Origin of the sequence: uncultured Streptococcus sp. (assembly GCF_963536705.1) — a bacterium.
Classification (GTDB): Bacteria; Bacillota; Bacilli; order Lactobacillales; family Streptococcaceae; genus Streptococcus.
In genome coordinates this window covers 57,264-99,915 of record NZ_CAUTAP010000007.1, presented here as the reverse complement: position 1 = coordinate 99,915, position 42,652 = coordinate 57,264, and the positions used below count along the sequence as shown (strand labels likewise).

General features: G+C 43.2%; 27 protein-coding genes and 1 pseudogene (1 of these 28 running past the window's edge). 7 read left to right on the top strand and 21 right to left on the bottom strand.

Annotation, left to right across the window (positions count from 1 at the left end):
- Together RWX26_RS05785 and RWX26_RS05780 are read right to left on the bottom strand one after the other, a co-directional pair.
- Positions 1-246 (bottom strand): annotated as a pseudogene (locus RWX26_RS05785) (homoserine kinase); the annotation flags it as partial.
- 1 nt (position 247) lies between these two features.
- Positions 248-1,534 (bottom strand): homoserine dehydrogenase, encoded by a 1,287-nt coding sequence (locus tag RWX26_RS05780; protein ID WP_314580038.1) that lies wholly within the window; start codon positions 1,532-1,534, stop codon positions 248-250.
- A gap of 140 nt (positions 1,535-1,674) precedes the next feature.
- Here RWX26_RS05780 and RWX26_RS05775 point away from each other — a divergent pair, with 140 nt between their 5' ends.
- Positions 1,675-2,640 carry a polysaccharide deacetylase family protein gene (locus RWX26_RS05775; RefSeq protein ID WP_314580036.1) on the top strand — a complete coding sequence of 322 codons (966 nt, stop codon included), beginning with the start codon at positions 1,675-1,677 and terminating at the stop codon, positions 2,638-2,640.
- 103 nt (positions 2,641-2,743) lie between these two features.
- On the opposite strand, the gene RWX26_RS05770 is transcribed toward RWX26_RS05775, so the two are convergent.
- The 8 genes from RWX26_RS05770 to RWX26_RS05735 all read right to left on the bottom strand — a co-directional run bounded on the left by RWX26_RS05770 (position 2,744) and on the right by RWX26_RS05735 (position 10,513).
- Positions 2,744-3,700 (bottom strand): ABC transporter permease, encoded by a 957-nt coding sequence (locus RWX26_RS05770; RefSeq protein WP_223312830.1) that lies wholly within the window; start codon positions 3,698-3,700, stop codon positions 2,744-2,746.
- Position 3,701: 1 nt separating this feature from the next.
- Positions 3,702-4,796: an ABC transporter permease gene (locus RWX26_RS05765; RefSeq protein ID WP_111675894.1), complete on the bottom strand. Its 1,095-nt coding sequence runs from the start codon at positions 4,794-4,796 to the stop codon at positions 3,702-3,704.
- A complete protein-coding gene (locus tag RWX26_RS05760; protein ID WP_314580032.1) occupies positions 4,789-6,324 on the bottom strand; it encodes an ABC transporter ATP-binding protein in 1,536 nt (511 codons plus the stop codon). The genes RWX26_RS05765 and RWX26_RS05760 overlap by 8 nt, the downstream gene beginning before the upstream one ends.
- A gap of 139 nt (positions 6,325-6,463) precedes the next feature.
- Complete coding sequence (locus tag RWX26_RS05755) at positions 6,464-7,519, bottom strand: BMP family protein (protein ID WP_002897688.1); 1,056 nt, start codon at positions 7,517-7,519, stop codon at positions 6,464-6,466.
- A 71-nt stretch (positions 7,520-7,590) separates the two neighbouring features.
- Complete coding sequence (locus RWX26_RS05750) at positions 7,591-7,980, bottom strand: cytidine deaminase (RefSeq protein WP_314580030.1); 390 nt, start codon at positions 7,978-7,980, stop codon at positions 7,591-7,593.
- Positions 7,967-8,629 (bottom strand): deoxyribose-phosphate aldolase, encoded by a 663-nt coding sequence (gene deoC, locus RWX26_RS05745; protein ID WP_314580028.1) that lies wholly within the window; start codon positions 8,627-8,629, stop codon positions 7,967-7,969. The genes RWX26_RS05750 and deoC overlap by 14 nt, the downstream gene beginning before the upstream one ends.
- 17 nt (positions 8,630-8,646) lie before the next feature.
- The gene (locus RWX26_RS05740) at positions 8,647-9,924 is read right to left on the bottom strand and encodes a pyrimidine-nucleoside phosphorylase (RefSeq protein WP_314580026.1); all 1,278 of its coding nucleotides are present in this window, start codon (positions 9,922-9,924) and stop codon (positions 8,647-8,649) included.
- A gap of 1 nt (position 9,925) precedes the next feature.
- Entirely contained in the window at positions 9,926-10,513 is a 588-nt protein-coding gene (locus tag RWX26_RS05735) for a class I SAM-dependent methyltransferase (protein ID WP_314580024.1), read from the bottom strand.
- A 94-nt stretch (positions 10,514-10,607) separates the two neighbouring features.
- Between RWX26_RS05735 and coaA the strand changes: the two genes are divergently transcribed.
- The 3 genes from coaA to RWX26_RS05720 all read left to right on the top strand — a co-directional run bounded on the left by coaA (position 10,608) and on the right by RWX26_RS05720 (position 12,414).
- Positions 10,608-11,528, top strand: coding sequence for a type I pantothenate kinase (gene coaA, locus RWX26_RS05730; protein WP_314580023.1), 921 nt, complete (start codon positions 10,608-10,610; stop codon positions 11,526-11,528).
- A gap of 70 nt (positions 11,529-11,598) precedes the next feature.
- Positions 11,599-11,835, top strand: coding sequence for a 30S ribosomal protein S20 (rpsT, locus tag RWX26_RS05725; RefSeq protein WP_002895661.1), 237 nt, complete (start codon positions 11,599-11,601; stop codon positions 11,833-11,835).
- A 57-nt stretch (positions 11,836-11,892) separates the two neighbouring features.
- Positions 11,893-12,414, top strand: coding sequence for a DNA topology modulation protein (locus tag RWX26_RS05720; RefSeq protein WP_314580021.1), 522 nt, complete (start codon positions 11,893-11,895; stop codon positions 12,412-12,414).
- A 4-nt stretch (positions 12,415-12,418) separates the two neighbouring features.
- Here the strand turns inward: RWX26_RS05720 and RWX26_RS05715 are convergent, their stop codons facing one another.
- Positions 12,419-13,003: a TetR/AcrR family transcriptional regulator gene (locus RWX26_RS05715; RefSeq protein WP_002906696.1), complete on the bottom strand. Its 585-nt coding sequence runs from the start codon at positions 13,001-13,003 to the stop codon at positions 12,419-12,421.
- 134 nt (positions 13,004-13,137) lie between these two features.
- Between RWX26_RS05715 and RWX26_RS05710 the strand changes: the two genes are divergently transcribed.
- Together RWX26_RS05710 and RWX26_RS05705 are read left to right on the top strand one after the other, a co-directional pair.
- The gene (locus RWX26_RS05710; protein ID WP_126435626.1) at positions 13,138-13,980 is read left to right on the top strand and encodes a DegV family protein; all 843 of its coding nucleotides are present in this window, start codon (positions 13,138-13,140) and stop codon (positions 13,978-13,980) included.
- Positions 13,981-14,084: 104 nt separating this feature from the next.
- Entirely contained in the window at positions 14,085-14,858 is a 774-nt protein-coding gene (locus tag RWX26_RS05705) for an XRE family transcriptional regulator (RefSeq protein ID WP_314580015.1), read from the top strand.
- An 82-nt stretch (positions 14,859-14,940) separates the two neighbouring features.
- Here RWX26_RS05705 and RWX26_RS05700 read toward each other — a convergent pair whose 3' ends face one another.
- The 3 genes from RWX26_RS05700 to RWX26_RS05690 form a co-directional block, all read right to left on the bottom strand.
- On the bottom strand, positions 14,941-16,578 hold the full coding sequence (locus tag RWX26_RS05700; RefSeq protein ID WP_314580014.1) for a hypothetical protein: 1,638 nt from the start codon (positions 16,576-16,578) through the stop codon (positions 14,941-14,943).
- Positions 16,568-17,311 carry an ABC transporter ATP-binding protein gene (locus RWX26_RS05695; protein WP_060976712.1) on the bottom strand — a complete coding sequence of 248 codons (744 nt, stop codon included), beginning with the start codon at positions 17,309-17,311 and terminating at the stop codon, positions 16,568-16,570. The genes RWX26_RS05700 and RWX26_RS05695 overlap by 11 nt, the downstream gene beginning before the upstream one ends.
- Before the next feature lie 153 nt (positions 17,312-17,464).
- Positions 17,465-20,416, bottom strand: coding sequence for a CocE/NonD family hydrolase (locus tag RWX26_RS05690; protein ID WP_314580011.1), 2,952 nt, complete (start codon positions 20,414-20,416; stop codon positions 17,465-17,467).
- 180 nt (positions 20,417-20,596) lie between these two features.
- Between RWX26_RS05690 and RWX26_RS05685 the strand changes: the two genes are divergently transcribed.
- Complete coding sequence (locus tag RWX26_RS05685; protein ID WP_314580010.1) at positions 20,597-22,066, top strand: alpha-amylase; 1,470 nt, start codon at positions 20,597-20,599, stop codon at positions 22,064-22,066.
- A 45-nt stretch (positions 22,067-22,111) separates the two neighbouring features.
- On the opposite strand, the gene RWX26_RS05680 is transcribed toward RWX26_RS05685, so the two are convergent.
- From RWX26_RS05680 to RWX26_RS05650, 7 genes are all read right to left on the bottom strand, one after another.
- Positions 22,112-24,997 (bottom strand): MucBP domain-containing protein, encoded by a 2,886-nt coding sequence (locus RWX26_RS05680; RefSeq protein ID WP_314580008.1) that lies wholly within the window; start codon positions 24,995-24,997, stop codon positions 22,112-22,114.
- A 12-nt stretch (positions 24,998-25,009) separates the two neighbouring features.
- Positions 25,010-26,125 (bottom strand): glycosyltransferase, encoded by a 1,116-nt coding sequence (locus tag RWX26_RS05675; protein WP_314580007.1) that lies wholly within the window; start codon positions 26,123-26,125, stop codon positions 25,010-25,012.
- Positions 26,126-26,216: 91 nt separating this feature from the next.
- On the bottom strand, positions 26,217-27,263 hold the full coding sequence (locus RWX26_RS05670; RefSeq protein WP_314580005.1) for a M42 family metallopeptidase: 1,047 nt from the start codon (positions 27,261-27,263) through the stop codon (positions 26,217-26,219).
- A 324-nt stretch (positions 27,264-27,587) separates the two neighbouring features.
- A complete protein-coding gene (locus RWX26_RS05665; RefSeq protein WP_314580003.1) occupies positions 27,588-30,008 on the bottom strand; it encodes an SHIRT domain-containing protein in 2,421 nt (806 codons plus the stop codon).
- Positions 30,009-30,396: 388 nt separating this feature from the next.
- Entirely contained in the window at positions 30,397-39,600 is a 9,204-nt protein-coding gene (locus tag RWX26_RS05660) for an SIALI-17 repeat-containing surface protein (RefSeq protein WP_314580001.1), read from the bottom strand.
- 210 nt (positions 39,601-39,810) lie between these two features.
- Positions 39,811-40,884 (bottom strand): hypothetical protein, encoded by a 1,074-nt coding sequence (locus RWX26_RS05655; protein ID WP_314579999.1) that lies wholly within the window; start codon positions 40,882-40,884, stop codon positions 39,811-39,813.
- Positions 40,871-42,652, bottom strand: the 3' portion of a protein-coding gene (locus tag RWX26_RS05650) for a phosphoenolpyruvate synthase (RefSeq protein ID WP_314580041.1). 702 nt of this gene lie beyond the right edge of the window; 1,782 of the gene's 2,484 nt are visible here — the last part of the coding sequence; the start codon falls outside the window, past its right edge — the gene reads right to left on this strand; the stop codon is at positions 40,871-40,873. The genes RWX26_RS05655 and RWX26_RS05650 overlap by 14 nt, the downstream gene beginning before the upstream one ends.

Sequence of the window (42,652 nt, the reverse complement as noted above, 5' to 3'; positions counted from 1 at the left end):
ACGAGCCAATGGAATATCACTGGTCATTTTCAAACGGCGTGGCTGAATATCTGGAGCCAACTGCAGGGCAATCTTAACCAGTAAATTGCGTCGGTCCTTAGGAATTCTCGGATTGAGGTCATGCTCAATCACCCACTCCTGACTTTCTTCCAAGACTTCAATTTCCAGATATTTTGACAGGGCTACTCCAACAGAGTCAAAGCCAGGACCGATATTGGCGCTGGTCGCTGGTACAATAATTTTCATCTTAATCTCCTAATACTTTGAAGGTATTGAGCAAGTCAAACTCAGCAACTTCTTTGAGCTTAGCAGTGACATTTTCCAGCTGCGTCTTGCTGACAGCATGGGTAATAATCACCACGCGAGCCTTCTCGCCGTCAGTACCTTCCTGCAGAATCTGCTTAAAGGAAATATCCTCTGCATTGAAAATCTCAGCCAAATGCAGAACTTGGCCTTTAGAATCAGGTGCCAAGATAGAGAAGTAATAGCTACTCTTCACATCTTCTGGCTTAGCTAGCACAAGCTCACGGCTGAATTCATTGAAGGCCTTGCCAACTGTTCCATCATTCAAACGGCGGCTGATACGGACAATATCTGCCACAACACTAGTTGCAGTTGGTTTTTGACCTGCTCCTGGTCCGTAGTACATGGATTCTCCGATACCTATGGATTCGACAAAGACAGCGTTCATCACTCCATTGACACTAGCCAAAGGATGCGCTTTAGGCAGAAATGTTGGAGCTACTTCTGCTGCAATTCCTGATGGCGTTTCTTCGATAGAACCTACCAGCTTGACTACATAGCCAAGGTCTTGAGCAACAGCCACATCTTCTGGTGTGATATGCCGAATTCCCTGATGACCCACATCTTCAAACTTAACATTCATACCAAAAGCGAACTGGCTGAGAATAACCATCTTGTAAGCCGCATCAATGCCATCTACATCATTGGTTGGGTCGCTTTCTGCAAAGCCAAGGCGTTGCGCTTCAGCAAGGGCGTCTTCATATGACCAGCCTTCTTCTACCATCTTGGTCATCATAAAGTTAGAGGTTCCATTGACCACACCCAAGATACGGGTGATTTTGTCAGAAGCCAGTGAATTAACCAAGGTACGCAGGATTGGAATTCCACCGGCAACAGCTGCTTCATAGTAGAGAGCTACATTTTGCTTTTGAGCAATTTCCAACAACTCTGCTCCGTGAACAGCCAACAAGTCCTTATTGGCCGTTACTACATGTTTGCCAGCTTCAAGAGCACGAGTGATGAACGTTTTCGCTGGCTCAATCCGTCCCATCAATTCCACAACTATAGTAATCTCAGAATCGTTCAGAATTTCTTCAACATTTGTTACAAAATTAAAGTCATTTCCAGCTGCTAAAAGACGATCTTTTTCGGCATCATCTTTGACCAAGACTTTAGCAACCTCAATCTCTGAATGAGCCGCTTGAACGATTTTTTCTCCGTTTTCTTTCAGCAAAAAAGGCACACCGCTTGCCACTGTTCCAAAACCAAGTAAAGCTATTTTAATAGACATGAAGCACTCCTTGAAAATTTCTTGTATAAAAAATATTATAACAAAATTATATAAAAATGCCTACAAAACTACTTCTTTATTTGTTATAATAGATGTAAATTTCCGAAAGGAATTGTAATTTTTTTAAAAAAGGAGATATTATGACAGGAAAACACCGAGGAAATCGTATGCAGCAACGCAAAGCTAGAAAAAGAGCTATTTTACTTTCTCTGACAAGTTTATTACTTTTTCTCGTCCTGATTGTAGGTGGCTTTTCTTTACTAGCCAAGCTGCAAAACTCGCACAACCAAAAAGAAGTTAACAACGTGTCAACGAATCAGGTCAATACTTCATCTAAAACTTCGTCAGCACCGACTCGGGAAAAAAAGACAACTTCGGATGACAACAGTAAAGACAAAGTCAAATGGGTCAAGCAAGACCAGCCAGTTCAAGTTCCTATCTTGATGTATCATGCCATTCACGTCATGGATCAATCAGAAGCAGCTAACGCCGGTTTGATTGTGGACCCAGCCACATTTGAAAGTCATCTGAAAGCCTTGAAAGACGCAGGCTACTATCCACTAACACCAGCAGAAGCATACAAGGTACTGACGGAGAACGTCCTGCCAGAAAACAAAAAAGTCGTCTGGCTGACCTTCGATGATAGTTTAAAGGATTTCTATACTAATGCCTTTCCGCTTCTCCAGAAATATGACATGAAAGCAACCAATAATGTCATTACCGGATTTGTTCAAGCAGGGCGTGAAGATATGCTGACACTAGACGAGATAAAGGAAATGAAGGACAAAGGCATGTCCTTTGAAGATCACACCGTCAACCATCCCGACCTCTCAGCAACGACAGAAGACCAACAAAAAATTGAGTTAAAAGATTCTAAGTCTTACTTAGATAAAGAATTGTCTCAAACCACAACCACCGTTGCCTATCCATCTGGACGATACAGCGATGCAACCTTGCAGATTGCTGAAAGTGTTGGCTACAAGATGGGACTGACAACCAATAACGGACTAGCTTCCCTATCCAATGGCTTGCTCTCACTCAACCGCGTACGAGTTAACCCAACCACCACTGCAGAAGACCTGCTAAATGAAATCGCAACAAACTAATCTTAAAAAGCTTGCTTCACCTGAAGCAAGCTTTTTTATTCCAATGATTATAGCTTCTTTCAAACACCAAAAAACACCAGCTCCAAAGAACTGGTGTAAAGGTTTATTTAGACTTGATATAGTTGATACCATCCGCTTTCGGAGCAACAGCTTTACCAAAGAATGCCGCAAGGACTACAATCGTCAATACATATGGCGCAATCTGTAGATAAACCGTTGGAACACTTGAAAGCAATGGCAACTGGTTCCCGATAACCGCCAAACTTTGGGAAGCTCCAAAGAAGAGACTCGCCAGCATAGCTCCGATAGGACTCCATTTACCAAAAATCATAGCTGCCAAGGCGATAAATCCTGGACCTACGATAGTTGTCACAGCAAAGTTAACCGAGATTGACTGAGCATAAATAGCTCCACCAATACCACCGAGCAGACCAGAGATCATGACACCGCAATAACGCATGAGATAAACATTGATTCCCAAGGTATCTGCCGCCTGCGGATGCTCTCCGACTGAGCGAAGACGCAGTCCGAATTTGGTCTTAAACATGATAAACCAAGCAAGGAAAGAGAAAGCAATAGCAAGGTAACCAACCAAGCTTGTATGCTTGAAGAAAATGTCTCCCAAGACTGGAATATCAGACAGAACAGGGAAATTAAACTTCCCGAATGAACGCTGAATGTTATCTGTTTGTCCCTTGTTATAAATAGCTTTAACAAGGAAAATTGCCAAGGCTGGCGCCAGCAAGTTCAGCACTGTACCACTCACAACGTGGTCCGCACGGAAGGTAATGGTCGCAACAGCATGGATAAGAGAGAAGACAACTCCGACCAAACCAGCAGCAATCAATGAAAGCCACGGAGTCGCACTACCAAAACTCTTCTCGAAAGTCAGGTTAAAGAGAACGCCTGTAAAAGCCCCCATAACCATGATTCCTTCCAAGCCGACATTAACCACACCAGCGTGTTCAGAGTAAGCCCCGCCAATACTTGTGAAAATCAAGGGAGCCGCATAAATCAGCATAGATGATACTAATAAACTTAATACCGTTACAATATTCATCCTAGTTTCCCTCCTTCACTTTTTTAGCTTCTTGGCGACGATTTTTAAGGAAATCAAAGATTGTCATACCTGTCATACGCTCAATCAGATAGTGGGCGCTGACAAAGAAGATAATAGAAGCTGTTACGATGTTTACAAGTTCTGTTGGAATCTGAGCCACGTTCATACCTGGAGCACCCACACTCAGGACCGCAAATAGGAAGGCTGCAAAGAGAATTCCAATTGGAGAATTGGCTGCCAAAAGACTTACCGCCATACCATTGAAACCAACACTCAGGGAACTTCCTTGAACAAAGACATTCTGATAAGTCCCAAGTCCTTCTACTACTCCTCCAAGTCCTGCAAGAGCACCTGAAATAATCATAGATACGATAATAGTACGCTTAGATGACATCCCTGCATATTCAGATGCATTTGGATTAAGCCCTACAGCACGAATTTCAAAACCAAGTGTTGTTTTCTTAAGCAAATACCAAATAACCACTACTGCAATCAAGGCAAAGAAGATACCGATATTCATACGAGAGTTAGATGTAAGACTTCTCAACCACTCTGTTTGATAAATCGCATTTGCACTGACACGCTTACTAGAGTCAACACTCTGCATCACAGATTCTGGGAAACTATGAATAAGAGCATTTCCAACAAAAAGAACAATATAGTTCATCATAATGGTTACGATAACTTCACTCGTTCCCAGATAAGCGCGTAGAATTCCTGGAATAGCACCAACAATACCACCAGCTACTGCTGCAATGACTACAGTCGCCAATAACATCAAAGGACGAGGTAAATTAGGGAAGGAAAGTGCAAACCAACCAGCCAAAATCCAGCCAGCTAAGGCTTGACCAGGAAGTCCGACATTAAAGAATCCAGCCCGGCTAGCTACAGCAAAGCCCAAACCAATGAGAATCAGAGGTCCCATCGCACGAGAAATCTCACCCAAACTTCTCAAAGAACCAAAAGCTGTTTTAAAGAGGGATTCATACCCCCAGATAGCATCATAACCAAAGATGGCCATGACAACCGCTCCCAATAAAATCCCTAGAAGAACTGAGATTAAAGGAACCGCAATCTGTTGTGTTTTTTTAGACATTTGAAGCTCCCTTCTGAATCTTACCACCAGCCATGAGAATACCAAGCTCTTGCTTATTAGTTTCCTCTGGAGTTACAATTCCCTGAATCTTACCATCGTGGATAACGGCGATTCTATCAGAAACATTGAGGATTTCGTCTAGCTCAAAGCTAACAACTAGGACAGCCTTGCCTTGAGTCCGTGCTTCAATCAAGCGTTTATGAATGTATTCAATCGCCCCCACATCAAGTCCGCGAGTTGGCTGACTGACAATCAGAAGGTCTGGATCGCGATCCATTTCCCGAGCAATGATAGCTTTCTGCTGGTTTCCTCCTGAAAGAGCTGAAGCAGGTACATATTCACTAGCCGCCCGAACATCAAATTCATCCATCAACTTGCGTGCGTAAGAATAAATGTTACCATAGTTCAGGATTCCATTTTTACTGAGCGGTTCTTTATAGTAAGTCTGCAGAGCAATATTTTCAGAAATGGACATTGCCAGGACCAAACCATCACGGTGACGGTCTTCAGGAACGTGGCTGACTTTCATTTCAGTTATCTGCCGCGGCTGCTTACCAATAATAGACTGGTTCTTAATTGTAATCTCGCCAGAGCTAGCTTTTCTAAGTCCTGTAATAGCCTGAATCAGCTCGGTTTGACCATTGCCATCAATACCTGCAATACCAACAATCTCACCAGCTCGGACATCAAGAGAAAGTCCCTTAACAGCTGGAACACCACGGTTTTCTTCAACAACAAGATCTTTGATTGACAAGATAGTTTCTTGAGGATTAGCAGGCTCTTTCGCAGTCTTGAAGGAAACAGCCCGTCCCACCATCATTTCAGCCAAATCTTGGTTAGTTGCACCAGCGATTTCAACTGTTTCAATAGATTTTCCGCGACGAATAACCGTTACGCGGTCAGAAACTGCCCGAATCTCATCCAACTTGTGAGTGATAAGAATGATAGACTTTCCTTCTTTGACGAGATTCTTCATGATTTTCATCAATTCATCGATCTCAGCTGGCGTCAGAACGGCTGTCGGCTCGTCAAAGATGAGAATGTCCGCCCCACGATAAAGAGTTTTCAGAATCTCAACCCGCTGCTGGGCACCGACAGAAATATCTTCAATCTTAGCAGATGGATCAACTGCCAAGCCGTATTTCTCAGAAAGTTCCTTAATTTCTTTAGTGGCACCTTTCAAGTCCAACACACCATTTTTTGTGATTTCACTTCCAAGGATGATATTTTCAGCGACAGTAAAAGCTTCAACAAGCATAAAGTGCTGGTGCACCATCCCGATACCAAGTGAGGCCGCCTTTGATGGAGAGTCCAGTTTAACTGACTTTCCATTCACTACAATCTCACCGCTGGTCGGCTCAAGCAGGCCAGCCAGCATATTCATCAAGGTTGACTTGCCGGCACCATTTTCTCCCAAAAGAGCGTGAATTTCACCTTTTCTGAGTTCCAAATTGATTTTATCATTGGCTACAAATTCACCAAAAATCTTGGTAATTTCTCGCATTTCAATGACATTTTCATGTGTCATGGCTCTTTCCTTTCCAGAATTTCATTTTATTTCAATAAAATTTACTAGCACAGCCAGTGCTAATAAATTCTATTGACACAAAGGCGTCTCAATTTCAAAAAGAAGCGACCCTACACGGTCGGATCGCTCTTAAATTGTTTTATTTGTCAGGAACAGTGATGCTGCCGTCAAGGATTTTTGCTTTCGCTTCTTCAACGGCTTTTTTCGCATCTTCTGACAGGTTTGTAGTTGTCAAGTCAACTCCACCGTCTTTCAGGCCGAAGGTTGTAGTTTTACCGCCTGGGAATTTACCTTTAGCAGTTTGGTTAGCAATGTCTTGGACAGTCTTACCAACTTGTTTCAAGCTTGATGCCAAAACAAAGTTAGATTCTTTACCATCTTTAGACTTGTATTTACCTTCTTCAGTTTGATCACGGTCAACACCGAGTACCCAAACTTTTTCATCTTCATTTCTTGTTTCGTTGATTGACTTAGCTTCGTTAAATACTCCAGCACCAGTTCCACCAGCAACTTGGTAAACCACGTCTGCACCTGCAGCATATTGAGCAGCAGCAATTGTTTTACCTTTAGCAGCATCACCAAATGAGCCAGCATAGTCTACTTGAATCTTGATAGACGGGTCAACTGATTTCACGCCAGCTTCGAAACCTTTTTCAAAACGTGTGATAACTGCGCCTTCTATACCACCTATGAAACCAACTTGTTTTGTCTTAGTAGTTTTTGCAGCAGCAACACCAGCAAGGTAAGCAGCTTCATTGTCAGCAAAAATAGCTGAAGCAACATTCTCTTTTCCTTCGATAACATCATCAACAATAACATAATTGATGTCTGTGTTATCTTGGGCAGCAGATTCAACCGCATCACGAAGGGCAAATCCGATACCATATACTAAATTATAACCATCCGTAGCAGCTTGGTTTAGGTTATTCGCATATTGAGACTCATCATTAGACTGATAGTAAGTAAAACCATTATCTTTAGAAAGACCGTTTTCTTTACCCCAAGCTTGCAGACCTTCCCATGCAGACTGGTTAAATGACTTATCATCAACACCGCCAGTATCAGTTACGATAGCAGCCTTCAAATCAGTTTTCGCGTTTGAAGAATCTGAGCGAGAAGCACGGTTTCCACATGCAGCAAGTCCGAATGCTGCGACAGTTACTAGACCAAGACCTAGCCATTGTTTTTTGTTCATTTCTGAACCTCCTAAATAAGATGTGCAACACAGTTGCAAGTTTGAGTTTGGTCAGATGACCGATAACAGACTTATGTTAAATCTGTAAAAGAATATGGAAGTAATTCCTTGACCGTCATCACGACCGTCGATTTATCTTTAGCGACCAAGGTCACTTTTAGATCCTCAGAAAAAAATTCTGCCATTACTTGGCGGCAGGCACCACAGGGTGATATAGGTTTTTCCGTCTCACCATAGACAATCAGTTCTTCGAAGTCTAAAACTCCTTCTGAAACTGCCTTAAATATAGCTGTCCGCTCTCCGCAGTTGGTCAAGCCAAAACTAGCATTTTCAACGTTAACGCCAGTAAAAACCCGTCCGTCTTTAGCAACTAAAATCGCTCCGATAGGGAAATGAGAATAGGGAACATAAGCATTTTTGCTGGCTTGGACAGCTAAGTCAATCAACTCAGTAGTCGCCACTAGCTTCTTCTCCCTTCATAATCGCCACACCGGCTGAAGTTCCGATACGAGTCGCACCTGCTTCAATAAAGGCCAGCGCATCTTCATAAGAACGAGCACCGCCAGAAGCCTTGACGCCCATGTCAGGACCAACTGTTTTTCTCATGAGTGCAACATCTTCAACTGTCGCACCGCCAGTTGAAAATCCTGTAGAGGTCTTAACAAAATCAGCTCCAGCTTTCTGAGCCAATTGGCAGGCCTTAACCTTTTCCGCATCTGTCAGCAGGCAAGTTTCCAGAATTACCTTGACCAAGGTACCGTTAGCAGCTTCTACAACCGCACGGATGTCTCGCTCTACTAAATCATAATTTTTAGATTTCAGAGCACCGACATTGATGACCATATCCACTTCGCCCGCACCCTTTTGGATGGCGTCCTTTGTTTCAAAAGCTTTCACATCGGAAGTGTTGGCTCCTAAAGGAAAACCAATTGGTACACAAACCTTAACATCTGAACCTTTCAGCTGCTCCGCAGCAAACTCTATCCAGGTTGGATTGACACAGATACTGGCAAAATCATAAACTTTTGCTTCTTCAATTAAGTTCAGAATCTGCTCTTCTGACGCTTCTGGTTTTAAAAGCGTATGGTCTATGTATTTGTTTAATTTCATGTTGACTTCTCCTAGAATTAAGCAATAACCTCGATAATTTCGCTTACTGCAACGCTTTCATCACCTATTTTAACATTTTTTTGAAATTCTGTAACTAGTTCTTGAGAAATTTTTTCATTTGAATAAATTTTTGCGAAAACTTCTCCAATTTCGACCTTTTCTCCGACTTTCTTTTCGAAAACAATTCCAGTTTCATAATCCAAGTCGTCAGATTTAACTGCCCGTCCTGCTCCAAGTCTCATGGCAAAGAGTCCGAACTCCATAGCAGGCAGTTCAGTGATATAACCTGCCTGTTCTGCTTTCACATCTACAATATGAGCTGTACTTGATGGACGATAGAGATCTTCCAAGTCGCCGCCTTGAGCAGAAACCATAGCTTCAAATTTCTTCAAAGCAGCACCGTTGATCAGCTGTTCTCTCACTTCTTCCACCGTTTTCTCAACATCTGCCAGTCCGAGCATAATCTGAGCCAACTCACAAATGAAAGTTGTGATGTCTTCACGGCCCTTGCCCTGCAAGATTTCCAAGGCTTCTATGATTTCAAGACGATTGCCAATGCTGGTTCCCAAAGGCTGACTCATATCTGTCAGAACAGCTACTGTTTTTCTTCCGACAGCCTTGCCCAAATCTACCATAGTACGTGCTAGTACACGAGCGTCATTAATATTTTTCATAAAGGCGCCTTCACCGACCGTTACATCCAGAAGGATGCTATCGGCACCAGCCGCAATTTTCTTACTCATAACAGAGCTAGCTATCAGCGGAATCGTATCAACAGTTGCGGTTACATCTCGCAAGGCATAGAGCAACTTATCCGCTAGCACCAACTGATCAGACTGACCAATTACTGACAAGCCGATTTCCTGCACCTGCTTGATAAAGTCTTCCTGACTGCGCTCTACCTGAAATCCTTTAATGGATTCTAATTTATCAATGGTTCCTCCAGTATGACCCAGACCGCGGCCGCTCATTTTAGCAACAGGCACACCAAAGCTAGCCACCAAAGGAACCAAGACCAGAGTTACCTTATCACCAACACCTCCAGTAGAATGTTTATCTACTTTTATTCCCGCGATTTCTGACAAGTCAAACTGCTCTCCAGTTCCAACCATGGTCATGGTTAAATCCGAAATTTCCCGAGTCGTCATGCCCTTAAAATAGACAGCCATTGCAAAGGCTGCCATCTGATAGTCGGGCACCGTCCCGTCCACATAACCCTCAATCAACCACTGAATTTCCTGACTGGTTAGCTCCAGACCGTCTCTCTTCTTTTGGATAATATCTACAGCACGCATCCTATTTTTCGCTCCTTAGTATATAGTAGCCTTTGTCCTTCTTAACAATCTCACAGTTTCCAAAAACATCTTCCATCTTTGACTTGGCACTGGGTGCTCCCTGCTTTTTCTGAATCACAAGGGTCAAATCACCGCCTTCTGTCAAATGCTCATAGCTTCCGCTGATGACTTCGTGCACGACTTGCTTACCAGCACGAATAGGCGGATTACTGATAATATGGTCGAAAATGCCGTTGACTTTTTCATAAACATTCGACTGGAAGATATCAGCTGAAATCTGGTTTCTCTCAGCATTCTGCTGAGCCAAGTCCAAGGCTCGCTGGTTGATATCCACCATGGTCGCAGTTACTCCTTGCGCTTTGGCTAAGGTCAAACCTAGAGGCCCGTAGCCACAACCAACATCCAGCACTCTTTCTCCAGCTTCAAAGTCCAAGACAGACAAAAGGACCCGACTGCCATAATCAATCATCTTTTTACTGAAAACACCAGCATCAGTCAAAAAAGTCAGCCGCTGTCCTAACAGTTCTACATTTAATTCATGAATATCGTGTTTGGCATCAGGATTTTCTGCAAAATACATTTTAGTCATACAACCATTTTATCATAATTTTCCTAGATTTGTAAATCGTTTTCATTTCTCCAAAAAGTATGTTATACTAAAGTCCATCATACAGGAGTAACTTATGACTAACGAATTTCTTCACTTTGAAAAAATAAGCCGCCATACATGGCAAAACCTGCACCGCAAAACAACTCCGCCCCTGACTCAGGCTGAACTTAACTCTATCAAGAGTTTCAATGACAAAATTAGCCTTCAGGACGTGACGGACATTTACTTACCCTTAACCAATCTCATTCAGATTTATAAGCGTTCTAAGGAAGACTTGGCTTTTTCCAAGGGGATTTTTCTACAAAAGGAAAGCCGAAAACAACCTTTTATTATCGGAGTTTCTGGCAGTGTAGCCGTTGGGAAATCCACCACTAGCCGTTTGCTGCAGATTCTGCTTTCTCGGACTTTTTCAAATGCAACAGTCGAGCTAGTTACCACAGATGGTTTTTTATTTCCGAATAAAACCTTGGAAGATTATGGCATTTTAAACCGCAAGGGTTTCCCAGAAAGCTATAATATGGAGTTGCTTCTTTCCTTTCTGGATAGCATAAAAAACGGTCAGGATTTCCAAATTCCAGTCTACTCGCATGAAACTTATGATATCGTCCCTCAGGAAATGCAAGATGTAAAGGCTGCTGACTTTGTTATTGTCGAAGGCATCAATGTTTTCCAGAATCCTCAGAACGAGCGCCTATATATGACAGACTTTTTTGACTTTTCTATCTATGTTGATGCTGAGGTCGAAAATATTGAAAATTGGTATCTAGATCGCTTTAAAAAAATGCTGACGCTGGCTGAAAACGACCCCAAAAACTACTATCACCGCTTCACCACTCAAGCAGAAGAGGAAGTGGTAGCTTTCGCCCATAATGTCTGGAAAAGCATTAACCTTGTCAACCTGCTAGACTACATTGAGCCAACCCGAAATCGGGCAGAAATTATCCTGCATAAAGCTGGAAATCACGAAATTGATGAAATTTACTTAAAAAAATAAAAAAGCTTGTCAAATCTTAACTTTTCATATATAATTAGATAGTTAGTATTTTCAATGGAGGTGAAACAACTTGGCAAACATTAAATCAGCTATCAAACGCGCTGAATTGAACGTGAAACATAACGAAAAAAACTCAGCTCAAAAGTCAGCTATGCGTACTGCAATCAAAGCATTTGAAGCAAACCCATCTGAAGAACTTTTCCGTGCTGCTAGCTCAGCTATCGATAAAGCAGAAACAAAAGGTTTGATCCACAAAAACAAAGCAAGCCGCGATAAAGCACGCCTTTCAGCTAAACTTGCTAAATAATGCATACAAAGGGAGCTCTCAGGAGCTTTTTTTGTTTCTCACACAAAGGAGAAAGGGATGAAAATAGCAATTATTGGTTATTCCGGCTCTGGCAAATCCACTCTAGCAACACAACTGTCCAACCACTACTCCATTCCCAAACTTCACATGGATAGATTGCAGTTCCAACCTGGCTGGAAGGATAGCGACCGTGATTGGATGAGTGAACAGATGGATGATTTTTTGTCAAAAAATACCGACTGGATTATTGATGGCAACTACTCTTGGTGTTTTTATGAACGGCGGATGGAAGAAGCCGACCAAATCATCTTTCTGAACTTCTCTCGCTGGAACTGTCTTTATCGAGCTTTCAAACGCTATTTAAAATACCGCAATCGGACCAGAGAAAGCATGGCTCCAGGCTGCCCCGAAAAGTTTGACTGGGAGTTTATCTGCTGGGTTCTTTGGAAAGGACGACGTCAGACAGCACTGGCAAGATATAAGAAAATCCGACAAACTTTTCCTCAGAAATTCTACGAATTAAGGAACCAAAAAGAACTGAACAGCTTCTTACAGAACCTAAAAACAAGCGAGCCCTAATGACTCACTTGTTTTTATTTGATTTCTTTTTCTGTGGGAAAAGAGGTAGGCCTAAAGAAGCTATTTTTTCAGCTGGAACCTTCATGCCATCCTTAATCCACTTGGAAAGAACGGAAACAACTGCCGAACTCCAGAAGGAATTCATGTAAGAGTTAGTCGTTTTCTTAGCATTGCGATTGCGCTTTTCCAAAAAGTCAAACACAGCCTGAGTCAGCAACTTTTCAAAATTATAGTCAATGGCTAGACTGATAACCCGAGCTTCTTTCTTGGCTTCCTTAAAAAGGAAGAGCCAAATTTGGTACATCTCCGTTTTAAAGTTAAACTCTTCCAATTTATCCGTAATACCTTGAACAGTATTTTTAAAAATCTCTTCCAGAATCTGCTCTTTAGAGCTATAATTGCGGTAAAATGCAGCGCGGGAAACCCCTGCTCGCTCAACCAGCTCTGAAATCGTAATTTTTTTGAGTTCCTTCTTCTCCAGCAGCTGCATGAGAGAAATTTCCAGAGACTCTCTCGTGATTTGATTGGATTCCTGATTGTATTTCTTTAAATTCGCGAGTGATTTTTCCGATATTTTCTTTTCCGACATAACAATTTCTTCCCTCTTGTCTCAGCTGACAGTTTCCGCTTTCTAGTAAGCATTCTTCATGTTATAATTGTAAAAAAAGACAGGTTTTTTGTCAATTTTTTTATTGTACATACTTGACAAAAAAGGAGAAAAATATGACTTGGAAAATTATAGCTGACTCTGGCTGTGACTTTCGTGAAATGGCAAACTTGGCCAAGGACACCCAGTTTGAAAGTGTTCCCTTGACCATTCAAGTGGAAAATGAGATTTTTGTAGATGACAAGCAGCTTGATATCGATCTTATGATGGAGAAAATGTATGCTTCTTCTGCTGCTTCTAAGTCTGCCTGCCCTAGTCCAGATGACTATCTCAAAAGCTTTGAGGGAGCCGACAAGATCTTTGTGGTGACTATCACTGGAACTCTATCTGGCAGCAATAATAGTGCACAGGTTGCTAAAAAAATATTTTTGGAAGAACATCCTGATGCCCAGATTCATGTCATTGATAGTCTTTCTGCAGGCGGCGAGGTGGACTTACTTGTGACTAAACTCAATGAACTCATCCAGCAAGATCTCAGCTTTGATGAAGTCGTTCAAGTCATTAGTCGCTATCAAGAGAAAACTAAGCTTCTCTTCGTTCTGGCAAAGGTAGATAACTTGGTAAAAAACGGCCGGCTTAGCAAACTTCTGGGAACCGTTGTCGGCTTGCTAAATATCCGCATGGTCGGTGAAGCTAGCCAGACTGGCACGCTAGAGCTTCTGCAAAAGGCACGCGGTCCGAAAAAGGCTCTTGCTTCTGCAATCGAAGAGCTACTTAAAGCTGGTTACAAGGGTGGCCGACTCATCATCGCTCACCGCAATAACGAGAAGTTCTGCCAGCAATTTAGCCAACTGGTACAAGAAAAGTATCCACAAGCTCAAATCGAAATGGTGCCAACTTCAGGTCTATGCAGCTTCTATGCTGAGGAAGGCGGAATCTTAATGGGCTACGAAATTTAATAAGGTATCTAAAAAAGCAAAGGATTAGGTCAATTATCTTAGCCTAATCCTTTACTTTTTCGATTTAATTCGCTATAATTGAAACAAGTAAAGGAGTTGATATTATGGCCAGAGGAAGAGGCGCCGCAAGCCCCCAAGATAAGGAAGCAAGTCTTCTCATTTCTAAAAAACTCAAAGAACTTCTCAAGGAAACAGGTAAAAAACAAGTTGAGCTATCTCGTGAAACAGGCATTCCCGCTAGTACACTGACTGGCTATATCAAAGGGACATCTCTGCCTATCGCAGCCAATCTAGAAAAGATTGCAAGTTTTTTTAAGGTAGAGATTGAAGAAATCGATCCTCGTTACCGATTAATTGCAGACATCCCTCAACAATTTCCCGATTTAAATCGTATTTATCAACAACTTGACCAAAACAGACAGGAGCAAGGATTAAAGCTACTGGAAGCTAGCCTGACTGAGCAAGAAACACAAGCCAGCTTAAAGGATGACTACTTCCCCTACTTGGTCTATGAGAATTACTATCTCTCTCAGCATAAGCCTGAACAAGCTGATTTAGTCTGGCTGGACAGAGAAATTGACTACGATATTGCCCTTTGGGTACGAACTGACTCGTTAGAGCCCAAGTATCCGAGAGATTCCGTAGCCCTAATCAAGCAGACTCATTTCGAGCTTGCCGGCGCTATCTATGCTATTGACTATGACGGTCAAACCATTATAAAAAGAGTCTTCAACGATCCATCCGGTATTCGTCTAATTTCCCTTAATAAAAAATACAGTGAAAAGTTTATCCCTCATGAGGAAGAACCTAAACTAATCGGTCGAGTTATGGCGACTTTCATGCCACTGGATGTAGAAAAAATAAAGAAAAACAAATAACAGTTCTGTACATTTGCAGAACTGTTATTTTTATGATTATCAGTCAAAAAATCAGAAAGTCTTTCGACTTCCTGATGCTTGTTTAATAAAATACTGCTAAATCTTCATTCAGCTTCTTCATGTAGTGTTTGTGGACTATGTAAGACAACACAGCTAAGCCTGCTAAAACTAGAGCAACTATCACATAAATTACCAGAGGCGCAAGAACATTGGATATAAAGAAGAGAAGAGTAATGACAATCAACATTCCTAAAATCAGAGCGATGGCTAAGAGAGTTTTCACCATATTATTATCTCGGCTCATCAATTCTGTGACATTGGACCAATTAGTCACAAAATGCTTGTAGTCTCGGTAGTAACCCCAAGAACTCCACATTAGGCTAATTAAGGCCCAAACAATCACCATGCCCAAGAAAGTCACTGGATGCATACCGGAAATAAGGCTAGTTATCAAAAGCAAGGTCAGAGGCAGGATAGACTGGACGGCAAAGAGCTGCCAAAACTTCAGACGAATATATTGCTTCAAATCAAAGGGGAGAACCTTGAGATAATCAAAATTTTCCCTTTCCAGAGAAATCCCAATAGCCGTAAGGTTGCTGCCGCCTGAGTTTAGCGTTGCAATCAAAACAGCCAGAGCCATCATTGGCAAGAGGAAACGTGGTCCCAGATAAGAAGTCAAAGACAGGCCACCTTGTATCATGCCCATTCCCATACTGAAAATGACAATGTAAGGGAGAAAGGCCGACATAAAGATAGCTTGCATAATGACAGAACCCTCGCTCAAGAGCCTGATATTGTAATGCCAGACAAACTTTTTGAGATTTTTTGCTTCCGCAATATTGATGTCATGCACGCGCTCCCGCTTTCCTACTGAAGAGCCCGTCATGAGAGCTGCCTCATAAAACTCTGGAATCACCTTGGTCTTTACGATGAAAAATAGAAGAGCCGCAACTGCAACCCATCCCAAAAATCCCAGCAAGGAAGCTGTATGAAAAGGATGAAGGATAAAATCATAAAAGGCCTGAACTGGCGGAAAGAAAGCTTTGACCTCTGTACGATTTACAACGCTTCTGCTGTTCATTTGATTAATCATAAAATAGAGGAAAAAGGATCCAACGGAAACAAGAGCCAGAATGACATTGGACAGGATGGTCTTGTACTTCCTGAAAAAGGCTGTCTTGGTAATGAAATGGACGGCAATCAGAATCAGAAAGGTGATAACTGAACTTAAAATCAGAATAGCAAGCAGAGCTAAGGGCAGGCCCAAGAAAGGATTACCACCTTGGAAAGCCAGAACCAAGAAATAACTGAACATAGGCAAAATGGCAATCAGCAAGGTCAGAATAACTGAAATGCTTTTGCCGACGATGATTTCTGCTTCGCTAAAAGCGTAGGGACGATAAGACTGCAAGTCCTTGCTTTCATAAAAGACATTGTAAAAAACCAGAAAGCCCTGAGACATAGAAAAGAGAGCAAAAGCGGAAACCAAATTGGCAAAGAGACCCGGATTGCCAACCAGTTGGTTCAGGGAGCCCATCAAGCCGAAAAGAAAGAGATAGACCAGTCCTAAAATCAGATACATGCGGATGGCCTTCAGAGATACATTGACCTTGCGCTCAGGATTCTTAGCTTGCATCTTGCGGTACTGCTGCAGCTGAGACGGCTGAATAGCATAGAGAATGTTGATATCAACGAGTTTTTTTATAGCTTTAATGCGCATCAGGACTCACCTCTTCTCTACGGCCAGCTAGACCAAGATAAATGGTTTCAAGAGACTGTTCTGGATGTTGGCCTTTTAGTTCTTCAATCGTTCCGTAGAAAATCAATTTCCCTTTTTTGAGAATGGCCACCTTATCACAGAGCTGCTCTGCCACTTCCAAGACATGGGTTGAAAAGAGAACTGTATTTCCTTTATCTGCATGCTGGCGCATCATCTGCTTGAGGTCAAAAGCTGCCTGCGGATCAAGACCAGTAAGCGGCTCATCCAGCACCCAAATATCCGGATCAGACAAAAGTGCCGCTATGACGAAGACTTTTTGCCTCATCCCATGAGAGAATGAATCAATAACCTCATAGCGATGAGAGCCAAAGTCGAAAAGATGGAGCAGATTTCCCAATCGCTCTTCTACTTCAGCATTTGTCATATCGTAAGAAGTCGCTACCAGCTCCCAAAACTCATTGGCAGTTAGGCGCAAAAATAGATCAGGTGAATCAGCTACATAGCCGATTTTTTTCTTGATTTCCAAGCGATTAGCGGACAATTCTTTCCCATCCACAAAAATCTGTCCACTGCTAGGATTGATAACGCTGACCAATGACTTAATGGTAGTAGATTTGCCGGCGCCATTGTGACCAATCAGACCGACGATTTCTCCGCTCTGCAAGGTCAGATTCAGCTGATTGAGAGCTACCGTTCCTTCATAAACTTTAGTGACATCTTTAAATTCAATCATAAGAGAGCTCCTTTACCGATTTCTATACAGATTAGTATACTCTTTTTGCGGCTTTTTGTCTCGTCTCTGCCTAACGACTGCTACAAGATAAAGCTAAAAGCAGCTGAACTTCATCTAACTATGAAATTCCAGCTGCTTTATTAAACAGAACGACTACGGTTGTTTGTATTTCTTTGCTAAACTAGATAAGCCTAGTGTGCTGACCAGCAGAGCCAGGCCAAGATGCAGGATTCCCTTATCTGAATTGCTTCCGGTTTTAGGTAAGGCAGCTGGAGCTTGCTGCTTGCTGATCTTCTGAACTTTTCCTACTGCCTGATCATAATGTTCTGCATAGTGAACCGCCAACTGAACTGACGGAACTTCTTTTCCTTCTTCGCTGTCAAAGATATACTCAGGAACTTCTAAAATTGCTGGTGCAACTAATTTGGCACCAATAATCTCTGGTAGAGCTGCATAAGCTGTATCAAGAGCATTCGGTATATAGTTCGCCTTTTGCAAACGACTAGCTTCCAAAGTAGGTATTAGCGCACTGATGGAGTCCGTCTTGAAAGTTACTTCATATTGACGATCAATCGTGAGGTCGCTTGGGTCGTACGTGTTGAAAACAAGAGCCAGCTTATGACCTTTTTTCACCGTATAGAGATTAGGCTGCAAATAGACTGTATAGTCTTGGAATTGACCAATTTGAGGATCAATACTATTTTGCGAGCTAGACGGTGTATAGCCCGATTCTGGATTAGCCAGATTGACCCATCCTTTTGCAATGACTTTGTATTTGGTTTTGATAGTCGCAAAATTTTTGATATCCATATTGTTGAGATTGCTGCCCATCCAAAAGCCGTCTTTCTGACTTTCATCACTGGCTGCGCCGTTTCCAACCACATCAAACTCTTGGTCTGATACATCTACTAGGAGGGCATTGACCTGCAGATTACTGCCGCCCCACTTTGCCAGAGCTGCCTTGAAATGGACTGGGATATGTCCTTTAATGGTCATATCCTCTTTGACATCTGTCATAAAGGTCAAATTAGCTTTAGAAGAAGCTTTGCTAACCGCTTCATCACGCTTGCTGGTATCAATTCCCGCTCCCGCGTAGTCACTGGAAATCGTTTCTTCTAAGCGCTTGGACTGAGCTGTCAGAATCAAGCGATTACTGCTTTTCCAGTTATCATAACTGGTCCATTTATTTGGATCATAGTTGTTTTGGGCTAGAACAGCTGGAAGCTTGCTGACATCATTTTCCACATCATAGAGGTAATGAGAGAACCAAGTATTGAGCAGGTCATAAAAATCTTGCTTGTTAGCTGTAATACCAAAGCCTCTAGATACGGCAGCAGGATTGATATGATTCCCTTGGTGAAGATAAAGTTTCACATCTTGACCGGCTTTTTTTAACGCATCAAACATGAGCTCAAAGTGTTTGGTTTTGACATTGTCATCATTCAAACCATGAACTAGCAGGGCACTGGTCTTTATCTTCTCTGGATGAAGTGTATAATCCCGCTCCTGCCATACCGGACTATAGTTACGGCCGTGCGCATTCTGGTCCTTATTTAACTGATTAATGTAGTCAGCATACTTGTTACTAATAGCAGCCCAATCTTTTTGATCTAACAAGCGTGTAGCGACATAGAGAGAAAGCCAAGATAAATCACTGTAAGGCGGATTGGTGTAAGCCGACCCCTGACTATTGAAATAATCATACCAGCTGGCAATTCCAGCTGCTGGAACAATGGTTTTCAAGCCTTCAACACCAGTCGTTGCCACACCGAAAGTTGTCGTACCAGCCCAGGACAGGCCAGTCATACCGACCTTTCCATTAGCCCAGTCGGCCTTGATTTCGATATTATTAGTCCTGTCTGTGTAGGCCGTTCGTTTACCATTAATCCATTCGACAATATTTTTAAATGCTTCAATTTCTAAATCAGAGCCAGTTGTATTAAAACCTTCAGAACCTTTGGTTCCTAGACCGGCGCTAGAAACAAAAGCATAGCCTCGAACGAGGAAATAATCATACCAGTTCAAGTTTTCATAGTCATAAATCCCCTCATAAGGACTGTAATAATACCAATCCGATGACATTGCTCTTTTTGCCGCATCAATACTGCCCATACTAGAAACTGGCTGGCGCTTAGCTGGCTGATTGCGGAGGCTCTTCATATCATAAGAACCGTTTGTCGGCAGATTGAGACTTTCCAGCGTCACATGGTCTTCATCTAAGGTTCCAGCGACATAAGGCCGGGCTTCCAAAATTGTCGCAGCCTTATAATCACCCTTAGCAGCCGCTTTAGGAAGCTGCACAATAGCCTTGACCAAATCTCGCTTACCGTCACCATCCGTATCGTGGTCAGTCTCTACATAGACAGGGAAACGAACAATCTCACTGCCTTCATAAGTATACTCCTCATATCTATCTTCACCACTACTATATGGAAAAATTGGTTGTGAACGACCATTCAAAAAGAGGGGCTCTTTCTTTTCAGACCGATAGGCATCATGCAGTCGCTTAGCAACCGAATACATAGATTGCAGATTAGCACCCTGGACACTGGCTGTCAAATCAGCTTCTTTTTCAATCATCCCCAGACTCTTTGCAAGATTTGCTCTGTCCTCTGCACTGCTGCCCAACTGAGAATCACTGACTGCTGCCCATTTGAGCAATTCATCTACAGCCTCTTGCAGGGTTATTTCCTTATCAGCGAGGGAAGGGTTTGAAAGGCCGCCAGTATAGGCAGACAAATCTTGGCCTTTCACAGCAGTTGAGCCAGCGGAAGGCGCTGAGCTGACATCTTTAGCCAGAGCCAGAAGCTCCTGCTCCTGCGCTTGGTTAAGGCTAGGTGCTGCTTCATCAGGCACAAGTGGTGCCTTTTCTTGCTTTTCCGAAACCGGTTCTTCTAAAGAAGTCTGACTTGCAGTTTCTACTGCCGTTGATTGTTGATCCTGAGAGCCAATTTCAGAAGCCTTTGCAACTGTTTCTGTCTTGAGATTGTCCGTGCGCTCGCTACTAGCTTGAGTCGCCTCATCCGCCTGAACAGCTTGCGCCAATACCAAAGGTGCAAGCAACAAAGTCGGCAGGAGTAATGTAACTAGTCTTTTCTTTCTCATAAAGACACCTTTCCTTAGATAAAATATTTTATAATAAGTCCATTATACTATGTAAGCGCTTTTAGTTCAATCTATTCTATCTTTTATCTATGAAAAACGTCAAAATATCTATAGAAGCATAAAAACGCAAACGATTGCGCCTTTCTGCTTCTTTTGGTACAATAAAGCCAATCAGTGAGAATGAAGAGGAAAATTTATATGGAAAACCAAACCTTAATGCAGTATTTTGAATGGTATCTGCCAGATGACGGTCAGCATTGGAACCGCTTAGCGGAAGATGCACCAAACTTAGCAGCCAAAGGAATTCGCAAGGTCTGGATGCCGCCCGCTTTCAAGGGAACCAGCTCTAATGATGTCGGCTATGGCGTATATGACCTCTTTGATTTGGGAGAGTTCGACCAAAAAGGGACTGTACGCACCAAGTATGGATTGAAGGAAGAATACCTCCGAGCGATTGAAGCGCTTAGCCAAAACGGTATCGAAGCTATTGCAGATGTGGTTCTCAATCACAAGGCCGCAGCTGACTATAAAGAGCGCTTTACCGTTGTTAAAGTTGATCCTAACGACCGAACAAAGGTCTTATCAGAACCTTTCGAGATTAAAGGCTGGACTAAGTTTGTCTTCCCAGGCCGCAAAAAAGCCTATAATGACTTCGAATGGCACTGGTACCACTTCACCGGCACCGACTATGATGCCAAAAACAACAAGTCAGGCATTTTTCTCATCCAAGGCGACAATAAAGGTTGGGCAGATGATGAGCTAGTGGACAACGAGAATGGCAACTACGACTATCTGATGTATGCGGATATTGATTTCAAGCACCCCGAAGTCATCCAAAATCTCTACGACTGGGCTCATTGGTTTATTGAAAGCAGTGGTGTACATGGCTTTCGCTTAGATGCTGTTAAGCACATTGATTCATTCTTTATGAAGAATTTCATCCGCGATATTACTGAAAAATACGGCGATGATTTCTATGTCTTTGGAGAATTTTGGAATAGTGACGAAACAGCCAATAACGATTATCTAGAAAATATTGACTACCGCTTTGACCTAGTCGATGTCAAGCTCCATCAAAATTTATTTGATGCCAGCAAATCTGGAGCAGACTATGACCTGCGAACTATTTTTGATCAGACACTTGCAAAAAATCATCCTGAATCAGCTGTGACCTTTGTAGACAATCACGATACTCAGAGAGGTCAGGCTTTAGAATCTACCGTCGAAGAATGGTTCAAACCAGCTGCCTATTCTCTTATACTTCTAAGAGAAGCCGGATTGCCCTGCGTCTTTTACGGAGACTACTATGGCATTAGCGGAGAATTTGCCCAAGAGAGCTTTCAAGAGCTACTGGACAAACTCCTAGACATCCGCCTCAATCTTGCTTATGGAGAGCAAACCGACTACTTCGACGATGCAAACTGTATCGGCTGGACTCGTCAAGGTAAGGACGATGATGGTCAGCCAATCGCCGTCCTTATCAGTAATGACCAAGCAACAAGCAAATCTATGTTTGTCGGTCCAGAATGGGCTGGCAGAGAATTCAGCGACTATCTAGGCAACAGCTCCCAAATCGTAACCGTTGACGACCAAGGCTGGGGAGAATTTCCTGTGGAGGAAAAATCAGTTAGTGTCTGGAGTGTTAGATAAGTCACAGCAAAAATATGGAAATAAAAAAATAAGACCAGATTGGCCTTATTTTTTTCGTTCTTTCTTGGAATGTAGTAAGCCAACGGAAGCCAAAAGGCTGATAATTGCTGCTCCCAAGAATGATGAATTTGTGTTTCCAGTATTTGGTAATTGATGTTTGGACACTCGAGATAGAACCGGACTAGTCTCAGAGTTTTCAACCCTTACAAGACTCTTCTGCTCAGAAGTTTCTGTTCCCAAAGGTGTTTGAGTGTTCGTTTTTGGCTTGTAAACATAAGTGCGAACGCCATTGGCATCTGATACAGAAACGAATCCATACTCCTCAATAGTCTTAGCATCTAGCAAACCAAATTCCTCAGCTGCTAAAGGTCTTCCTTCTACATCTACAAAGCGAGTGATTTCGATAGAAGGCTTGTCCTCAACCGGAGCATCTTTCGGTACTTCATGCACACTGGCACGATAGACATGCGTACGAATGCCGTCCTCGTCACTGCTGGATTGGTAGTCATAACCAGCGATAGTCTTAGACGCCACCAAACCACGTTCAGGATCTGATAATTCTTGACCTGATTCATCTACAAAACGGGTCATTTCCAAGATTGGTTGCTCTTTGCTTGGAGCGTCTGTCGGCACTTCATGCACGCTGGCACGATAGACATGCGTGCGAATGCCGTCCTCGTCACTGCTGGACTGGAAGTCATAGCCAATGATAGTCTTAGATGCAACTAGACCACGTTCTGGATCTGATAATTCCTGACCTGATTCATCTACAAATCGGGTCATTGCCAAGACAGGCTTGTCTTCGCTTGGAGCATCTGACGGTACTTCATGCACGCTGGCACGATAGACATGCGTGCGAATGCCGTCCTCGTCACTGCTGGACTGGAAGTCATAGCCAATGATAGTCTTAGATGCAACTAGACCACGTTCTGGATCTGATAATTCCTGACCTGATTCATCTACAAATCGGGTCATTGCCAAGACAGGCTTGTCTTCGCTTGGAGCATCTGACGGTACTTCATGCACGCTGGCACGATAGACATGCGTGCGAATGCCGTCCTCCTCAGTACTAGACTGGAAGTCATAGCCAGCGATACTCTTAGAAGCTATTAAACCTCGCTCTGGGTCTGATAACTCTTGACCTGATTCATCTACAAAACGAGTCATTTCCAAGATGGGCTTGTCTTCGCTTGGTGCATCATTTGGAAGCTGGAACTGGCTGAGTTCATACTTATAGACGATTTCTTTGGTTCTTCCTGCTTCGTACTCTCCCGATTCAGCATCATAGGCAGCTAGTCGAGATTTATAAGTATAGAGCTTGTTATTATAGGAAATTAAAGGTTTAGGACTGACTGTGTATCTAGTCTTACCCGGCTTCTCATCCGTAATGGGGTTAGCAATAGCATGACCCTGCTCGTCTTGGTAACGGACAAGAACCTTTCCCAGTCCAGTCTCTCTCTCATTAACCTTCTTAACATCTGAAAGTTTAAAGACGAAGCCTTCAGCTTTGACCGTTCTAAAAGCTGCATCTATGCCCTCTTGGTTAATTTGTAAGCCAAGTAATGTCTTACCTCCCCTGTGAAAAGTTGGTTCAACAGATTTAAGTCCACCATCAGGCGTCTCAATTAAATTATGTACACCCTCAATTTGGATCGTATAGTCTCTATCGATATAATAGCGAGTCCTGTCATGAGGTTTCATCAGATACAGTTTGTAGTGGAAGGTTTTAATATTGTTTTCACCAAACCAAGGTGGCATTACAGTCGGATTATTGCCCAGCCAGTCGATATACACTAGGTCGTTATATTTTTCTAATCCCATACGATCTAGTCGAAAAATTCTACCAATTTGAGACTCAGTGAAACGATAATTGTGTTGTCTCCATGGTGCATTGGGTTCTCTATAACCAAAGGCTAAGGGATCCGTATCTCGTGTATCAAGCAATCCAATCTTTAGATTCGTATTGTAATTAGGGACATCAAAATCAATTTCCTTTTGATTAATAACAATTTTCTGAAAGTACGGATTAATAGGTACTCGTTCAGCCAATCTCCTTTCACTAGGATACGCATCAACTCGGAACATATCTGGATTTTCAGAATATATTTGCCTTATCTCTTTCATAGATAAAATCCTACGATCTGACTCAGGCAGATATTTTCTAGAAAAAGCTTCTTCATAGGTTATCCCATCCCATTTTGATGGAGTATACGCTGTCCTCAAAAACACTCTTTTGGGCATAGATTCATCAACTGTCAAATCCAATTCGGAGCGTGGAATAATAGCCTTTGGTATTTTAGCTACTTCTTCTGGAGTTGGATTTACATTCAATATAGACTCCCACTTATTCAAAAAGAAAAGGGCTGTATTCTTTTGGATAAATGACTCCCAACTAGATACTCTTTTTGATGGAACTTGTCTAAAATCCTCATCTTTGACTAGATTTAAATTTTCAACTTCCTTTAAGTTAATGTATTTAAAGACACCATCCATCTTACGGATCGCATAAGCATGATCATACTTTTTAGCTGCTTCTTCTATTTGCTCCACCGACTGTATCTCTGGCATGACAGAGGTCATGGTTGCAGCCTTAGTTATTTCATAGCTCTCTTCCTGAGTATGATAGTCATAAAATTCTTGAGCTAACTGTTTGATTTCAGGCGTGACTTGGGCTGCTCCCTTCTCTCCTTCTTCTGAGATAGTCAGACCAGAAGGTCCCTCTGCTGGTGTATTTTTGATTGTCCCATCATTTGGCAATTCTTGATTGACAGGAGGTGTGGCTTGATTATTCTGGACTTGATTCCCCTCTGTTTCACTACTTACCTCCTCTGCTTGTACAGTCACTGCCATTGTCCCAGCAAGCAGCAAGGACAGAGGAATCGGGACTAATTTCATTCCCATTTCTACTTTTTTCCCTAAAGTCTTTTTCATCTTCTTCTCCTTTTAATCTCCTATTTTAGATAATTTAAAAACTTTTTCCCATAGATTGACTAGTAATTCTTTGTGATAGCGATTGGCAAGTTCTTTGGATCTTACCGAAAATCCCCTCCATTCTTTTTCTCCAAATTGGCTAAACTGCTCCAGATGAGCAATATATTGATTAGCATCATTTTGCGGTATCAGCCAGCCATTCTCTCCATGCTTAATATAAGCCTGATTGGCATAACGGACATCCAGACCTATCAGAGGCAGGCCATTGACCAAAGCCTCATAGAGCGATGTCGCAAAGGCTTCCGATAAAGAGGTGCTGATATAGGCATCATAAGCTTGATAAGGTACCTGAGACTGATAACCCTTAAAATGAACTATGTCTTCCAAATCATTGAGCTGAAGGACATCTTGCAGCATGGCCATGTCAGGACCGTCTCCATAGATATCGAGCGTAAAATGCCTATGACCTTTAAATTTCAATAAAGCCATGATTTTCAGCAATAACAGAACGTTTTTCTCCTCAGACAAACGACTGACTGTCACCAAGTGAATCTCCTTAGAATCAAAGACCTTCTCTCTTGGATTTTGGACCACTTGTTCTGCATAGGTGGTTGGGATAAAGAGTGCCTTATCCCTCATCTTTTGGGGCAGATAGGCCTCCTGACCTTCGCCAACTAAAATCAAACAGTCTAACACATCCTGGTCCAGCCATCCCATGACCTTTTTATTTAACTCTTGTCCGAGGGCAATCATGTGATCCTGATGAAGGACGCGCGCTACATAAAAATCTTGTCCACGTCTCAAGAGAATATTTTCTGGAATATCCAGACGCTCCATTATCAGCCAATCTTCTGCCTCAAGCTCCTCCTCAGCAAACTCCTGGACACTTCGTCCCCCTAACTCTAAACCAAGAAAACGGACCTTAGTCCTATCAATACCCAAGGTTTCATAACTTTCTAGCACTCTTCTCCTGGCACCAACATCACTATATATCTCTGTATCCGCTTCAGAAACCCACAATTCATAAGGAACTTTCATTTCTTCAAAAAGTTCAAACCGATTGCGGAGGGCTATGTCAATCCCAAAGACCCTGGAACGAATACAGGAATCCACACAAACTACTTTCATTTTCTCCCTTTTAACCTAAAGTAATTCTATATACGAACATAACATATTTTTAAGAATTATACCAATAATTTGAGCGATTTTTTGGACATTATTAGACGCCCTGTCCGACTAATCCGTTTCTAAGATAAGCATCCACCATGCGCTCTGTCGCGACAACTGAATCAATATGGGTACGCTCATAAGAGTGGCTGGATTCGATGCCGGCACCTAACAGGGCATGCTTGACTTCTGCTCCTGCACTCATGGCTGCAGAGGCGTCTGATCCGTAAAATGGATAGATGTCCAGTTTGTAAGGGATGTTCTGCTCCTTGGCTAAATTTACCAAATGCTGGCGGAAGCCATAGTGATAAGGTCCTGATGCATCCTTGACACAGATGGAAACCGTATACTCATCCGTCTGCTGATCGTCACCCATAGCGCCCATATCAACCGCTAGATACTCCACCGCTTGCGCCGGCAGACTGGAATTAGCCCCGTGACCAACCTCTTCAAAGACACTGAAAGCAAAATGAGTCGTCACTGGCAGCTGAATATTTTCCTCTTTATAGATACGCAAAAGATTGAGCAAAATAGCTGCGCTGACCTTGTCATCCAGAAAGCGAGACTTGATAAAGCCTGACTCGGTAACATTGGTACGAGGATCAAAGGAAATAAAATCACCGACTTCGATTCCTAAATCCCGCGTTTCTTTCTCACTTGTCACTTTTTCATCCAAACGAACTTCCATATTGTCCTGAGTTCGCTCAACCGTCCCAGCATCCTTATAAACATGGCAGGAAGTCTGGTGAACTAAGATAGTCCCACTGATAGTCTTGCCACTGCTGGCCACATGGACTAGGCAATTTTCTCCTTCGATCATGTTCCAAGGGAATCCGCCAATCCGATCCAGCTTGAGACGACCGTCAGACTTAATCGCCCGAACAATAGCCCCCAGTGTATCCACATGGGCAGTCACTACCCGATGCTGGACATCATTTTCACCCTTAACCACAACATGAACGCCGCCTTTATTGGTCCGAATAGGCTCATAGCCCAATCCTTCCAGCGTGTGTACCAAATAGTCTGTCACCTCGGCCGTAAACCCTGTTGGGGAAGGGATAGCAGTTAATTCTTGTAAATATTGAACAGTTTGATTCATGAATGTCTCCTCATCGTTTTTCTTTATTATAGCACAAAGAAAGCCTGAGCTAGTAGTTTTTCAGCAGGCTTTTAATGATTTTGAGAAATTTTGAAACCTCAATTACTATCGCCGTACTCCTACTCTTCCTTCTCTTGAACTTCAATCTTTTTCAACTCCCCAAAAAAGAGATTGCCCAGAAAACCTAAAAGAAAAACCAGCCATTCGAATGACTGCTTATTTTAGAGTTTATAAGTTTAACTGTCAGCACATTATCAAGGATAGATGGTGACAAAAATTAGAAAAAATCATCTCAGCTAGCTGAGATGATTTGTCTGGCTAATATTAATTAGCTTTTTTGAAACGATAGACAAGAGCTGATAAAAGAATCAGAGCAAATCCTGCTGCTATCGCAAAGATAGATGTTTCGCTGCCAGTTTTCGGCAAAACTTTTTTGCCAGTTGCTGATCCAGTAACATCTTTTCCATCTTTATCTGTCGAATTACCTGGGGTTCCATTTTTCGAACCGCCTGATTTATCACCAGATGATGACGGTGGTGGTGTCGAACCTGAAGAAGGTGGCGGTGTACCTGGTCCTTGAGGACGCCCAGTTTCAAATGTCCATGTGCCTGTAAATTTGACATCTGCCCCTGCGATAGTTTTGCTATCTGCGTCATATTTGAGGAATTTCCAAGTACCTTCAGTTGTTTTAACAGTTTTCTCTGTTGGCTGAACCGCTTGAACGGCAGCACCGTCTGCATATTCAGTGGCATCATTTGGTAACAATGCTGTGACTTCTGCTGGTAAGCTACGGTTCGGATCTGCGCTTACAAATTCATAAGTTGCCTTGTATTTCGGTGCTGGAGTAAAATTCCATTTACCAGTAAACTTAAGGTCCTTATCCGCAACAGTCTGGCTATTCGTTTCCGCATATCCTTCGAAAGTCCAGGTGCCTTCCGCAACTGCAACACTTGTTTGTGCAGGTTGCTTCGCATCTACATTTGTACCATTCGTGTAACGGTTAGCATCTGCTGGAAGCAAATCAGTTACTTCTTTTGGCAGATTTGGATAGGCTGGATTAGAGCTGAGAAACTCATAGCTAACACCATAGTCTTTATAACTGTTGGTAAATGTTGGATTATTGTCTGTTACAGCAGCTTCCAACTTGCCATTGTTTGCGGTCACTGTGACAGTCACAGTATGTTCTGTACTGTCATAGGTCACTCCAGCTTCACTTCCAGCTACTTCTTTCAGCTTGTAGGTATAAGTCCCTTCTTTATCATAGTTGATTTCAGGAAACTTGATATTACCATTGGCGTCATTTGTCGCTTGAAGTTCCACGTTATTTCCGCCAACCTCAGTCAGTTTGAAAGTATACTTTCCAGCTTCAAGTGCTTTACCATCCAGAACTTTCTTAGCGGTAATCGCTGCAGTTGCTGGCTCTAACTTGTAGGTATTGGTGAAAGCCTCACGGTCATAATTAACCGCCGCTGTCTTAACGCCGTTGTTGTCTGTTACAGTAACAGTAACATTGATGTCTGAATTGGCATCGTTTGTCACACCTGGCAGATTACTTGCTCGTTCACGAATGACGTAGTTAAAGGTTCCTTCTTTTTTGAAACGAAGTTTCTTAAAGGTTACGGCACCAACTTTATTGGTTACCGTTTGAACAACTTTATCATTGTCATCCTTATTGATCAAATCAAAAGTAAATTCACCATCTGCCAAATTGCGGCCAGTCAATTCCTTTTTGACTTTGAAGATAACTTCATCCGAACGAGTACCTTCCCCGACACCATCAAGAGTTGTCAAAGGTGCAAATGGACGTGATACTAAATCTGGCATCTTTTGTCCATTAGCCGTAACAGTTATATCGTTAAAGGCTTTTTTGGTCACCTTATCAACTGGCTCTGTCAAACGTGTCCGGTAGATAACATAAATACCTCTTCCACTCAAATCCCCAGCATTAACTGTGAAATGATTGGAGTCTGTAATTGAAACGACATCGCTTGGATTAAAGGATTTACGTGTGCCAGAAGCACCTTCCCACTCAGTAAAGTAGTAACCTGTAATCCCTGAATCTTCATCCAGCTCTTGACCTTCTGGAATAGTGTCCTCAATGACAACTTGACCAAGATTTTGGACATCGCGATTGACACGGATACGCCAGTTGACGTAGTTTGGATCCTTAGAATCCTGAACACCCCACTTGGAATAACCCTGAGGCTCCTCATCAACCTTGATACGCTTCAGTTTGTAGGTCCTAGCACCCGGAAAGTTCACTTCTTGTTCTTGGTCATAAGGCATATTATCAGCCCAAACCACTGTGAAAGAAGATTGAATACGCTTGGTATCTGACATTTTCGCAAAATACTCAGCATTTGTGACAGTAATGGTTGCTGTATTGGTAACAGGATCTGTCACCAACTTGGCAACAACAGTGCCATCCGGTGCGCTTATGTTTTCCTCCAAAGTTCGCTCAATTTTGAACTGTGATGGAACACGATAAACCATGGTATCACCATTATTTAATACTTTGCTATCTGCAAATGTATAGGTCGGTGCAATGTAAAATTTACCTTCACCGTAGCCAGTATCCTTTAAAGGATTAGTATTAATAGTGACGTTTGTAGTTAGTTGATAGTCGCCATCACCTAACTCTGCAGCAGAAACCCTAGGACTTGAGCTTAACAAGGGAATAAAGGTTGATACCAAAAGCAGCAAAGTCATCAGAGCATGAGATACTTTATGATAAGTTTGTTTCACCTTGAATGCGGTCCTCCTTCTTTTTAAATTTTATTTTTGACAAATGCTGGCAGGCACACCATCACCTGTCTACCCCCTCATTTTCAGCCGATTCTAAATCAAGATTTATTACCAAACTAAAAATGAATGTGTTTGTATATGATAAGCGAATACGACATATACATATCAATTATAACATAAAAATTATAATTTACGCCTTGTAAACTATAATTTTTATTAGCATTTTTCTATTTTTTGTCTACTTTCGTTACAAAAAAGTTACAAATTATTTTTTTAATCTAACTCAGATGGATTATTATTGATTTTTTAGAAATAAATGGCAGAAAAAAATACCTAGACTATAAAAAGTCTAGGTATTTTTTAATATATGCTGAAAATAACTTATTGCTTACTTATTAAAGATTGACTGTCTGAAGTCATCTGTCTCACGAAGATAAGCATTATAAATCTTCTTCTTGAGCAGGTTGACCCAGCTAGCATCAACACGACTGGTAGCATTGGCAATGTTGCGTACATCCTCTGCTACTGCTTCGTCCATCAGCCTTTGCATGTCTGCATAAGAGCGAATGGTTACTTTCTTAGTACTGTTTGGATTTCTTAGTTCGTACTCAATGGTGATTGGTTTGAGCTTGGTCAGCTGATCAATCCGCTCCTTATACATAGCCTTCTTGAAGGCTACCCAAGAGTCATATTCACCTTTGAATACATTTTCCAAGACTTTCTGGTCCGTTACCAGACCAACATCTCTTCCGGACCATCCATCCCACGTTTTCTTACCTTCATCGAAGGCTTCCTTAGAGTACTTACCAGATACATAAGGAATAAATCCTTCATGGTAACCCTTGGCTGCCAGCAACTCATAGGCTGTGCGGCGGAACATAACGTCACCCGGCGCTCCATTTGGATTGCTCAAGGCTGAATAGATTGGTGAGAAGAGACTGAGACTGAGATAGCCATTTCGTGCATACCTACCACTTTCCTTATTCTCCCGACGAGTGATGACATCATTGTCAATCAGGGAGTCAAAGGTCTTAAGCTTTTTGATTTCCTCAGCAGTGAAACTACGTGTCTCGTTACCAGCGTGGGTTTCCTTACCATACTTATCAGTAACGTAGTAATTCTCCATCTTTCTGAACCACTGAAGTTTCGCATCATCACTCTGCTTCAGCATAGAAGTACCTTCTAGGTAATCTAACGTGTAGATCATGTCAAACATACCATGGACATAGTGTTGCAGATCTTCTGCATTTTGAACGCGTTCCTTGAAGTTATATGTGTGTAGGCGCGTCTTAGAGTCCTTGTCCACCTTGAAGAGGGTATTGAGCGTAATGGTTGCCTCATCCGCACTTGGTGTGGACTGCAGGAGTCCGCGAGCATAGAGCTCGGCTCCCAGACCTTCGCGGCGGCCATTGCCCTCAAAGTAGATGCCTCCGTCAGAATTATGGGTCATCTCATGCGTGTAGACTGAGTTACCATAGTCTTCTAACAATTTAGCTGCATCAAAGTGGGTTACGCTTCCCGTAGCATAGGCATTGTAGCCCTTGCTTGGATACCACTTGCCAGCTGGTCCGAAGAATTCCTGCATAGCCAGTGATTTTTTGTCATTAGCCGGGGCCCAATATCTTTTACCATCCTTGTCAACCAATGAGAATCCATCATAAACCAAAACAGAACGGAAGAGCTTGTCCTTGCTTTCATCGCTTAGAATCTTATACCAGAAGTCATAGTGATCGCGCTGGTATTCAGCTGTTTTTCTCACTCGGTCTTCGACATATTCCGCTAGCTCTGCATCTGTCCGCACCCTGCCATTGGCATCAAGGCGATAGCGGTCATAAGCTCCCATAGATATGGTAGACATATTGGAGATAGCATAGACACCTTTCTCAGTCATGGTCAAGAGTGGCAGAAGCATGCCCTTGTGTTCCCAGTTATCAGCAGTAATCTTGTCGTAAACGCCAACAGAATACTTGCTCTTGTCCTCGGCTGCATCCTGAAGCTGTCTAGCTGCTGCTACATCCGACTTAGCCTCAACGATGTAGGCTTTTGTATTGGTCTTGAGCCATTCATTATTGCTCTTGTCCGGCAGGAAGAGCTGACGATAGCCTTCTACATAGTTGAAGAGCCCTCGTTTACCAGTCGCTTCAGAAAGTGAGGCTTCATAAGCCATATAGTTGTTCTTGGCTTTAAGATTGTCCATGCCTGACTTACCAAGTGAAATGATGGTATCTAAAGTTGAAGCATTATGATTTCCAAAGAAGTCAAATTTATAGGCTGACAAATCCTTGACATTGATATTGTCATAGTTGATATTATACCAACGGTTGAGATAGGTCAGACCAAGTAAGAAGGCTTCTTTATTGTCTTTAATTTGCTGAGCTATATAGTCTGCTACAACATTTCCTTCCGTATTGATAGACTTGTCCATAGCCAGTACCTTGCGCAGCTCTTCTGACAGCTTGGTCTTGACTTGGTCAAAGGCAGTATCCAGATAGAGATCATCCAGAGAAGTGTCAGCATTTACGCCTAAAACAGTTCGCATAGCCGGTGAGTCAAGGACAACCTTGTTCAACTCCGGCAGCACTTGATTGAGAATTCTGCTATAGTCTGATAGGAAAGCTTCTGGTGTATAAAGGAGGTCTAAGCCGTTGACAGTGTACTCTGCAATTGCCTTATATTTGAAATCTCCCTTATAGGTCAGATCCAGGTAATCAACCGTATTGTCCTCAAAGTGCAGCATCAGACGGTTAATCCCGGTCTTGTTGCTATTGATATCAGTGATAATCTGATCGCCCTTCATCGGAACAACATCCAGCAAGTACTCTTTATTGAGTTTGTGGTTTTCTGGAAGTTTATTTCCATAAGCAACGATGGTCTCCTTATTGTAGAATGGAAGGAGTTTTTCCATGTTAGCATAAGCTATCAGACGGTCTTCTCGGGCATTCTTTTCCTGAGCATAATTGACAGAATAAAGGTTGAGATTCGTGTCTTCTAGCGTGGTTGTAATGTCTAAGCTAGCCAGCTTCTCTTCTGCCTGGTCCAGAGTCAGTATTGAAGTGACAAACTTGTCATTTTCCAGCGTTTTATTTCCTTCAACGGCATAAGCTTCTGTGATACGGTTATTCTCATATCCCTGGTCGCCAGAAATACTGTAAACATTTGTACCGCTGACATTGCTGATGACATTATCAATCAAGCCATTGAAGTAATTGGAACCAACTACTCCACCGATTTGACCATTCTTAGTAGAGTTTTGAATCTTTCCAGCTACATAAGAGCGGCTGATGCGGGCATTGTTTTCTAAACGGCCAACTAAACCGCCAAAGCGTTGGTTGTTGGCTCTAGCGCCTGCTAGAATGGTCACATCTGCCCTGCTTTGGCTAATCAAGGAGTTTCCTCCCTTAAGATTGGCAACCAAACCACCGACATTGTATTCTTTGCCCTGTTTATCATTTGACACGATAGTTCCAGTAAAGGAGCTATTGGTAATTTGAGTATTGTTAGCAATAACGACCAAACCTGCTACTTGAGAAGCATTGTCTTTTACTTCTACTCTACCTTGAACTGAAACATCTGTGATTCGAGCATTTTCTGCATTGCGAGCCAAAGCCGCTGAGTCATAGGTGCCTACTATATTTACCTCTTTCAGGTCCAGATTAGAAATAGAGGAACCACTCTTGAGGTTTTCAAATAAAGGCTTGGCCAGATTATAAATCGCGTACTGCTTGCCATTATGGCTACCAGTCAGACTGCCTGTGAAGTTCCCTTTGAGGTAGACATAGTCCGCAGGTTCCAGACTGACCTCGCTAGCATCCAAATCTGCTCCCAGAACATAGTTGCCAGCCATATTTTGCTTCATAGCGTCTACCAAGCCAGCAAAGCTGGTGTAGACATTTTGCTGGCTAGGGACTGCCTTACTGATATAGAAGTCATAGCCAGACTTATAGCCTGTCTCACCTTCTTGAACTAGCTCAGGTAGAGAGACTGTTACTTTATAGACATCCCTGCCATCTTTATGGCTTTCCGCTATGCTGTGAACCGGCAGGAGCATTTCCTTAGATTCACTTGATTTGACTTTGACAAAATAGGTAGACAAATCCGTAGGCATAGAGCTCATGGACACGACACGCTTAAACTGGTCGTTTTCTTTTCTGTAAAACTCGACCGAATCAATATCTCGGAAGGCAATCTTCTTGTATTCCAATTCAAAATTGCGGCTGTCCGTTTCAAGGTCTGTGAAGCTGCCATTATCCAGTTCATAAGTCAGCTTGGTTTTTAACGTATAACCTGTGTAGTAGTCTAAGTCGCCAATCTTCAGACTTCCTGCGAAATTGGTAATTGGAAGAGTGCGAACAAGCTGATCTCCCTGATACAATTCTGCAGTCGCTGAACGGAAGGACTGGGTCTGGTCTTCCAGTCTATATTGGACTGTAACCGACCTATCATCAGGATTTTCTGTCAGACTTAGAATGGAAACTGTTGGCTTGACTTTAGGTACTCCATTTAGAGCTTCTTTGGCTTCTGTCAGGCTAGCAAATGCTTGGTTGACCTGCACTTGTGTGGCAGTTTGATTGTTCAGAACTCCTTCTGCCTTGGCTAATTCGTCAGTATAAGCTGTCTGCTTATCTGAATCAGCATTTTTATATTTTGGAGCTGCTTTGATAATTAGATTTAAATCGTATTCAGTTTGAAGAGCCGTTTTGACAACCTCAAGGCCACTTAACTGTGCCTTGGCTTGATTGATTTGTTCAACAAGCTGGTTAACTTCTGCTTGGCTAGCATGTGATTGGCTCAGAATCGCTTGACCTGCTGTCAAAGCAGTATCATAGCTAGATTGATGACTCTGACTATCGTTGAAATAACGTGCTTGAGCTTTAATCTGATCCGCTTCCGCTAATAGATTGTACAGTGGAATTAAATCGAACTCTTCTAAGGCTGCTGCTTTTGGTGCTTCGTTCGGCACCATATTTGGATTAGCGGTACCGATTTTGACAACTTGAGTAACAGGTGCTAGAGTTTCTTCGTTTGAGATCTCTTGACGGTCAATCTCTTGGCCATTGGAGTTGTAGATACGAGTCTTAATAGTGCGTTCACCTTCAACACCCGGAGTGGCGATTTGACGGGCATCTCGTACAAGTTCATCCGTCTCTTCTTCACGAATGGTAAAGTTGATTTTCTCTACGCGAGTTTCATCCGTGTAAGTCAACGGATATTCTGGAAGAGCCTCTGCTTTCGGTGCATCGTTCGGTACCATGGTTGGCTTAGCTGTACCAACTTTGACAACTTGCGTTACCGGAGCTAGTGTTTCCTCGTTGGACAGCTCTTGACGGTCTATTTCTTGACCATTAGAGCTGTAAATACGGGTCTTAATGGTTCGTTCACCCTCAACACCTGGAGTTGAGATTTGGCGGGAATCGCGAACAAGTTCATCCGTTTCTTCTTCACGAATCGTGAAGTTAATTTTCTCTACGCGGGTTTCGTCCGTGTAGGTCAGTGGATACTCTGGCAAAGCGTCTGCTTTTGGCGCATCACTCGGTATCATGGTTGGCTTAGCCGTACCGACTTTGACAACTTGCGTTACTGGAGCTAGAGTTTCCTCGTTGGACAATTCTTGTCGGTCAACTTCTTGACCGTTAGAACTATAGACACGGGTCTTGATAGTCCGCTCACCTTGAACTCCCGGAGTCGCAATTTGACGGGCATCGCGAACCAACTCGTCCGTCTCTTCTTCACGAATGGTAAAGTTGATTTTCTCTACCCGAGTTTCATCTGTATAAGTCAACGGGTATTCTGGAAGAGCGTCTGCTTTCGGTGCATCGTTTGGAACCAGATGTGGCTTAGCTGTTCCGACTTTGACAACTTGTGTTACTGGAGTTAGAGTTTCCTCATTGGACAACTCTTGACGGTCAACTTCTTGACCGTTTGAGCTATAGACACGAGTCTTGATGGTCCGTTCACCTTGGACACCTGGAGTTGCGATTTGACGGGCATCACGAACAAGCTCATCCGTTTCTTCTTCACGAATGGTGAAGTTGATTTTCTCTACGCGAGTTTCATCTGTATAAGTCAGTGTATACTCTGGCAAGGCGTCTGCTTTTGGTGCATCGCTCGGTACCAGATTTGGTTTAGCCGTTCCAACTTTGACAACTTGCGTTACTGGAGCTAGAGTCTCTTCATTGGACAGTTCTTGACGATCGACTTCTTGGCCATTGGAACTGTAGACACGGGTCTTGATGGTCCGTTCACCCTCAACACCTGGGGTTGCGATTTGGCGAGAGTCCTGAGGCAACTCATCGGTGTATTGTTCCTCGATGTTGAAGGCTATTTTCTCAACACGCGTTTCATCTGTATAAGTCAGTGGATACTCTGGCAAGGCGCCTGCTTTCGGCGCATCGTTTGGTACCAGAGTTGGTTTTGCCGTACCAACTTTGACAACTTGCGTTACTGGCGCTAGAGTTTCCTCATTAGACAGCTCTTGTCGATCGATTTCTTGGCCGTTGGAACTATAAACGCGGGTCTTGATAGTTCGCTCACCCTGAACGCCTGGAGTTGCGATTTGACGGGCGTCCTGAGGCAATTCATCCGTGTATTGTTCCTCGATATTAAAGGCAATTTTCTCAACACGCGTTTCATCTGTATAAGTCAGTGGATACTCTGGCAAAGCGTCTGATTTCGGAGCTTCATTCGGTACCATATGTGGTTTAGCCGTACCAACTTTGACAATCTGCGTCACAGGAGCTAAAGTTTCCTCGTTGGAAAGTTCCTGACGGTCGATTTCTTGGCCGTTGGAACTATAAACGCGGGTCTTGATAGTTCGCTCACCCTCAACACCTGGAGTCGCAATTTGACGAGCGTCTTGAGGCAATTCATCCGTATATTGCTCTTCAATAATGAAGGCGATTTTCTCTACATGCGTCTCATCCGTATAAGTCAGCAGATATTCTGGTAAAGCATCTGCTTTCGGAGCTTCATTCGGTACCATGTGCGGCTTAGCCCTACCAACTTTGACAACTTGCGTTACTGGCGCTAGAGTTTCCTCATTAGATAGCTCTTGACGATCGATTTCTTGGCCGTTGGAACTATAAACGCGAGTCTTGATAGTTCGCTCACCCTGAACGCCCGGAGTCGCAATTTGGCGAGTACCTTGAACTAGCTCGTCTGTCTCTTCTTCACGAATAGTGAAGTTGATTTTTTCTACGCGAGTTTCATCAGTGTAAGTCAACGGATATTCTGTCAAAGCATCTGCTTTCGGAGCTTCGTTCGGCACCATGGTTGGCTTAGCCGTGCCAACTTTGACAACTTGCGTTACAGGAGCTAGAGTTTCCTCATTGGACAACTCTTGGCGGTCAATTTCTTGATTGTTGGAGCTGTAGACACGAGTCTTAATCGTTCGCTCGCCTTGCACACCTGGAGTGGCAATTTGACGGGCGTCCTGTGGCAATTCATCGGTGTATTGTTCTTCAATATTGAAGGCAATTTTCTCAACACGCGTTTCATCTGTGTAAGTTAGCGGGTACTCTGGAAGAGCGTCGGCTTTCGGTGCATCGTTTGGTACCAGAGTTGGTTTTGCCGTACCAACTTTGACAACTTGCGTTACTGGCGCTAGAGTTTCCTCATTAGACAGCTCTTGACGATCAACTTCTTGACCGTTGGAACTGTAGATGCGGGTCTTGATAGTTCGCTCGCCTTGCACACCTGGAGTCGCGATTTGACGGGCGCCTTGGACTAGCTCGTCTGTCTCTTCTTCACGAATAGTATAGTTGATTTTCTCTACGCGGGTTTCGTCCGTGTAAGTTAGCGGGTATTCTGATAGCTCTTCTACCTTTGGTGCGTCAGCCGGAATCAGACTTGACTTACTTGTACCGACCTTAATAATTTGAGTAACTGCTGCGAGAATTTCTTCATCTGATAAAACTTGGCGGTCAACCTCTTGGCCATTCGAGGTATAGATACGAGTGGTAATCGCCCGCTCACCCTGTACACCTGGTGTGACAACTTGGCGACTGCCTTCTGGAATCTCATCAGTATACTGTTCTTCGACGGAAAAATCGATCTTTTCTCTTCTTGTTTCATCCGTTGTAGTCAGCTCTAATTCTGGGGCTTGATGCACGGGTGCTTCATCTGGTGCGGTACCGTAAGTTGTTAGTTCCGGAACTTCTTGTACTGGAGCGGTGTCTGGTGCAGTGCCATAAGTCGTGAACTCAGGCATTTCTTGAACCGGTGCTGTATCTGGTGCTGTGCCATAGGTCGTCAATTCTGGGACTTCATTTACAGGTGCAGGTGCGCTATCTGGTGCAGTGCCGTAAGTGGTTAACTCTGGAGCTTCTTGTACGGGCGCAACATCAGGTGTAGTTCCATAAGCCGTCAATTCTGGGACTTCATTTACAGGTGCGCTATCCGGTGCAGTGCCATAGGTTGTCAACTCTGGAACTTCATTTACGGGTGCGGTATCTGGTGTCGTACCATAAGTCGTCAATTCTGTGACTTGATGCACTGGTGCTTCATTTGGTACAGATTTTACTGCAGCAGTTCCGACCAACACAATTTCCGAAACTGGCTCTGCAGTTACCTGGTCTGAAATCACTTCGCTTTTTACAATTTCTTTACCAGCAATATAATTGCGAGTGACAACAGTACGTGTACCAGCGACACCTGCGCGAATGACCTGAGATTGCCCCTCTGCGAGCTCATTTGAATATTGGTATTCAGTTTGATAAGGCAGGACTTGGGTCTGGCTGCTTTCTTGGCTCTTGAATTCCAGCTCTGGTACTTCAGTGACTGGAGAAAGCCTAGCAAATTCGCGTTCTTTGGCAGCAATAATCTCTTTTTCTTGCTCTGTCAGTTTCTCTGTTTCAGTAGATACAGGCTTGATGGCAGTACCCGGATTCCCAGAAAGACTAGCAGATTTACCTGCCTGCTGATCGACTTCGACAGCTGACAAGTCCTTTTGTTCCGTAGGAAGCTGATGACTTCCTGCTGCGTTCTCCTTGCCCTGTTCACCGCTTTTCAGATAGCCAACATATTCGAAACCAGCAATCTCTAAAGGCTCCGGCAGCTTATCTCCCACTGCTAAATTCAGCCTTTGATTGTAGGCGGCTAATTCAATATTGGTCACTGCAAATACAGAAGGAGCTAGGAGAATAGAGCCTAGACCAGTCACCAGCAAAATAGAAGACAGGTACCTCTTGCCATTTCTACCTCGTGCAATTACTAAGACTGCTAAAGTCAGTCCTGCAGCTGCAAAAGTTGCTTCCCACAGACTTGAGTAGCCCGTCTTTGGCAAACTTTTTGCCGAAAGCCCCTGAGTCTTTGAACGGTAAACCAGGTAATAAGCATCAGAGTTTTCTTCCACAAACTTTGGAAGCTCCTTAACAACAGCATTCTTCTCAGCTTCAGTCAGTTCAGACTCTACTACGTAGTGATACTGGACTGGAACGGTTTTGCCTGCTGAGACTTCTGCAGCCTCAACCGTGCTTATATTTCCCCCTATGGCGGTACTCAAAAAGAAGCTTCCGATAGTGGCGGAAACCAATCCTACTGATAACTTTCTAAAAGAATAGCGCTGGAGCGTATCGCCAGTGATTCTTTTTTCCATAATAATTCCCTTTTCTCCATATAATAATCTCTTAAAATTTTACAGAATTTCCTACAAAAATTCAATGCTTTTGCTTAAAAATATATCTTTGAAGGCTGAAATCATCATGTTTTTGAACAGCCTGAAAATAGTGTTCATTTTTACCTAAAAAATTAAAAACAAATCTTCGGTTAGAAAATTTGTTTTTTAAAATATGATTTATTTTGTTAGTCAGGAGTTCAAATCCAATTCAAAGAGACCATACTCATGCTTGTCTCCTTGCAGTTCTGCCGCATAGTGGCGCGTGACTGTTTTTTGATGAATCAAGGCTCCAATAGCTGAGGCTTGACGCTTCTGCGCTTCTTTAAAAATCGGGTAGGCCAAGGCAGAGCCTAATCCCAAGAATTCATCATCTACTCCCAGATACATAATCATATAGCGTTTTGGAAAACGCTTGATCCAAAAAAGTTTAGCTAGGTTGAGAGGAGTCAGTTTTTGATAAACCAGAGAACCGTAGTCCGGCATTGCAATCAGAAAACCTGCTAGCTTTCCCTCCTTATAGGCCAGCTTAACCATGGAAAAATCAAGAATATACTGGTATTTTTGAAAAATCTGACTGAACTGCTGACTGGAAATAGACCGATAAATTGGAAAATCTTGATAGAGGCGATTGAGTAGTTCGAAAACCTGCAGCGAAGCTTTTCCCCACTCCTGCTTCTTAGGAGAGCAAATAGTGAATCCCGCTTCTTCAAAAGACTCAAAGCGATGAGCCAGCTTGTCCTGATGAATTTGATTGCTGACCTTGGGATAAAAATTAGATAGATAGCGCTCCTTGAGCTCAAAACCAGCAGCCTTCCATAACTCAGGATAATAGTCTGGATTATGAGGTTCTCCAGTAAAAGGGATCTCCTCTGTTCCAGTCAACTGCATTCGATAACCCAGCCAAAAACTTGCCTGTACGGGACCAATTGTCTTATTCGCTCCGAGACTGCGAGCAAAACCTGCTAAATGCTCGATAAAAGCAGATGCAATCTGCTGGTCATTGATTGATTCGAAAAATCCCAAGTAAGCAGCCTCATCACCGGAATAGAAGGTCAGAAGTCCTCGAATACAAGACCGACCGTCCTCATAGCCGACAAAGGCATAGGTTTCTAAGTCAGAACTCAGCGGGTGACTGCCTTCAATCAAAGCTAACTCTTCCTCTTCCGACTGCATGAGGTGGTCTGGCTGGTAAATCTGTTTGGGCAGGGCTAGAAAATCATCCAGCTCTATCATATTGGGTTTGACTGGTTTAATTTCCAGCATGGTCTTCCTCCTTGATCAGTCGAATCTTGCCAGTAAGGCCATCCATCTCAATCCAATCACCGTTTTGCAGCTGGCTGCAAGCACCTCTGACATTGACAATGGAAGGAATCCCTAACTCTCGAGAAATAATGGCCGTGTGGGAGAGCAAAGACCCCTGCTCGGCAATGACACCCATGGCTTGGGTCAGAAGATAAACCCAGCCCGGATCGGTCATCTTGGTCACAATAATCCGGTCCTGAGCAGACTCAATCTCCTTCACATCTTCCACGACCAAAACCTGAGCCTTAACGCAGCCAGGTGAGCAGCCAATCCCTTGTAAAGCTTGATTTCCTGTATTATGACTGTGAGTGCGATTTTGCGGTTTCAGGTATTTCTCAAAGACCTGTCCAGCAAAAACATAGCGACTAAAGGTTGGTAGTTCCTTATCAGCCTCCAACTTCTCCCGACGCTCGGCTATCAAGCCACTAACATCTCTGGGCTTTCTGGTCAACTCAAACAGCTCTTCCTTTGTCAGGTTAAAAACATCGTCAGGCATAGCCAGCAGCCCTTGATTGGCTAATTGCTGCCCCAGAGTTCGGAAAATCTGCCGCATCATGCCATAGATTCGTGTGCGATTTAAGCGGGAGCTTTCCCGATATTTAACACCAGTCATGGCTCGCTTGCGAAGAAAATTCGCCCACCAGCCTGATTTTTGCACCTCTTCTTCAAGTTTCTGAGGTGCCAACTTCTTCTCCTCTTGTTGGCACATTTGCAGTAAGAGCTTGAGCAGACGCTCTGGGTGCGTTCTAAAGGTGGGAGTTTCTAACTTCAACTCTTCCGGAGCCCGATCACCAAATTCATGGATAAAATGGACTATTTCTTGAACCAAAGGATGCTGACGATTTAGAAAGACTGCTGGATTTTCACTTGCCATGGCCTGTCTAATCTCTGCATTTTCTTCTGCTTTCAGCTGAGCTGTTAAAGCCTGCAGCGCCAAGGCTGGCCGCATACTTTCAATCTGCTCGATTCCCGCAATCTCAGCCTGAACAGCACCGCCGAGACGCGACTTCTTCAGGAGTCCAGTATAGACAAAAGCATACAAATCATTGACCAGCGTAATGTCCCAGTGAGCCAAAATATCCTCTTTTAGCTTGCTGACCAAGGCAATCAAGGTCTCCGCATCTGCGTCGGGAGAAAAGCTCGCTTCATATTCTAGCTGAATCTGGGCAAACTGCTCTTCCAATTGCCTCATTTGCTTGGGTGCTGTCCAAAACTCTCTGATGATACGAAGCATGATTTGCATGAGTTTGAAAGCAGAAAGGTGCACCGGCATCTGAGGCACCTCTGTCTCTCGCACTCCCAGCATATCCTGCCAGATAGGGATGATTTTCTTAGAAAAAGGCAGAAGCTGCAAGAGCTGATACCAGCTCTGAATCTGGTAATAGACCCGGCTGTTGACCGGCTGTAGCATATTTTGAAAGGTGGCTTCATAGGCAGCCAACTCAGGGGCATCCTTGCCAACCAAGCGCTGGGCAAGACTGCGGAAAATGCTAGCATAGGCCTCCTGGATAAAGCTAATGGTCAAAGGACTAGAAACGCCCGGATAGCTCTCGACAATGTTGCTATTATCCAGAATAATCTGCTGGCCATCTGGCAAGGTGGTAATAGGTCTAGCCTGCAAGAGATAGAGCTGGCCATTTGCGAAGGTGAACTCCATATCCATATAAGGTCCGAAAAGCTGACTTACCTGACTAGCCAAGGCTTGTAACTTCTCAAGTTGTTCCTGTGA

Coding starts and splice junctions, on each gene's coding strand:
- RWX26_RS05780 (WP_314580038.1), bottom strand. CDS start 1,534: ATGTCTATTAAAATAGCTTTACTTGGTTTTGGAACAGTGGCAAGCGGT.
- RWX26_RS05775 (WP_314580036.1), top strand. CDS start 1,675: ATGACAGGAAAACACCGAGGAAATCGTATGCAGCAACGCAAAGCTAGA.
- RWX26_RS05770 (WP_223312830.1), bottom strand. CDS start 3,700: ATGAATATTGTAACGGTATTAAGTTTATTAGTATCATCTATGCTGATT.
- RWX26_RS05765 (WP_111675894.1), bottom strand. CDS start 4,796: ATGTCTAAAAAAACACAACAGATTGCGGTTCCTTTAATCTCAGTTCTT.
- RWX26_RS05760 (WP_314580032.1), bottom strand. CDS start 6,324: ATGACACATGAAAATGTCATTGAAATGCGAGAAATTACCAAGATTTTT.
- RWX26_RS05755 (WP_002897688.1), bottom strand. CDS start 7,519: ATGAACAAAAAACAATGGCTAGGTCTTGGTCTAGTAACTGTCGCAGCA.
- deoC (WP_314580028.1), bottom strand. CDS start 8,629: ATGAAATTAAACAAATACATAGACCATACGCTTTTAAAACCAGAAGCG.
- RWX26_RS05740 (WP_314580026.1), bottom strand. CDS start 9,924: ATGCGTGCTGTAGATATTATCCAAAAGAAGAGAGACGGTCTGGAGCTA.
- RWX26_RS05735 (WP_314580024.1), bottom strand. CDS start 10,513: ATGACTAAAATGTATTTTGCAGAAAATCCTGATGCCAAACACGATATT.
- coaA (WP_314580023.1), top strand. CDS start 10,608: ATGACTAACGAATTTCTTCACTTTGAAAAAATAAGCCGCCATACATGG.
- RWX26_RS05720 (WP_314580021.1), top strand. CDS start 11,893: ATGAAAATAGCAATTATTGGTTATTCCGGCTCTGGCAAATCCACTCTA.
- RWX26_RS05715 (WP_002906696.1), bottom strand. CDS start 13,003: ATGTCGGAAAAGAAAATATCGGAAAAATCACTCGCGAATTTAAAGAAA.
- RWX26_RS05710 (WP_126435626.1), top strand. CDS start 13,138: ATGACTTGGAAAATTATAGCTGACTCTGGCTGTGACTTTCGTGAAATG.
- RWX26_RS05705 (WP_314580015.1), top strand. CDS start 14,085: ATGGCCAGAGGAAGAGGCGCCGCAAGCCCCCAAGATAAGGAAGCAAGT.
- RWX26_RS05700 (WP_314580014.1), bottom strand. CDS start 16,578: ATGCGCATTAAAGCTATAAAAAAACTCGTTGATATCAACATTCTCTAT.
- RWX26_RS05695 (WP_060976712.1), bottom strand. CDS start 17,311: ATGATTGAATTTAAAGATGTCACTAAAGTTTATGAAGGAACGGTAGCT.
- RWX26_RS05690 (WP_314580011.1), bottom strand. CDS start 20,416: ATGAGAAAGAAAAGACTAGTTACATTACTCCTGCCGACTTTGTTGCTT.
- RWX26_RS05685 (WP_314580010.1), top strand. CDS start 20,597: ATGAAGAGGAAAATTTATATGGAAAACCAAACCTTAATGCAGTATTTT.
- RWX26_RS05680 (WP_314580008.1), bottom strand. CDS start 24,997: ATGAAAAAGACTTTAGGGAAAAAAGTAGAAATGGGAATGAAATTAGTC.
- RWX26_RS05675 (WP_314580007.1), bottom strand. CDS start 26,125: ATGAAAGTAGTTTGTGTGGATTCCTGTATTCGTTCCAGGGTCTTTGGG.
- RWX26_RS05670 (WP_314580005.1), bottom strand. CDS start 27,263: ATGAATCAAACTGTTCAATATTTACAAGAATTAACTGCTATCCCTTCC.
- RWX26_RS05660 (WP_314580001.1), bottom strand. CDS start 39,600: ATGGAAAAAAGAATCACTGGCGATACGCTCCAGCGCTATTCTTTTAGA.
- RWX26_RS05655 (WP_314579999.1), bottom strand. CDS start 40,884: ATGCTGGAAATTAAACCAGTCAAACCCAATATGATAGAGCTGGATGAT.